56 protein-coding genes (2 of these 56 only partly in view) are annotated in these 57005 nt (G+C 59.2%); 25 read left to right on the top strand and 31 right to left on the bottom strand.

Going from position 1 to position 57005, the window contains the following annotated elements; translation table 11 throughout:
* Both iolC and MKS11_RS20215 read left to right on the top strand, forming a co-directional pair.
* A protein-coding gene (iolC, locus tag MKS11_RS20220) for a bifunctional 5-dehydro-2-deoxygluconokinase/5-dehydro-2-deoxyphosphogluconate aldolase (RefSeq protein WP_087771130.1) crosses the window boundary here: on the top strand, positions 1-622 show its final stretch. Its footprint begins 1292 nt before the window's first position; 622 of the gene's 1914 nt are visible here — the last part of the coding sequence; its start codon lies off the left edge, out of view; the stop codon is at positions 620-622.
* A gap of 151 nt (positions 623-773) precedes the next feature.
* On the top strand, positions 774-1631 hold the full coding sequence (locus MKS11_RS20215; RefSeq protein WP_004206536.1) for a MurR/RpiR family transcriptional regulator: 858 nt from the start codon (positions 774-776) through the stop codon (positions 1629-1631).
* A 984-nt stretch (positions 1632-2615) separates the two neighbouring features.
* On the opposite strand, the gene iolB is transcribed toward MKS11_RS20215, so the two are convergent.
* Entirely contained in the window at positions 2616-3425 is an 810-nt protein-coding gene (gene iolB, locus MKS11_RS20210) for a 5-deoxy-glucuronate isomerase (RefSeq protein WP_023291777.1), read from the bottom strand.
* An 18-nt stretch (positions 3426-3443) separates the two neighbouring features.
* On the bottom strand, positions 3444-4949 hold the full coding sequence (locus tag MKS11_RS20205) for a CoA-acylating methylmalonate-semialdehyde dehydrogenase (protein ID WP_004146794.1): 1506 nt from the start codon (positions 4947-4949) through the stop codon (positions 3444-3446).
* A gap of 351 nt (positions 4950-5300) precedes the next feature.
* Here MKS11_RS20205 and MKS11_RS20200 point away from each other — a divergent pair, with 351 nt between their 5' ends.
* Positions 5301-6122, top strand: a complete 822-nt coding sequence (locus tag MKS11_RS20200; RefSeq protein ID WP_023319606.1) for a TIM barrel protein — start codon at positions 5301-5303, stop codon at positions 6120-6122.
* 97 nt (positions 6123-6219) lie between these two features.
* Positions 6220-7722, top strand: a complete 1503-nt coding sequence (locus MKS11_RS20195) for a helicase HerA-like C-terminal domain-containing protein (protein WP_284109663.1) — start codon at positions 6220-6222, stop codon at positions 7720-7722.
* Between the two features lie 48 nt (positions 7723-7770).
* On the opposite strand, the gene lptG is transcribed toward MKS11_RS20195, so the two are convergent.
* Complete coding sequence (gene lptG, locus MKS11_RS20190) at positions 7771-8853, bottom strand: LPS export ABC transporter permease LptG (protein ID WP_002886956.1); 1083 nt, start codon at positions 8851-8853, stop codon at positions 7771-7773.
* Positions 8853-9950 carry an LPS export ABC transporter permease LptF gene (gene lptF, locus MKS11_RS20185; RefSeq protein WP_012969078.1) on the bottom strand — a complete coding sequence of 366 codons (1098 nt, stop codon included), beginning with the start codon at positions 9948-9950 and terminating at the stop codon, positions 8853-8855. Before lptF ends, lptG begins: the two co-directional genes overlap by 1 nt.
* A gap of 389 nt (positions 9951-10339) precedes the next feature.
* Between lptF and pepA the strand changes: the two genes are divergently transcribed.
* The 4 genes from pepA (at position 10340) to MKS11_RS20165 (ending at position 15894) form a co-directional block, all read left to right on the top strand.
* Positions 10340-11851, top strand: a complete 1512-nt coding sequence (gene pepA / locus MKS11_RS20180) for a leucyl aminopeptidase (protein WP_004206531.1) — start codon at positions 10340-10342, stop codon at positions 11849-11851.
* A 121-nt stretch (positions 11852-11972) separates the two neighbouring features.
* Entirely contained in the window at positions 11973-12416 is a 444-nt protein-coding gene (gene holC / locus MKS11_RS20175) for a DNA polymerase III subunit chi (RefSeq protein ID WP_284109662.1), read from the top strand.
* The gene (locus MKS11_RS20170) at positions 12416-15271 is read left to right on the top strand and encodes a valine--tRNA ligase (RefSeq protein ID WP_064187958.1); all 2856 of its coding nucleotides are present in this window, start codon (positions 12416-12418) and stop codon (positions 15269-15271) included. The genes holC and MKS11_RS20170 overlap by 1 nt, the downstream gene beginning before the upstream one ends.
* Positions 15272-15390: 119 nt before the next feature.
* Complete coding sequence (locus MKS11_RS20165; protein ID WP_017900565.1) at positions 15391-15894, top strand: GNAT family N-acetyltransferase; 504 nt, start codon at positions 15391-15393, stop codon at positions 15892-15894.
* 279 nt (positions 15895-16173) lie between these two features.
* Here MKS11_RS20165 and miaE read toward each other — a convergent pair whose 3' ends face one another.
* Together miaE and rraB are read right to left on the bottom strand one after the other, a co-directional pair.
* Complete coding sequence (gene miaE / locus MKS11_RS20160; protein WP_043519333.1) at positions 16174-16938, bottom strand: tRNA isopentenyl-2-thiomethyl-A-37 hydroxylase MiaE; 765 nt, start codon at positions 16936-16938, stop codon at positions 16174-16176.
* 58 nt (positions 16939-16996) lie between these two features.
* Positions 16997-17419, bottom strand: a complete 423-nt coding sequence (gene rraB, locus MKS11_RS20155; RefSeq protein WP_004206524.1) for a ribonuclease E inhibitor RraB — start codon at positions 17417-17419, stop codon at positions 16997-16999.
* A 98-nt stretch (positions 17420-17517) separates the two neighbouring features.
* Here rraB and argL point away from each other — a divergent pair, with 98 nt between their 5' ends.
* Together argL and argF are read left to right on the top strand one after the other, a co-directional pair.
* Positions 17518-17613, top strand: a complete 96-nt coding sequence (gene argL, locus MKS11_RS27715) for a putative translational regulatory protein ArgL (protein WP_370736902.1) — start codon at positions 17518-17520, stop codon at positions 17611-17613.
* Entirely contained in the window at positions 17583-18587 is a 1005-nt protein-coding gene (gene argF / locus MKS11_RS20150; RefSeq protein WP_032456908.1) for an ornithine carbamoyltransferase, read from the top strand. The genes argL and argF overlap by 31 nt, the downstream gene beginning before the upstream one ends.
* Before the next feature lie 69 nt (positions 18588-18656).
* On the opposite strand, the gene MKS11_RS20145 is transcribed toward argF, so the two are convergent.
* On the bottom strand, positions 18657-19109 hold the full coding sequence (locus MKS11_RS20145) for a YhcH/YjgK/YiaL family protein (protein ID WP_017900567.1): 453 nt from the start codon (positions 19107-19109) through the stop codon (positions 18657-18659).
* Positions 19110-19303: 194 nt separating this feature from the next.
* Here MKS11_RS20145 and MKS11_RS20140 point away from each other — a divergent pair, with 194 nt between their 5' ends.
* From MKS11_RS20140 to ridA, 5 genes are all read left to right on the top strand, one after another.
* Positions 19304-19408, top strand: a complete 105-nt coding sequence (locus tag MKS11_RS20140) for a pyrBI operon leader peptide (protein ID WP_002886930.1) — start codon at positions 19304-19306, stop codon at positions 19406-19408.
* On the top strand, positions 19383-19442 hold the full coding sequence (locus tag MKS11_RS27710) for a pyrBI operon leader peptide (RefSeq protein ID WP_227650304.1): 60 nt from the start codon (positions 19383-19385) through the stop codon (positions 19440-19442). Before MKS11_RS20140 ends, MKS11_RS27710 begins: the two co-directional genes overlap by 26 nt.
* A gap of 2 nt (positions 19443-19444) precedes the next feature.
* Positions 19445-20380, top strand: coding sequence for an aspartate carbamoyltransferase (gene pyrB / locus MKS11_RS20135; protein WP_004206522.1), 936 nt, complete (start codon positions 19445-19447; stop codon positions 20378-20380).
* Positions 20381-20394: 14 nt separating this feature from the next.
* Positions 20395-20856 carry an aspartate carbamoyltransferase regulatory subunit gene (pyrI, locus tag MKS11_RS20130; protein WP_002886927.1) on the top strand — a complete coding sequence of 154 codons (462 nt, stop codon included), beginning with the start codon at positions 20395-20397 and terminating at the stop codon, positions 20854-20856.
* Positions 20857-21008: 152 nt separating this feature from the next.
* The gene (ridA, locus tag MKS11_RS20125) at positions 21009-21395 is read left to right on the top strand and encodes a 2-iminobutanoate/2-iminopropanoate deaminase (RefSeq protein WP_002886926.1); all 387 of its coding nucleotides are present in this window, start codon (positions 21009-21011) and stop codon (positions 21393-21395) included.
* 73 nt (positions 21396-21468) lie between these two features.
* On the opposite strand, the gene mgtA is transcribed toward ridA, so the two are convergent.
* Positions 21469-24177 (bottom strand): magnesium-translocating P-type ATPase, encoded by a 2709-nt coding sequence (gene mgtA, locus MKS11_RS20120; RefSeq protein ID WP_004206521.1) that lies wholly within the window; start codon positions 24175-24177, stop codon positions 21469-21471.
* Positions 24178-24322: 145 nt separating this feature from the next.
* Positions 24323-24376, bottom strand: coding sequence for a mgtA regulatory leader peptide MgtL (gene mgtL / locus MKS11_RS27705; protein ID WP_219340445.1), 54 nt, complete (start codon positions 24374-24376; stop codon positions 24323-24325).
* Positions 24377-24554: 178 nt separating this feature from the next.
* On the opposite strand from mgtL, the gene treR reads away from it, so the two are divergent.
* The 5 genes from treR to nrdG all read left to right on the top strand — a co-directional run bounded on the left by treR (position 24555) and on the right by nrdG (position 32058).
* The gene (gene treR, locus MKS11_RS20115; protein WP_004206520.1) at positions 24555-25502 is read left to right on the top strand and encodes a trehalose operon repressor TreR; all 948 of its coding nucleotides are present in this window, start codon (positions 24555-24557) and stop codon (positions 25500-25502) included.
* A 131-nt stretch (positions 25503-25633) separates the two neighbouring features.
* Positions 25634-27052, top strand: a complete 1419-nt coding sequence (treB, locus tag MKS11_RS20110) for a PTS trehalose transporter subunit IIBC (RefSeq protein WP_004206516.1) — start codon at positions 25634-25636, stop codon at positions 27050-27052.
* Positions 27053-27103: 51 nt separating this feature from the next.
* Positions 27104-28759, top strand: coding sequence for an alpha,alpha-phosphotrehalase (gene treC / locus MKS11_RS20105; protein ID WP_064178460.1), 1656 nt, complete (start codon positions 27104-27106; stop codon positions 28757-28759).
* A gap of 385 nt (positions 28760-29144) precedes the next feature.
* Positions 29145-31283 (top strand): anaerobic ribonucleoside-triphosphate reductase, encoded by a 2139-nt coding sequence (nrdD, locus tag MKS11_RS20100; protein ID WP_004206513.1) that lies wholly within the window; start codon positions 29145-29147, stop codon positions 31281-31283.
* A gap of 310 nt (positions 31284-31593) precedes the next feature.
* A complete protein-coding gene (gene nrdG / locus MKS11_RS20095) occupies positions 31594-32058 on the top strand; it encodes an anaerobic ribonucleoside-triphosphate reductase-activating protein (protein WP_050533674.1) in 465 nt (154 codons plus the stop codon).
* Between the two features lie 3 nt (positions 32059-32061).
* Here nrdG and MKS11_RS20090 read toward each other — a convergent pair whose 3' ends face one another.
* The 14 genes from MKS11_RS20090 to pmbA form a co-directional block, all read right to left on the bottom strand.
* The gene (locus tag MKS11_RS20090; RefSeq protein WP_087771128.1) at positions 32062-32346 is read right to left on the bottom strand and encodes a type II toxin-antitoxin system RelE/ParE family toxin; all 285 of its coding nucleotides are present in this window, start codon (positions 32344-32346) and stop codon (positions 32062-32064) included.
* Positions 32336-32578 (bottom strand): type II toxin-antitoxin system RelB/DinJ family antitoxin, encoded by a 243-nt coding sequence (locus MKS11_RS20085; RefSeq protein WP_023291757.1) that lies wholly within the window; start codon positions 32576-32578, stop codon positions 32336-32338. The genes MKS11_RS20090 and MKS11_RS20085 overlap by 11 nt, the downstream gene beginning before the upstream one ends.
* A 77-nt stretch (positions 32579-32655) precedes the next feature.
* Positions 32656-34566: a transcription antiterminator gene (locus MKS11_RS20080; RefSeq protein ID WP_087771127.1), complete on the bottom strand. Its 1911-nt coding sequence runs from the start codon at positions 34564-34566 to the stop codon at positions 32656-32658.
* A 22-nt stretch (positions 34567-34588) separates the two neighbouring features.
* The gene (locus MKS11_RS20075) at positions 34589-35740 is read right to left on the bottom strand and encodes a lactonase family protein (RefSeq protein WP_057212389.1); all 1152 of its coding nucleotides are present in this window, start codon (positions 35738-35740) and stop codon (positions 34589-34591) included.
* Positions 35741-35807: 67 nt separating this feature from the next.
* Positions 35808-36548: a 2-dehydro-3-deoxy-phosphogluconate aldolase gene (dagF, locus tag MKS11_RS20070; protein WP_004206507.1), complete on the bottom strand. Its 741-nt coding sequence runs from the start codon at positions 36546-36548 to the stop codon at positions 35808-35810.
* The gene (locus MKS11_RS20065) at positions 36545-37663 is read right to left on the bottom strand and encodes a DgaE family pyridoxal phosphate-dependent ammonia lyase (RefSeq protein WP_048322776.1); all 1119 of its coding nucleotides are present in this window, start codon (positions 37661-37663) and stop codon (positions 36545-36547) included. Before MKS11_RS20065 ends, dagF begins: the two co-directional genes overlap by 4 nt.
* Positions 37647-38780, bottom strand: a complete 1134-nt coding sequence (locus MKS11_RS20060; protein WP_087771126.1) for an amidohydrolase/deacetylase family metallohydrolase — start codon at positions 38778-38780, stop codon at positions 37647-37649. The genes MKS11_RS20065 and MKS11_RS20060 overlap by 17 nt, the downstream gene beginning before the upstream one ends.
* Before the next feature lie 112 nt (positions 38781-38892).
* On the bottom strand, positions 38893-39537 hold the full coding sequence (locus MKS11_RS20055) for a DUF4310 family protein (RefSeq protein ID WP_004206504.1): 645 nt from the start codon (positions 39535-39537) through the stop codon (positions 38893-38895).
* Positions 39538-39550: 13 nt separating this feature from the next.
* Positions 39551-40327: a DUF4311 domain-containing protein gene (locus tag MKS11_RS20050; RefSeq protein WP_002886897.1), complete on the bottom strand. Its 777-nt coding sequence runs from the start codon at positions 40325-40327 to the stop codon at positions 39551-39553.
* Between the two features lie 21 nt (positions 40328-40348).
* Complete coding sequence (locus MKS11_RS20045) at positions 40349-40648, bottom strand: DUF4312 family protein (RefSeq protein WP_004206503.1); 300 nt, start codon at positions 40646-40648, stop codon at positions 40349-40351.
* Between the two features lie 2 nt (positions 40649-40650).
* Positions 40651-41013 (bottom strand): SFCGS family glycine-rich protein, encoded by a 363-nt coding sequence (locus MKS11_RS20040; RefSeq protein ID WP_004206501.1) that lies wholly within the window; start codon positions 41011-41013, stop codon positions 40651-40653.
* A gap of 10 nt (positions 41014-41023) precedes the next feature.
* Positions 41024-41362, bottom strand: a complete 339-nt coding sequence (locus MKS11_RS20035; RefSeq protein WP_004206500.1) for a PRD domain-containing protein — start codon at positions 41360-41362, stop codon at positions 41024-41026.
* 289 nt (positions 41363-41651) lie between these two features.
* Positions 41652-42038 carry a cytochrome b562 gene (gene cybC / locus MKS11_RS20030; protein ID WP_002886893.1) on the bottom strand — a complete coding sequence of 129 codons (387 nt, stop codon included), beginning with the start codon at positions 42036-42038 and terminating at the stop codon, positions 41652-41654.
* 36 nt (positions 42039-42074) lie between these two features.
* Complete coding sequence (gene pmbA / locus MKS11_RS20025) at positions 42075-43427, bottom strand: metalloprotease PmbA (RefSeq protein ID WP_017900576.1); 1353 nt, start codon at positions 43425-43427, stop codon at positions 42075-42077.
* A 95-nt stretch (positions 43428-43522) separates the two neighbouring features.
* On the opposite strand from pmbA, the gene yjgA reads away from it, so the two are divergent.
* Positions 43523-44074 carry a ribosome biogenesis factor YjgA gene (yjgA, locus tag MKS11_RS20020; protein WP_004206498.1) on the top strand — a complete coding sequence of 184 codons (552 nt, stop codon included), beginning with the start codon at positions 43523-43525 and terminating at the stop codon, positions 44072-44074.
* A 565-nt stretch (positions 44075-44639) separates the two neighbouring features.
* Positions 44640-45848, top strand: a complete 1209-nt coding sequence (locus MKS11_RS20015; RefSeq protein WP_017900577.1) for an aldose 1-epimerase family protein — start codon at positions 44640-44642, stop codon at positions 45846-45848.
* A gap of 43 nt (positions 45849-45891) precedes the next feature.
* Here MKS11_RS20015 and MKS11_RS20010 read toward each other — a convergent pair whose 3' ends face one another.
* Both MKS11_RS20010 and mpl read right to left on the bottom strand, forming a co-directional pair.
* On the bottom strand, positions 45892-46419 hold the full coding sequence (locus MKS11_RS20010) for a GNAT family N-acetyltransferase (RefSeq protein WP_087771123.1): 528 nt from the start codon (positions 46417-46419) through the stop codon (positions 45892-45894).
* 68 nt (positions 46420-46487) lie between these two features.
* A complete protein-coding gene (gene mpl, locus MKS11_RS20005; protein ID WP_004206494.1) occupies positions 46488-47861 on the bottom strand; it encodes a UDP-N-acetylmuramate:L-alanyl-gamma-D-glutamyl-meso-diaminopimelate ligase in 1374 nt (457 codons plus the stop codon).
* A 175-nt stretch (positions 47862-48036) separates the two neighbouring features.
* On the opposite strand from mpl, the gene fbp reads away from it, so the two are divergent.
* Positions 48037-49035, top strand: a complete 999-nt coding sequence (gene fbp / locus MKS11_RS20000; RefSeq protein WP_004206493.1) for a class 1 fructose-bisphosphatase — start codon at positions 48037-48039, stop codon at positions 49033-49035.
* A gap of 44 nt (positions 49036-49079) precedes the next feature.
* Here the strand turns inward: fbp and yjfF are convergent, their stop codons facing one another.
* The 4 genes from yjfF to ytfQ all read right to left on the bottom strand — a co-directional run bounded on the left by yjfF (position 49080) and on the right by ytfQ (position 53683).
* On the bottom strand, positions 49080-50078 hold the full coding sequence (gene yjfF / locus MKS11_RS19995; RefSeq protein ID WP_002886825.1) for a galactofuranose ABC transporter, permease protein YjfF: 999 nt from the start codon (positions 50076-50078) through the stop codon (positions 49080-49082).
* Complete coding sequence (gene ytfT / locus MKS11_RS19990) at positions 50065-51090, bottom strand: galactofuranose ABC transporter, ATP-binding protein YtfT (protein WP_004206491.1); 1026 nt, start codon at positions 51088-51090, stop codon at positions 50065-50067. The genes yjfF and ytfT overlap by 14 nt, the downstream gene beginning before the upstream one ends.
* 10 nt (positions 51091-51100) lie before the next feature.
* The gene (gene ytfR, locus MKS11_RS19985) at positions 51101-52603 is read right to left on the bottom strand and encodes a galactofuranose ABC transporter, ATP-binding protein YtfR (RefSeq protein ID WP_008807146.1); all 1503 of its coding nucleotides are present in this window, start codon (positions 52601-52603) and stop codon (positions 51101-51103) included.
* A gap of 123 nt (positions 52604-52726) precedes the next feature.
* Entirely contained in the window at positions 52727-53683 is a 957-nt protein-coding gene (ytfQ, locus tag MKS11_RS19980) for a galactofuranose ABC transporter, galactofuranose-binding protein YtfQ (protein ID WP_002886769.1), read from the bottom strand.
* A 403-nt stretch (positions 53684-54086) separates the two neighbouring features.
* Here ytfQ and ppa point away from each other — a divergent pair, with 403 nt between their 5' ends.
* Positions 54087-54617, top strand: a complete 531-nt coding sequence (gene ppa / locus MKS11_RS19975) for an inorganic diphosphatase (protein ID WP_002886766.1) — start codon at positions 54087-54089, stop codon at positions 54615-54617.
* Positions 54618-54691: 74 nt separating this feature from the next.
* Positions 54692-55879, top strand: coding sequence for a hypothetical protein (locus tag MKS11_RS19970; RefSeq protein ID WP_087771121.1), 1188 nt, complete (start codon positions 54692-54694; stop codon positions 55877-55879).
* Between the two features lie 144 nt (positions 55880-56023).
* On the opposite strand, the gene MKS11_RS19965 is transcribed toward MKS11_RS19970, so the two are convergent.
* Positions 56024-56368 (bottom strand): gamma-glutamylcyclotransferase, encoded by a 345-nt coding sequence (locus tag MKS11_RS19965; protein WP_002886724.1) that lies wholly within the window; start codon positions 56366-56368, stop codon positions 56024-56026.
* A 2-nt stretch (positions 56369-56370) separates the two neighbouring features.
* Positions 56371-57005 carry the 3' portion of an autotransporter assembly complex protein TamB gene (gene tamB, locus MKS11_RS19960; protein ID WP_043519306.1) on the bottom strand. Its footprint extends 3142 nt past the window's final position, so 635 of the gene's 3777 nt are visible here — the last part of the coding sequence; the start codon falls outside the window, past its right edge; its stop codon occupies positions 56371-56373.

Here is a 57005-nt window from a genome sequence, read left to right as displayed (position 1 = left end):
GGGCTGGTGGATCGGGCGCCCTATCGAACTGCCCAGCTCGCGACCGCTGCGTCTGGAGCATGGCAACATCGGCTCGCAGCTGATCGACTGGCCGCTGGAGCATGTCGTCAAATGTCTGGTCTTCTATCACCCGGATGACCCGACGGCGCTGCGTGCAGAGCAGGACGCCCTGCTGCTCGAGGTGTGGCAGGCCTGTAACAAGTCAGGCCATGAATTGCTGCTGGAGGTGATCCTGCCGGAAAATGGCCCGGACAAAGACGAGCGCCATTACCACACCATGCTGGAACACTTCTATCAGCTGGGGATCAAGCCGGACTGGTGGAAGCTGCCGCCGCTCTCCAGCGCCAGCTGGCAGCAGATTACCGCCCTTATCGAGCGCGAAGATCCGTGGAGCCGCGGGATCCTGATCCTCGGCCTCGACGCGCCTTCCGACAAACTGCGCGCCGGTTTCGCCGAAGCGGCCACACACCCGATGATCAAAGGTTTCGCCGTCGGGCGCACCATCTTTGGCCAGCCGTCGCGGCGCTGGATGCAGGGTGAGCTCAGCGATGAGGCGCTGATAGAGGAAGTGAAACGCAACTACCTGACGCTTATTGGCTACTGGCGCGAAGCCCGCCGCTGATCCCCCGACGCCCGTCTCCGTCACCTTGCGGAGCGGGCGTTTTTCTGTTTCTTCGTGAAATGAATCGCGTATTTCGTCGCAATAAATGAAAAATTCGCTTCATTTGGTACACTGGAAGCCATATTCCTTCCATTTTCTCAGAGCGCACTCTATGGCCAATAACCCAACACAGCTGACCATCCTGCAGGATGAAATCAGGCGTCGCTACGATACGTTAAGCAAACGCCTGAAACAGGTCGCCCGCTATATCCTTGATAACAGCAATAGCGTGGCTTTCGATACCGTGGCCTCCATTGCGCAACAGGCGGACGTTCCCCCTTCCACGTTGATTCGTTTTGCCAACGCCTTCGGCTTCAGCGGCTTTAACGAAATGAAACAGATGTTCAAGCAGCATTTGATGGAAGAGACCGCCAACTATACCGAGCGCGCCCGTCTGTTCCGCCAGACCACCAGCGATGAGTCCAGCCCGCCGGAAACGCCAACGGAAATCCTCAATATGTTCACGATGGTGAACAACCAGGCGCTGCAGCAGCTGGCGATGCAGACCTCCAGCGATGAGCTGGAGCGCGCGGTGGCCCTGCTGGGCGAGGCGGAAAATATTTACGTCATTGGCCTGCGCCGGTCGTTCAGCGTCGCCTCCTATCTGACCTATGCGCTGCGCCACCTCGATCGCAAAGCCTTTCTGATCGACGGCCTCGGCGGCATGTTCACCGAGCAGCTGAGTCTGGTCGGCCCGAAAGACGTGGTGGTGGCGGTGAGCTTCTCGCCGTACGCCCGGGAAGTGGTCGAGCTGGTGGAGCTGGGCGCGCAGCGCAAAGCGCGGCAGATCGCCATTACCGATAGCCAGGTCAGCCCGCTGGCGGCCTTCAGCGATGTCTGCTTTGTGGTGCGGGAAGCGCAGGTGGATGGCTTCCGCTCGCAGGTTGCTTCCCTGTGCCTGGCCCAGACGCTGGCGGTGTCGCTGGCGCTGAACAGCAGTCAGGAGTCTGAGGCCAAGCAGAAGGCGTGAGACAGACCGCCTGGCGTCGGTTGCCTGGCGGAGTGGCATAAGCCTGCGGGAGGATCCCGTAGGCCGGGCAAGGCGTGAGCCGCCGCCCGGCATAAAAGCAGCTCCGTGCCTGCGGTCATCGCCCGGCGGCGCTGCGCTTGCCGGGCGTGGGGTATATGGGCTCAGGAGAGGATCCTGTAGGCCGGATGAGCGTAGCGCCATCCGGCATAAGACGGGTATGGCGCCTGAGGTGTCCTCCCCGGCGGCGCTGCGCTTGCCGGGCGTGTGATATATGCGCCTGCGGGTCGCCGTAGACACTGTTATCGGTTTGCAACTTTCCCGGCCAGACAATGCGTTTATCACGTGTAACTTCAGCGAAATTTGCGCTCCCGGTTAATCGTCTGCGTTATGCCTGGCATGGCGCAGGGAGCGCACAGGGGGCGGCCAGTCGCCGCCGCCCCCTGTACCCCCGGGCTCCGGCCAGCAAAATCGCCGCTGCGCGGTCCCTTCGACTTATCCCTGCAGGCTTCGGGTCGGGCCGAGGCAGCGTCCCTGCAAAACACGGCCCTCAGCCCGCATCCATGCGGGCTGCCCCGGCCTTCCGGGAACGTCTCAGCGATTTTGAGGCCGTCAGCACCGGCAGTTTCAGTCGCGCAAGTGGGTAAATCAGGGACAGGTCGCAGGGACCCTGTAGGCCGGGCCAGGCACAGCCGCCACCCGACAACATCCCAGGTATCGAGTCTGATATCTTGTCCGGCGGCGCTGCGCTTGCCGGGCGTGGGGTATATGGGCTCAGGAGAGGATCCTGTAGGCCGGATAAGCGTAGCGCCATCCGGCATAAGACGGGTATGGCGCCTGAGGTGTCCTCCCCGGCAACGCTGCGCTTGCCGGGCCAGGGAGTGGGATTCCGCGGAGCGTTACGCTACAAATGTACCCGCTGCTCTCAAACAACAAGGCCGGTTAGCATCGCTAACCGGCCTTTTTTATCGGCGTCTGCGCGTCACGTTAGTCGTGGCGCGGATATTCCGGCGTGTTGATCCAGGCGTGGTCCTCTTCCCAGGTGAACAGCCATTTCCGATCCGGCCCGGCCATGACGTTCAGATAGTAGCTGTCGTAACCGGCAATCGCCGCCACCGGATGGTAACCGCGCGGCACCATCACCACATCGTGGTTATAGGGCGCCATGCAGGCGTCCAGGCTGCGGTCGTCGGTGTAGACCCGCTGGAAGGCAAAGCCCTGCGGCGGATCGAAGCGGTGATAGTAGGTCTCTTCCAGTTGCGTTTCTTTGCCCGGCTGGGCGGTATCGTGCTTATGCGACGGCCACGAGCTGGTGGCCCCTTCGTCGGTGTAGACTTCCACCACCAGCAGGCAATCCGCCTCGGCGCTGTCCGGCAGAATATTATGCACCCGACGCTGGTTGCGCCCTTTCCCACGATGCTCGACGCCGACGTCTTCCGGCCGAATAAGGCGTGCCGGGAAGCTGCCTTTGCCCGGCGCGCTACACACCGCCAGCTCCAGATCGGAATCGGCGGTCACCTCGACCCGATCCTGCGGCGGCACGTACACCGACCACGGCGGGGTGCGTTCAAACGGCGACATCCGTTTACCGAGATTCGGGAAATCGGCCTGCTGCGTTTTCACCGACGCCAGGCCGGCAACCAGCACCAGGCACAGCTCGCGGTCGCCGCTCTCCAGCGTCACGGTCTGCCCTTTTTTCAACATCCAGACATCAAAGCCGATATAGCGCCAACCGGCGCTTTGCGGCGTAATATGCTGGATCTGTCCCTCTTTTCGCGATTTAGCCAGTAACGACATGGCGCTCTCCTTCGCCGATTAACCTAACGTCGGCATGCTGAATTCAGATACGGTCTGCTGCCCTGCCGGCCAGCGTACGGTGGCGGTCTTCATGCGTGTGTAGAAGCGCACGCCGTCCGGCCCGTGAACGTTCAGCGCCCCGAACACTGAGCGCTTCCAGCCGCCAAAGCTGTGGAACGCCATCGGCACCGGGACCGGCACGTTCACCCCAACCATCCCCGCCTGCACGTCGTGGACGAATTCACGCGCGGTGTGGCCGTTGCTGGTGAAGACGGCGCTGCCGTTGCCAAACTCGTGGCTGTTGACCAGTTCGAGGGCGCTGTCATAGTCCGCCGCGCGCACAATCCCCAGCACCGGGCCAAAGATCTCTTCGCGCCAGATGGTCATCTCCGGGGTGACGTGATCGAACAGGGTGCCGCCGACATAATAGCCCGCGTCGTAACCCGGCACGCGCAGTTTGCGGCCATCGACCACCAGTTTTGCCCCTTCGCTTTCGCCTTTATCAATATAGCCGAGGACTTTTTTCTGGTGAGTATCAGAAACCACCGGCCCCATCTCGTTCTCTTCCTGGCCGCGCATACAGCCCGGGCCCACTTTCAGCGCCTCCACCAGCGGCTTCAGGCGGGCGATCAGTTTGTCGGCGGTTTCATCTCCCACCGCGACCACTACCGGCAGCGCCATGCAGCGCTCGCCTGCGGAACCGAAGGCGCCGCCCATAATGGCGTTAACGGTGGCGTCAAGATCGGCATCCGGCATCACTATCGCGTGGTTTTTGGCGGCGCCAAAGGCTTGCACGCGCTTGCCGTGGGCGCTGGCGGTCTTATAGATATACTCCGCCACGCCGGAGGAGCCAACGAAGCTCACTGCCGCAATGCGCGGGTCAGTGTACAGCTGCTCGGCATCTTCATTGCTGCAGTGCACGACGTTAAACACGCCGTCCGGCAGACCGGCCTCTTTCAGCAGCTCTGCCAGACGCACGGCGGCCGTCGGCGCCAACGCCGGCGGTTTGAGGACGAAGCTGTTGCCGCAGGCCAGCGCCAGCGGGAACATCCACATCGGCACCATCGCCGGGAAGTTGAACGGGGTGATCCCGGCCACCACGCCCAGCGGCTGCATCAGCGAATAGCTGTCGACGCCGGTGCCGACGTCAGAAGAGTATTCACCTTTAATCAGGTGCGGGATCCCGCAGGCGAATTCGACCACTTCCATGCCGCGGGTCAGCTCGCCCAGCGCATCCGACCACACTTTGCCGTGCTCGCTGACGATGATCCCCGCCAGCTCTTCCACGTGCTGCTCCAGCAGCATTTTGAAGTTGAACAGCACGCGGGCGCGGCGCAGCGGCGTGGTACGGGACCAGCTGTCAAACGCATCGCGAGCAACCTGAATCGCCTCAGAGACTTCCTGCGCGGTCGATACCGTGACTTCGCGCACCGCTTTGCCCGTCGCCGGATCGTACACCGGCATCGTTTCGTTGCTGCTGCTGATAACGGTTTTCCCGCCAATAAAGTTTCCTGTGATCGTCATGTTCTCGCCTCATAGTGAAGAGGGCCAGCGCACACCGGCCCGTCGCTGATTCTGCTGTGCTATAACCGTAGTAAAATGAAATTTATATTTCAACATTGTTGTGAAATGAAATTTCATTTTGGTGATAACAGTCGCATTTTGCGCTCACGCATCGCTTACACGCTTCCCCCATCGAGCCGCGCCGCCTCGTGATGCCAGGCTCCCCGTCCCGGTCGCTCCCGCCGCGGCGGCCGGGAATATTTTGCGAGGCAGCTCAAACAATCATCATTTTCATTCTTGCTTATTTTGGAATAAACGTTTTGACTGTTAGCCAATTGAACGAACCTAACCCTCTTCCGTCAGGAGTGTCCTATGGCCATCGCAATGCAACGTTTTTGTATTAACCGCAAAATCGCGCCAGCGCTCAGCATTGAAGCGTTTTTCCGTCTGGTGAACCGTCTGGGCCTGAATAAAGTCGAGCTGCGCAACGATTTACCCAGCGGGAAGGTGACCGACGATTTAAGCCATCAGCAGGTGCGCGAGCTGGCGGCGCGTTATCACATCGAGATCCTGACGATTAACGCGGTCTATCCCTTTAACCGCCGTAGCGAAGAGGTGCGGCAGCTGACCGAGTCGCTGCTGAAAGAGGCTCAGGCCATCGGCGCCAAATCGCTGGTGCTCTGCCCGCTCAACGACGGCAGCGAGGTGCCGGCCAGCGACACTCTGGGCGCCCTGCGCGATCTGGCCCCGCTGTTCGCCTTCTACGGCATCCACGGCCTGGTGGAGCCGCTGGGCTTCCCGCAAAGCTCGCTGCGATCGGCGCACCAGGCGCAGACGCTGATCCATGACGCGCGCGTGCCGTTTAAGCTGCTGATCGACACCTTCCATCACCATCTCTACCCGCAGGCGGCGGACGAGTTCAGTCAGGTGGAGGTAGCGGACATCGGGCTGGTCCACCTTTCCGGAGTGGACGATACCCGTCCGCGCGAGCAGCTCACCGATGCCGAGCGCATCATGCTGACACCGCAGGATCGTCTCGGCACCTGCGAGCAGGTTAAGGCCCTGGAAGCCCGCGGCTATCAGGGGATATACGCTTTTGAACCCTTCGCTCCCGAGCTGGCGCAGTGGAGCGAAGCGGATATCGAGCGCGAAATTGAGCAGAGCATCGCACTTATCCAACGCCACTGCGCCTGAGGCCTCTCGCGACAGCGTGCGCGGCGCGTGACGATTTCCCCAACGCCGGACGACGAGGTTGCCTATAATCGTCGCAGGATAAATGGAGGAATCGATCATGAGCTCACCCCTGTTGATTGCGCGCACGCTGGATAACGCGCTCTATTTGCTGCCCGCCATGGCCAACCGCCATGGGCTGATCACCGGTGCGACCGGCACCGGTAAAACCGTCACCCTGCAAAAGCTGGCTGAGTCGTTTTCGGAGATTGGCGTGCCGGTATTTATGGCGGACGTCAAGGGCGACCTGACCGGCATTGCCGCCGCGGGGCAGAGCTCAGAGAAACTGCAGGCGCGGCTGGAGAAGATCGGCGTCAGCGACTGGGAGCCGCACGCCAACCCGGTGGTGCTCTGGGATATCTTTGGCGAAAAGGGCCACCCGGTGCGGGCGACGGTCTCCGATCTTGGCCCTCTGCTGCTGGCGCGCCTGCTCAATCTCAATGAGGTGCAGAGCGGCGTGCTGAACATTATTTTCCGCATCGCGGACGACCGCGGCCTGCTGCTGCTCGACTTCAAAGACCTCCGCGCCATCACCCAGTTTATCGGCGACAACGCCAAATCTTTCCAGAATCAGTACGGCAATATCAGCAGCGCCTCGGTCGGCGCCATCCAGCGCGGGCTGTTGACCCTGGAGCAACAGGGCGCCGGGCACTTCTTCGGCGAGCCGATGCTGGATATTGCCGACTGGATGCGCGTCGATGCCAGTGGCAAAGGGGTAATCAATATCCTCAGCGCTGAAAAGCTCTACCAGATGCCGAAGCTCTACGCCGCCAGCCTGCTGTGGATGCTCTCCGAGCTGTACGAGCGCCTACCGGAGGCGGGCGATCTCGACAAGCCCAAACTGGTGTTCTTCTTCGATGAGGCGCATCTGCTGTTCAACGATGCGCCGCAGGTGCTGCTGGATAAAATCGAACAGGTGATCCGTCTTATCCGCTCCAAGGGCGTCGGCGTCTATTTTGTCTCGCAGAACCCGGCGGATATTCCCGACGCTGTGCTCGGCCAGTTGGGCAACCGTGTGCAGCACGCGCTGCGCGCCTTTACGCCGAAGGATCAGAAAGCGGTGAAAACCGCCGCCCAGACCATGCGCGCCAACCCGGCCTTCAGTACCGAACAGGCGATCCAGGAGCTGGGCACCGGCGAGGCGCTGATCTCCTTCCTCGATGAGAAAGGCAGTCCGTCGGTGGTCGAGCGGGCGATGGTTATCGCCCCCTGCTCGCGGATGGGGCCGGTCAGCGATGACGAGCGCAATGGCCTGCTGAATCACTCGCCGCTGTACGGCAAGTATGAAGAGGAGGTGGACCGCGAGTCGGCCTTCGAGATGCTGCAGCAAGGGGTGCAGGTCACTACCGAGCAGCAGTCGGCTCCGCCGGCGAAGGGTCAGCAGAGCGGAGAAGACGACGGGCTGCTCGGCGGCCTGAAAGATATCCTGTTCGGCAGCACCGGCCCGCGCGGCGGCAAACGCGACGGTATCGTGCAGACCGCGGCGAAAAGCGCAGTTCGCCAGGTCACCAATCAGATCGTCCGCGGCATGCTGGGCAGACTGCTGGGCGGACGCAAGCGCTAAAAAAAAGCCCCCTCATCAATGAGGGGGCTTAGGTTTCAGACTTACCCGCTAGGCCTTACGCATCATCAGCCAGAGGCTTATCAGGAAGAAGCTGGCGCTTGGCAACAGCGCGCCGATGATCGGCGGTATGCCGTACACCAGGGTCAGCGGGCCGAAAATCTGATCCAGCACGTAGAAGATAAAGCCGAAGCTAATCCCCGTCACTACCCGGACGCCCATCGGCACGCTACGCAGTGGGCCAAAGATAAACGACAGCGCCATCAGCATCATCACCGCCACTGACAGCGGCTGGAAGATTTTGCTCCACATATTGAGCTGGTAGCGTCCCGGATCCTGACCGCTGGATTTCAGGTATTTCACATAGTTGTGCAGCCCGCTGATCGACAGCGCATCCGGATCCAGGGCAACCACGCCGAGCTTGTCCGGCGTCAGGTTGGTTTTCCAGGTACCGCTCACCATCTGCGACCCGGTCACCTGCTTCGGATCGGTCAGATCGGATTCATCCACCTGCGACAGGCGCCACACTTTATTCTCGCTATCGAATTTTGCCGAGGCGGCATAGCGCACCGACTGTAAACGACGCTCCGGGTTGAAGGCATAAATGCTGACGCCCCCCAGCTCATCGTTACCTTTCACCCGTTCGATATAGACAAAGTTATGGCCATCTTTCGCCCACAGCCCCTGCTGGGTGGAAAGTAGCGAACCGCCGTACATCTGCTGGGCGCGGTAGTTGCGCGCCATCTGTTCGCCCTGCGGCGCCACCCACTCGCCGATCGCCATGGTCAGCAGCACCAGCGGGATAGCGGTTTTCATCACCGCCAGCGCCACCTGCAGCCGGGTGAAACCGGACGCCTGCATCACCACCAGCTCGCTGCGCTGGGCCAGCATCCCCAGCCCCAGCAGCGCGCCAAGCAGCGCCGCCATTGGGAAGAAGATCTGGATGTCTTTCGGCACGCTGAGGATGGTATAGAGGCCGGCGCCCAGCGCGTCGTAACTGCCCTGCCCGGACTTTTTCAGCTGATCGACAAACTTGATAATGCCGGAGAGCGACACCAGCATGAACAGCGTCATCATGATGGTGTTGAAAATCGTCTTACCGATATAACGGTCAAGTACGCCAAACGCCTGCATCAGGCCGCTCCTTTATTAAAACGGGCGCGGAAGCGGCGCATCGGCACCGTGTCCCACAGGTTTAACAGCACCGCCAGCGCAAAATAGAGCAGGTTGATCGCCCACATCCAGATAGCCGGGTCCATTTTGCCTTTGCCGCCGTTCGACTTAATCGAGGTCTGCAGCAGGAAGAACACCAGGTAGAGCAGCATCGCCGGCAGCATCGACAGCACGCGGCCCTGGCGCGGGTTCACCACGCTGAGGGGCACCACCATCAGCGCCATAATGAAGACCGTCGCCACCAGCGTGAAGCGCCAGTGCAGTTCGGCGCGCGCGCGGTCGGTGTGGGTCTGCCACAGAGTGCGCATATCCATCTGTTCGGTGTCGTCCGGATCGGAGGTCACCGCCTGGTGGCCGATAATGGCCTGATAGTTATTGAAATCGGTAATGCGGAAATCGCGCAGCATCGCGGTGCCTTCAAAGCGGGTGCCCTTGTTGAGGGTCACCACCTGCGAACCGTCTTTCTGCTGCGACAGCTCGCCGGAATCCGCCACCACCACGGAGGGGCGCGCGTTGCCTTTCGGACGCAGCTGGGCAAGGAAGACGTCATGGAAGCGGTTGCCGTTGACGCTCTCGATAAACATCACCGCGTTACCATCGCTGGCCTGCTGGAACTGGCCCTGGGCCAGAGCGGCCATGCCGGGGTTAGCCTTGGCTTCCGCCAGCACTTCATCCTGATGGCGCGACGACCACGGCCCCGCCCACATCACGTTGACCGCCGCCACCGCGCCGGTGAACAGCGCGAGGATCATCGCCGCCTTGATCAGCACGGCTTTACTCAAGCCGCAGGCGTGCATCACCGTAATTTCGCTTTCGGTGTACAGCTTGCCGAGGGTCATCAGCAGGCCAAGGAACAGACTTAACGGCAGGATAAGCTGCGCCATCTCCGGGATGCCGAGCCCCAACAGCGAGAGCACCAGATTGGTTGGGATATCGCCATCCACCGCAGCGCCGAGGATCCTGACTAATTTCTGACAAAAGAAAATCAGTAACAGGATGAATAGGATCGCCAACTGGCTTTTCAGCGTCTCACGAACCAGATATCTTATGATTATCACTATAAATACGCCCGTAAAAACCCGTTTTAGTGCAGGAAAATTGCTTGTTTCATGGCTTAAACGTCATTTATTCTCTTTGGTCGTCGAAAACGTCGCTAAGATTAAATGACTCATCGGTTCTGCATGTCAGGATCTTTTCTGACGAACCCAGGCCTTAATAACGTTAAGATTAACACGAAGTCACCGCAACAGCGGATATGAGTTACGAAAGCTTGCAATTATATACTCAATGGATTTCGAGTTGTAAGAAGGCAGCAGGGCTGTGGCCCCTGGCGCGCACAATGTGCCACGTCAGGGTAAGCAGGCGCAGCCGGCGCATCTGCAACTTGAAAGGCGACGAGTATAGCCGTAGCCACCACTGTTGTCTTTAAGATTCAGGAGCATAGTGCATGGAGTTCAGTGTAAAAAGCGGTAGCCCGGAGAAGCAGCGGAGCGCCTGTATCGTGGTCGGCGTCTTTGAACCACGTCGCCTCTCCCCCATCGCCGAACAACTCGATAAAATCAGCGACGGCTACATCAGCGCCCTGCTGCGTCGCGGCGAGCTGGAAGGCAAACCTGGCCAGACGTTATTGCTGCACCATGTGCCAAACATTTTGTCTGAGCGCATTCTGCTGATTGGCTGCGGCAAAGAGCGCGAACTGGATGAGCGTCAGTACAAGCAGGTCATCCAGAAAACCATCAATACCCTGAATGATACCGGTTCAATGGAGGCGGTCTGCTTCCTGACCGAGCTGCACGTCAAGGGCCGTAACAACTACTGGAAAGTTCGCCAGGCCGTTGAAACCGCCAAAGAGACGCTGTACAGCTTCGACCAGCTGAAGACCAACAAAAGCGAGCCGCGTCGCCCGCTGCGTAAAATGGTCTTTAACGTGCCGACCCGTCGCGAGCTGACCAGCGGCGAACGCGCCATTCAGCACGGGCTGGCGATCGCCGCCGGCATCAAAGCGGCGAAAGATCTCGGCAACATGCCGCCGAACATCTGTAACGCCGCCTATCTGGCCTCCCAGGCACGCCAGCTGGCCGATACCTATAGCAAAAACGTTATCACCCGCGTGATCGGCGAACAGCAGATGCGCGAGCTGGGAATGAACGCCTACCTCGCCGTCGGCAACGGTTCGCAGAACGAGTCGCTGATGTCGGTCATCGAGTATAAAGGCAACCCGTCGGAAGACGCGCGCCCTATCGTGCTGGTCGGTAAAGGCCTGACCTTCGACTCCGGCGGCATCTCCATCAAGCCGGCTGAAGGCATGGACGAGATGAAGTACGACATGTGCGGCGCCGCGGCGGTGTACGGGGTGATGCGGATGGTTGCTGAGCTGCAGCTGCCGCTGAACGTGATCGGCGTGCTGGCGGGCTGTGAAAACATGCCTGGCGGTCGCGCGTATCGCCCGGGCGATGTTCTGACCACCATGTCCGGCCAGACGGTGGAAGTGCTGAACACCGACGCCGAAGGCCGTCTGGTGCTGTGCGATGTGCTGACCTACGTTGAGCGCTTCGAGCCGGAAGCGGTTATCGATGTGGCGACGCTTACCGGCGCCTGCGTGATTGCCCTCGGCCATCACATCACCGGCCTGATGTCGAACCATAACCCGCTGGCCCATGAGCTGATCGGCGCCTCCGAACTGGCCGGCGACCGCGCATGGCGTCTGCCGCTGGCCGATGAGTTCCAGGACCAGCTGGAATCCAACTTTGCCGATATGGCGAATATCGGCGGCCGTCCTGGCGGCGCGATCACCGCCGGCTGCTTCCTGTCGCGCTTCACCCGCAAGTACAACTGGGCGCACCTCGACATCGCCGGCACCGCCTGGCGTTCCGGCAAAGCCAAAGGCGCCACCGGTCGTCCGGTCGCTCTGCTGTCGCAGTTCCTGCTCAATCGCGCGGGTTTTAACGGCGAAGAGTGATTGCCGTCTGATGCCCGGTGGCGCTACGCTTACCGGGCCTACGGAAAGATGCCGTTTGTAGGCCGGGTAAGCGTAGCGCCACCCGGCTTTGCATTTAAATCCACGACAAGAAGCCCCATATATGAAGAATGCAACGTTCTACCTTCTGGACAACGAAGACACCGTCGACGGCCTGAGCGCCGTCGAGCAGCTGGTGTGTGACATTGCCGCAGAACGTTGGCGCAACGGCAAGCGCGTCCGGATCGCCTGTGAAGATGAGCAGCAGGCGATTCGTCTCGATGAGGCGCTGTGGTCGCGGCCGCCGGAGAGCTTTGTGCCGCACAATCTGGCGGGCGAAGGCCCGCGAGGCGGCGCGCCGGTGGAGATTGCCTGGCCGCAAAAGCGCAACAGCAGCCCGCGGGATATTCTGATCAGCCTGCGGCTTAACTTTGCAGATTTTGCCACCGCTTTCACAGAAGTGATAGACTTTGTCCCTTACGAAGAAAATCTGAAACAACTGGCGCGCGAACGCTATAAGGCGTACCGCATGGCTGGTTTCAACCTGAACACGGCAACCTGGAAATAATGGAAAAGACATACAACCCACAAGATATCGAACAGCCGCTTTACGAGCACTGGGAAAAGCAGGGCTATTTCAAACCGAATGGTGATGAAAGCCAGGAGAGCTTCTGCATCATGATCCCGCCGCCGAACGTCACCGGCAGTTTGCATATGGGTCATGCCTTCCAGCAAACCATCATGGATACCATGATTCGCTACCAGCGCATGCAGGGCAAAAACACCCTGTGGCAGGCGGGGACCGACCACGCGGGTATCGCTACCCAGATGGTGGTTGAGCGTAAGATTGCCGCTGAAGAAGGGAAAACCCGCCACGACTACGGCCGCGACGCCTTCATCGACAAAATCTGGCAGTGGAAAGCGGAATCCGGCGGCACCATTACCCGTCAGATGCGCCGTCTCGGCAACTCCGTGGATTGGGAGCGCGAGCGCTTCACCATGGACGAGGGGCTTTCCAATGCCGTGAAAGAAGTCTTTGTTCGCCTGTACAAAGAAGATCTGATCTACCGCGGTAAACGCCTGGTTAACTGGGACCCGAAACTGCGCACCGCCATTTCCGACCTCGAAGTGGAAAACCGCGAATCGAAAGGTTCGATGTGGCACATCCGCTACCCGCTGGCCGATGGCGCGAAAACCGCTGACGGTAAAGACTACCTGGTGGTCGCCACTACCCGTCCGGAAACCCTGCTGGGCGATACCGGCGTGGCCGTTAACCCGGAAGATCAGCGCTACAAAGATCTGATTGGCAAATTCGTGGTGCTGCCGCTGGTAAACCGCCGCATCCCGATCGTGGGCGACGAACACGCCGACATGGAGAAAGGCACCGGCTGCGTGAAGATCACCCCGGCGCACGACTTTAACGACTACGAAGTGGGTCGTCGTCACCAGCTGCCGATGATCAACATCCTGACCTTTGACGGCGACATCCGCGAAAGCGCGGAAGTGTACGACACCAAAGGCAATGAATCTGACGTCTACTCCAGCGAGATCCCGGCGGAGTTCCAGAAACTGGAACGCTTCGCGGCGCGTAAAGCCGTCGTTGCGGCGGTTGACGCCCTCGGCCTGCTGGAAGAGATCAAACCGCACGACCTGACCGTCCCTTACGGCGACCGCGGCGGCGTGGTTATCGAACCGATGCTGACCGACCAGTGGTACGTGCGCGCGGACGTGCTGGCCAAGCCGGCGGTGGAAGCCGTTGAAAACGGCGACATCCAGTTCGTGCCGAAGCAGTACGAAAACATGTACTTCTCCTGGATGCGCGATATTCAGGACTGGTGTATCTCCCGTCAGCTGTGGTGGGGTCACCGCATTCCGGCATGGTATGACAACGACGGCAACGTCTACGTGGGCCGTAGCGAAGACGAAGTGCGTCAGGAAAACAACCTGAGCGCCGACGTTGCGCTGCGTCAGGACGAAGACGTTCTCGATACCTGGTTCTCCTCCGCGCTGTGGACCTTCTCCACCCTCGGCTGGCCGGAAAACACCGACGCCCTGCGTCAGTTCCACCCAACCAGCGTGATGGTGTCCGGCTTCGACATCATCTTCTTCTGGATCGCCCGCATGATCATGATGACCATGCACTTCATCAAAGATGAAAACGGTAAACCGCAGGTTCCGTTTAAGACCGTCTACATGACTGGTCTGATCCGCGATGACGAAGGCCAGAAGATGTCCAAATCCAAGGGTAACGTTATTGACCCGCTGGATATGGTTGACGGCATCACCCTGCCGGAGCTGCTGGAGAAACGTACCGGCAACATGATGCAGCCGCAGCTGGCGGAGAAAATCCGTAAGCGCACCGAGAAACAGTTCCCGAACGGCATCGAGCCGCACGGCACCGACGCCCTGCGCTTTACCCTGGCGGCGCTGGCCTCTACCGGCCGCGACATCAACTGGGATATGAAGCGTCTGGAAGGTTACCGTAACTTCTGTAACAAGCTGTGGAACGCCAGCCGCTTTGTGCTGATGAACACCGAAGATCAGGATTGCGGCTTCAACGGCGGCGAGATGGTGCTCTCCCTGGCCGACCGCTGGATCCTTGCGGAATTCAACCACACCGTCAAAGCGTATCGCGAAGCGCTGGATAACTTCCGCTTCGATATCGCCGCCGGCATCCTGTATGAGTTCACCTGGAACCAGTTCTGCGACTGGTACCTGGAACTGACCAAGCCGGTCATGAACGGCGGCAGCGAAGCGGAGCTGCGCGGCACTCGCCATACGCTGGTGACTGTGCTGGAAGGTCTGCTGCGCCTGGCGCATCCGATCATTCCGTTCATCACCGAGACCATCTGGCAGCGCGTGAAGGTCATCTGCGGGATCACCGCCGACACCATCATGCTGCAGCCGTTCCCGCAGTACGATGCCTCTCAGGTGGACGACGCGGCGCTGGCCGACACCGAATGGCTGAAGCAGGCGATCGTCGCCGTGCGTAACATCCGTGCGGAAATGAACATCGCTCCGGGCAAACCGCTGGAACTGCTGCTGCGCGGCTGCAGCAAAGAGGCCGAGCGTCGCGTGAACGACAACCGCAGCTTCCTGCTGAATCTGGCGCGTCTGGAAAGCATTACCGTGCTGCCTGCCGAGGATAAAGGTCCGGTCTCGGTGACCAAGATCGTCGACGGCGCCGAACTGCTGATCCCGATGGCGGGCCTCATCAACAAAGAAGATGAGCTGGCGCGTCTGGCGAAAGAAGTGGCGAAAATCGAAGGCGAGATTGGCCGCATCGAAAGCAAGCTGGCCAACGAGGGCTTTGTGGCCCGCGCGCCGGAAGCGGTGATCGCCAAAGAGCGCGAGAAGCTGGAAGGCTACGCGGAAGCGAAAGCGAAGCTGATTGAACAGCAGGCGGTGATCGCCGCGCTGTAACCCTCCCGCCCCTTGCCACCCGGCAAGGGGCGTTTTTATGAAACATCCTCGCTTGCGCTCTCCCCTGCCGCGATGTTATTAACATCATCATTCGTCTTTTTTGGGTAATGAGTCATTGTATGAATACGAGCGTCCCCGCGGCGACGTTGCTGCGTCGCATTACGGCGGCAGACAATCCCGCCATCGCCAGGGTCATCCGTCAGGTCTCCGCTGAATACGGCCTGACCGCCGATAAAGGCTATACGGTCGCCGACCCGAATCTCGATGAGCTGTATGAGCTGTACAGCCAGCCCGGCTCCGCCTACTGGGTGGTGGAGAAAGAGGGAGAAGTGGTTGGCGGCGGCGGCGTCGCGCCGCTCGCCTGCAGCGAGCCGGATATCTGCGAGCTGCAGAAAATGTATTTTATGACCAGCGCCCGCGGCCAGGGGCTGGCGAAGAAGCTGGCGCTGCTGGCGCTGGACTACGCCCGCGAGCAGGGCTTTAAACGCTGCTATCTGGAAACCACCGCCTTCCTGACGGAGGCGATCGGCTTATATGAGCATCTTGGCTTCGAACATATTGACGGTCCGCTGGGCTGCACCGGCCACGTGGACTGCGAAGTGCGGATGCTGAAAACGCTGTAGCGCCTCGATATCGCAGGCGTCCCCGGTAGCGCTACGCTTACCGGGGCTACAGTTCGGTAGCCCGGCTAAGCGCAGCGCTACCGGGGTATGTCCCGGATGGCACTGCTGGCACCTTACCCGTGCTCGCGGTGCCGTTTTTTTGTCGGGTGGCGGCTAACGCCTTACCCGACCTACGGCCCGTACCATTGCGAGCTGAAGCTCTCAACGCTATCTCTCCCATGGCTACTGAAACTGCCGGTGTTAGTGGCTACCGGGGCTACAGGGGCCGAATAGCGTGGGCTACGCCGCCGCCGGCACGCCGCTGTGAAAGCGGAACTCAGCCTCCGGACGGAGGATCAGCGCCGCTTCCGCCTCGCCGAGCTGGCGTACCCGCTCGCTGATATCTTCTCCGGCAATCTTCTGCGCCAGATCCAGGTAGTCCTGATAGTGACGCGCTTCCGAGCGCAGCAGCGACAGATAGAACTTCTGCAGATCGTCGTCCAGCCACGGCGCCAGCGCCGCAAAGCGCTCACAGGAGCGGGCCTCGATATAGGCGCCGCAGATGAGCTTATCGATCAGCATCACCGGCTCATGTGAGCGCACTTCGCGCCGCAGGCCGCGGGCATAGTTGCTGGCGGTGATTTTGACATAGGGGATATCGCGCGCCAGCATCATCTCCCGCACTTGCCAGAAGTGATGCAGCTCCTCTTTAATCAGCAAAATCATGCTGTCCAGCAGCTGACGGCCCCATGGGTCGTCGGTCTGCGGCATGGCGCTTTTGTTGATCCGCTTATGCAGAGCGACAAAATCCGGCTCCGGCCCCCGGCGGTAGGTGAAGTCTTCATACGGCTTCAGGCAGTCCAGAAGCTCATCGGCGTCGGCTTTATCCGCGACGTAGCGACGCACCAGCAGCATGGCGTTCTGCGCCGCTTTCAGTTCGCACACCATATGGTCGGTCAGCAGCAGCGGCAGGTTTTCCGGCTTGCGGGCTTCGTCAATCCACGCCTGCGGCGTCGGGCAGTGCAGGAAGTTGATAATCGGGGAGAGTATCTGCGGGTAATCCATGGAAGTTCCTTGCTATACGGCGGCTGGCGCCGCCGTATCCATCTACAACATCTGCGACTTAGTGACGAACACCATCGTCGTCTTCATCGACAAAATCTTCGTCATCATCGCCGTCTTCTTCGCCGTTGGGGTCCTCATAGTAGGTGCCCCAACCGTCATACTCGACGTCAAATTTTTCTGCCAGCGTCATCAGCTGTTCCACCTGGGCATCGATCAGTTCTGCGTTCAGGGCGCATTCGCTCAGAATATCGCAGCAGATGACCACTTCACCCTCTTCCACTTCCAGCTCTTCGGGCTCGGTTACTTCGTAGCCCAGCTTAAAGGCTTCCACCGCCACTTTCTCCAGGGTTTCGAAATCGTCTGCAGAGAGGTGATGCTCAATCGTGTACAGTGCGTCCGGATCGCTGCCATCCTCCAGCAGCTCTTCGATAATCAGACGCGTCTCTTCACGCTGTTCTTCCAGGTGTTCCGGGTTTGCCATGGCTCGTTCCTCATAATGTGCGGCAGTTATCCCTATTGTCACATACCGCCGTCATTGCCTCCACTTCTCAGTGAAAGATTTCGATCACAGACTTGCAAATGAATATTCATACATATAAATTGAATTTTAATTCAATTAGTGGCCTATGCCAGGTGAGGGAACCATGTCTGCGTTTTACCAGAAGCATTTTTTAAAGTTACTCGATTTTACGCCTGCAGAAATCACCGCCCTGCTCGAGCTGGCGGCAAAGCTGAAAGCCGATAAGAAAAACGGTATCGAAGTCCAGAAACTGGCAGGGAAAAACATCGCGCTCATCTTCGAAAAAGACTCAACCCGTACACGATGCTCTTTCGAAGTTGCCGCATACGATCAGGGCGCCCGCGTGACCTACCTGGGGCCCAGCGGCAGCCAGATTGGCCATAAAGAGTCGATCAAGGACACCGCCCGTGTGCTCGGACGGATGTACGACGGCATTCAGTATCGCGGCCACGGCCAGGAAGTGGTGGAGACCCTGGCGCAATATGCCGGCGTGCCGGTATGGAACGGCCTCACCAACGAGTACCACCCTACCCAGCTGCTGGCGGACCTGCTGACCATGAAAGAGCACCTGCCGGGCAAAGCCTTTAACCAGATGACGCTGGTCTACGCCGGCGACGCGCGCAACAACATGGGCAATTCGATGCTGGAAGCCGCCGCGTTGACCGGTCTGGATCTGCGCCTGGTGGCGCCATCGGCCTGCTGGCCGGAGGCCGCGCTGGTGGAAACCTGTACCGCGTTGGCGAAACAGCAGGGCGGCAACATCACCCTGACGGAAGATATCGCCGCGGGGGTGAAAGGCGCCGATTTTATCTATACCGACGTCTGGGTCTCAATGGGCGAGGCGAAGGAAAAATGGGCCGAACGTATCGCCCTGCTGCGCGACTATCAGGTTAACAGCGCGATGCTGGCGCTGACCGGCAATCCGCAGGTCAAGTTCCTCCACTGCCTGCCGGCGTTCCATGACGACCAGACCACGCTGGGCAAACAGATGGCGGCCGATTACGGCCTGCACGGCGGCATGGAAGTGACTGACGAGGTGTTTGAGTCGGCGGCAAGCGTGGTCTTTGACCAGGCGGAAAACCGGATGCACACCATCAAAGCGGTGATGGTGGCGACGCTGAGCAAATAGTCCTTCGCTCGCCGTCAAATCCCGGATCGCTCGGCGCGTATCCGGGATACCGCCCGTCAGGGCGCTGCGTTACGCCATCAGCATCTTCACCACCGCTTTGCGCACCTTCGCCGGCGCGCCCACGGCGCACAGCGGTTTATGCACTTCCCCGGGATAAAACACCACAAAGTCCCCTTCGTTAAGGATCACCGTTTGCTCCTGCGTCCCCTCCGCCAGGAAAGCGATGTCTTTCTCCGCCAGCCAGTCGGTCTGCGGCTCTCCTGCCGGCAAGGTGCTGAAGGTCATCCCCTCGCTGCCGCGGAGCACAATCTGGATATCGAGATAGCGGGTATGATATTCCGCGCGGCGTGCGGCCTGCGGCTCGGTGGTGTCTTCGGAAATCAGATAAAACAGGTTGTCGCCGTCGATATCGTGTTTACCCAGCGGCGTCGCCTCGCTGACATGGGCGATAACGTGTTCGATAGCCTCGCGCAGCGCGGCCGGCAGCCACGGCTGCAGATGGTGGATATTGCCAATAATCATCGCTTACCTCAAATATAAAACAATATTTCATTTTTGCGTTTTATACCCCCATCGCCGCTGCCATACCAGTACAGTTTCATGGTTCTTTGCGCTGGCGCACTTTTCTGCAGGCAAACGATTACCTGATTGTGAATGAATCGCTTGATCGTCATAACGGTCTGCGTATAATGCCAGTCGTTTTGCCGGGAGGAAGCATGGCCAATTGCGTACGACATTCTGTCTTAGCGCGTCTCAATGCAGACGCTGGCCTGCCGTTTTTCTTTCCGTTGCTCATTGGATTCCCGAAGCCCCTTATTTAAGGGGCTTTTTTTTTGCCCAGGCGTCAGGAGATAAGCATGGCTAACCCGCTATATCAAAAACATATCATTTCCATAAACGATCTCAGCCGCGAAGACCTCGAACTGGTGCTGGCGACGGCGGCAAAGCTGAAAGCCAATCCACAACCCGAGCTGCTGAAGCATAAGGTTATCGCCAGCTGTTTCTTTGAAGCCTCGACCCGCACCCGCCTCTCTTTTGAAACCTCGATGCACCGCCTGGGGGCCAGCGTGGTCGGCTTTTCCGACAGCGCCAACACCTCGCTGGGCAAAAAAGGGGAAACGCTGGCGGATACCATCTCCGTCATCAGCACCTACGTTGATGCCATCGTGATGCGTCATCCGCAGGAGGGCGCGGCCCGTCTGGCGACCGAATTCTCCGGCGGCGTGCCGGTACTGAACGCCGGCGACGGCGCTAACCAGCACCCGACCCAAACCCTGCTCGACCTGTTCACCATTCAGGAGACCCAGGGCCGCCTCGAAAACCTCAACGTGGCGATGGTCGGCGATCTGAAGTATGGCCGTACCGTCCACTCCCTGACCCAGGCGCTGGCCAAGTTCAGCGGCAACCGCTTCTACTTCATCGCCCCGGACGCGCTGGCCATGCCGCAATACATCCTCGATATGCTGGATGAAAAAGGTATCGCCTGGAGCCTGCATAGCGCCATCGACGACGTAATGGCGGAAGTGGATATTCTGTACATGACCCGCGTGCAGAAAGAACGTCTGGATCCGTCGGAATATGCCAACGTCAAAGCGCAGTTCGTCCTGCGCGCCGCCGACCTTGAAGGGGCGCGCGCTAACATGAAGGTGCTGCACCCGCTGCCGCGCATTGACGAAATCACCACCGATGTCGATAAAACGCCGCACGCCTGGTACTTCCAGCAGGCCGGTAACGGCATCTTCGCCCGCCAGGCGTTACTGGCACTGGTACTGAATAGCGAGCTGGCTCTGTAAGGGGGAAATGAGAGATGACACACGACAATAAACTGCAGGTAGAAGCGATCAAACGCGGCACCGTGATCGACCACATCCCGGCGCAGGTCGGCTTTAAGCTGCTCACCCTGTTCAAACTGACCGAAACCGACCAGCGCATCACCATCGGCCTGAACCTGCCCTCCGGCGAGATGGGCCGCAAAGACTTGATTAAAATCGAGAACACCTTCCTGACCGACGAGCAGGTTAACCAGCTGTCGTTATACGCCCCGCAGGCGACGGTAAACCGCATTGATGATTACGAAGTGGTGGGCAAATCCCGCCCGAGCCTGCCGGATCGTATCGACAGCGTGCTGGTCTGCCCGAACAGCAACTGTATCAGCCACGCCGAACCGGTTTCTTCCAGTTTTGCAGTGAAAAAGCGCGCTGATGACATCGCACTCAAATGTAAATACTGCGAAAAAGAGTTTTCTCATTATGTGGTGCTGGCCAACTAAATGCGGTTGGTATTGGTGGTAGGCCTCCCTATAATGGCTACCACCCTACGCTTCGTCCTTCAGGCGGCGTCTGCGCCGGCGATACAGCGCTTATCGCCTGGCGGCAACCTGAATGATTTTGCGTAACATTACTCAGTTCATCTGGAGATAACATGAGCAAAACTATTGCGACGGAAAATGCACCAGCAGCGATTGGCCCATACGTTCAGGGCGTTGACCTCGGCAGCATGATCATCACCTCTGGCCAAATCCCGGTCGACCCGAAAACCGGCAGCGTTCCGGAAGACGTGTCCGCACAGGCGCGCCAGTCGCTGAACAACGTGAAAGCGATCGTTGAAGCCGCTGGCCTCACCGTCGGCGATATCGTCAAGACCACCGTTTTCGTCAAAGACCTCAACGATTTCGCTACCGTTAACGCCACTTACGAAGCGTTCTTCACCGAGCACAACGCCACCTTCCCGGCGCGCTCCTGCGTTGAAGTGGCGCGTCTGCCGAAAGATGTGAAGATCGAGATCGAAGCCATCGCCGTGCGTCGCTGATCGCTAACCTCGGCATGAAAAAAGGCAGCCCGCAGGCTGCCTTTTTTACGTGGGTCATCCGTAAACCTTCCCCTCATTGCCAGCCGTAGCGGCGGCTGTAGAAGCCTTTGACGGTTTGGGTCAGCACCATATAGCCCGCCAGGATCGCCACCAGCCACGGGAAGTAGCTCAGCGGCAGAGCCTGCAGCTGCAGATAGCCCGCCAGCGGCGAGAACGGCAGCGCGATCCCCACCGCCATCACCACCAGGGTCATGGCGAACAGCGGCCAGGCGGCGCGGCTCTGGACGAAGGGAATGCGCCGGGTGCGGATCATGTGCACAATCAGCGTTTGCGACAGCAGCCCCTCGATAAACCAGCCGGACTGGAACAGGGTCTGCATCTCCACGGTATTGGCGTGGAACACCCACCACATCAGGCCGAAGGTGAGGATATCGAAAATCGAGCTGATCGGGCCGAAGAAGACCATAAAGCGCCCGAGATCGGCCGGGTTCCAGCGCTGCGGTTTGCGGATCTGTTCATCATCGACGTTATCGAACGGGATCGCCACCTGGGAGACATCGTAGAGCAGGTTTTGAATCAACAGGTGCAGCGGCAGCATCGGCAGAAACGGCAGGAAGGCGCTGGCCACCAGCACGCTGAAGACGTTGCCGAAGTTGGAGCTGGCGGTCATTTTGATGTACTTAAGCATGTTGGCGAAGGTGCGGCGTCCTTCGATCACCCCCTCCTCCAGCACCATCAGGCTCTTCTCCAGCAGAATGATATCCGCCGCCTCGCGGGCAATATCCACCGCGCCGTCGACCGAGATGCCGATGTCCGCCGCGCGCAGCGCCGGGGCGTCGTTGATGCCGTCGCCCATAAAGCCCACCACGTGGCCTTCGCGTTTCAGCAGCGTCACGATACGCTCCTTATGCAGCGGCGCCAGGCGGGCGAAGAGCGTGGTGCGTTTCGCCAGCGCCGCCAGCTCGTCGTCGCTCATCGCTTCAATCTGGCTGCCAATCACCACTTCGCCGGCATCCAGCCCCACTTCATGGCACACCTTGGCCGCCACCAGCTCGCTGTCGCCGGTGAGGATCTTCACCGTGATGCCGCTGGCTTTTAACGCTTTCAGCGCCGGAGCGGTGGTCTCTTTCGGCGGATCGAGGAAAGCGATGTAGCCTTCCAGGATCAGGTCCGACTCATCGGCGCGCTGGTAGTCGCCTTCGCGGGCCGGCAGATATTTGGTCGCCACCGCCACCACCCGCAGCCCCTGCCGGTTGAGGGTGTCGGTCACCCGGCGAATGCGGCGCAGCATGGTGTCGTCAAGCGGCACGATATCGCCGTTGTAGCGCACCTGGGTTGAGACGTTGAGGATCTCCTGCAGCGCCCCTTTGCAGATCAGCTGATGCGCGTCGTCCTGCTCTTTGACCACCACCGACATGCGGCGGCGTTCGAAGTCGAAGGGGATCTCATCTACCTTCTGCCAGCGCGCCGCCAGCCCGCGGGCGGCTTCCAGCTCAACGCCCTCCAGCACCGCGGTGTCGAGCAGGTTTTTCAGGCCGGTCTGGTAGTGGCTGTTGAGCCAGGCGGCATGCAGTACCCGCTCGCTGACCTTGCCGGAGACGTCGGTATGGTTCTCCAGCACGATTTTATCCTGGGTCAGGGTGCCGGTTTTATCGGTGCAGAGGATGTCCATCGCGCCAAAATTCTGAATGGCGTCGAGGTGCTTCACGATAACCTTTTGCTTCGACAGCTTCACCGCCCCGCGCGCCAGCGTCGAGGTGACGATCATCGGCAGCATCTCCGGCGTCAGGCCGACCGCCACCGACAGCGCGAACAGCGCCGCCTCCCACCAGTCGCCTTTGGTGTAGCCATTGATCAGCAGCACCACCGGGGCCATCACCAGCATAAAGCGGATCAGCAACATGCTCACCCGACTGATGCCTTTCTGGAAGGCGTTCGGCTCGCTCTCCTGCTCGCTGACGCGGCCGGCCAGTTGACCAAACCAGGTGTGGCCGCCGGTGGCGAAGACGATGGCCTGCGCCGAGCCGCTCACCACGTTGGTGCCCATAAAGCACAGGGTGTCGCACTCCAGCGGGTTCTGCTGCAGCGGATCGCGGCTGCGGGCCACTTTCTCCACCGGCAGCGATTCGCCGGTCAGCGAGGCCTGGGCGACGAACAGATCCCGCGCCTGCAGGATACGCAGGTCGGCCGGGATCATGTCTCCCGCCGACAGCCTGATGATGTCGCCCGGCACCAGCTGGTCGATAGGCAGTTCCAGCCAGCGGCTCTCCCCCTGCTCGTTGACCACCCGCAGCACGGTGGCGGTATTGCTCACCATCGCCTTCAGCGCATCCGCCGCTTTGGTCGAGCGCGCCTCCTGGATGAAGTTGAGCAGCGTCGAGATCCCCACCATCAGGGCGATAACCCCGGCGGCGAACAGATCCTCGGTGGAATAGGAGACGATGCCGAGCACCGTCAACAGCAGATTGAACGGGTTGCGGTAGCAAGTCCACAGATGCACCCACCACGGAGAGGGCTTCTGCGCCGGGATCTGGTTGTCACCGTGTTTGAGGATTTTCGCCGCCACTTCGCCTTCATTGAGCCCTTCTGGGTGGCTGTCAAAGGCGCGCCAGATCTCCTGGTCGTCCATCGCCGCCACGTCCAGACACTGTTTGCCCAGCGACTCAGGAATGGGGCCGCTCGCCAGATGACGGGCGTCCGGCAGCGGATCGCGCTGGACTAAACGGCGTGGCAGATGGCGGCTAAGCTGTGCGAACAGCTGCCGGGTATAATTTTTCAGCATAAACAGTCCCTCCGCGCTCGCCAAAGCGAACGCAGCGTTGCCGACGGGCGTAGCAAAACCTACCTGTCAGGCATGTTATTTTTATGGCAGGGACATCAAGGACGTCACTGCTTTACGCTTTCCGGTAAAGCAGTGTTAAACAGGCTTACCGGAAAGAAAGGTTGCTCCATCGAGGATGAGGAGTGGGATCGGGGTCCATAACTATCTCCGGTAAGTGAATATAAACGGCGCGGATTATAGCGCCCTCGTTAAGGATTGTGTGGCAATAATGGCGATGATAAACCCGCGCAACTAAACCGAACGTAAACCAGACTTTGCTCATTGCGGTTTGGTTGAGTAGCATTATGCTCACTTCTACCCCCTGACGAGAATTCCGCATGCAGAACCGGCTGACCATCAAAGATATCGCGCGCTTAAGCGGCGTAGGGAAATCAACGGTATCCCGCGTCCTCAACAACGAGAGCGGGGTCAGCGAACGGACCCGCGAGCGCGTCGAAGCGGTGATGCAGCAGCACGGTTTCTCACCCTCCCGCTCCGCCCGCGCCATGCGCGGCCAGAGCGATAAAGTGGTGGCGATTATAGTCACCCGTCTCGATTCGCTGTCGGAAAACCTCGCCGTGCAGACCATGCTGCCCGCCTTTTATGAGCAGGGTTACGACCCGATTATGATGGAGAGTCAGTTCTCCCCGGGGCTGGTGGAGGAGCATCTCGGCATGCTCGCCCGGCGTAATATTGACGGCGTGGTACTGTTCGGTTTTACCGGCATCGACGAAGCGATGCTCGCCCCCTGGCGCGACACCCTGGTGCTGATGGCCCGCGACGCCCCCGGCTTCGCCTCGGTGTGCTATGACGACGAAGGGGCCATCACGCTGCTGATGCAGCGGCTCTACGAACGCGGACATCGCCACATCAGCTTCCTTGGCGTACCGCACAGCGACGTCACCACCGGCGAACGCCGCCATCTCGCCTACCTCGCCTTCTGTAAAAAGCATCGTCTGACGCCCACCGCCGCCCTGCCGGGGCTGGGCATGAAGCAGGGGTATGACACCGTCGCCAGCGTGTTGACGGCCGAGACCAGCGCCCTGGTCTGCGCCACCGATACCCTCGCCCTCGGCGCCAGCAAGTACCTCCAGCAGCAGGGTCGCGATGCGCTGCAGCTCGCCAGCGTCGGCAGCACGCCGCTGATGAAGTTTCTCCACCCGGAAATCTTGACCGTCGATCCGGGCTATGCCGAGTCCGGACGCCGGGCCGCCCGGCAGTTGATCGAGCAGATCGCCGGCAGCGTCGATCCCCGCCAAATCGTGATTCCCGCCGCCCTGAATTAATCTCGTTCGGGCGATTTATGTGATCGTCGCCGGGTTTCGGGAACGTTCCCATTTTGCAAATTAAGCGGAACGGTTAGGATGCCCTCAAGGTAAAAACGGCATCTCTCCCCCTCTGTTTTTGAGGCTTCATCATGAGCAAAGTAAACCAGCAGGACATCGATAAACTGATCGAACTGGTGGGCGGGCGCGGCAATATCGCCACCGTCAGCCACTGTATTACCCGTTTGCGCTTTGTGCTGAACGACCCGGCCATCGCCAGACCAAAAGAGATTGAGCAGCTGCGCATGGTGAAGGGATGCTTCACTAACGCCGGCCAGTTCCAGGTGGTCATCGGCACCGAGGTGGGCGATTACTACAAAGCCCTGCTGGCGACGACTGGCCAGACTTCCGCCGATAAAGAGCAGGTCAAACAGGCCGCGCGGCAAAATATGAAGTGGCATGAACAGCTGATTTCGCACTTCGCCGAGATCTTCTTCCCACTGCTGCCGGCGCTGATCAGCGGCGGTCTGATCCTCGGTTTCCGCAACGTCATCGGCGACTTACCCATGAGCAACGGCCAGACGCTGGCCCAGATGCACCCGTCGCTGAAAACCATCTATGACTTCCTGTGGCTTATTGGCGAGGCGATCTTCTTCTATCTGCCGGTGGGGATCTGCTGGTCAGCGGTGAAGAAGATGGGCGGTACGCCGATCCTCGGGATTGTCCTTGGCGTCACCCTCGTCTCCCCGCAGCTGATGAACGCCTATCTCCTCGGCCAGCAGGTGCCGGAGGTGTGGAATTTCGGCCTGTTTACCATTGCCAAAGTCGGCTACCAGGCGCAGGTGATCCCGGCCCTGCTGGCTGGCCTGGCCTTAGGCTTTATCGAGACGCGCCTCAAGCGCATTGTGCCGGACTACCTCTACCTGGTCATTGTGCCGGTCTGCTCGCTGATCCTGGCGGTATTCCTCGCGCACGCCATTATCGGTCCGTTCGGCCGCCTGATCGGCGACGGCGTGGCCTTCGCGGTGCGCCATCTGTTAACCGGCAGCTTCGCGCCGATCGGCGCCGCGCTGTTTGGCTTCCTCTACGCGCCGCTGGTGATAACCGGCGTCCACCAGACCACCCTCGCCATCGATATGCAGATGATCCAGAGCATGGGCGGCACCCCGGTGTGGCCGCTGATTGCGCTGTCCAACATTGCCCAGGCGTCGGCGGTGGTCGGCATCATCATCGCCAGCCGCAAGCAGAATGAACGTGAAATATCGGTGCCGGCGGCGATCTCCGCCTATCTCGGGGTCACCGAGCCGGCAATGTACGGTATCAACCTGAAGTACCGCTTCCCGATGCTGTGCGCAATGATCGGCTCCGGCCTCGCCGGCCTGCTGTGCGGCCTGAACGGCGTGCTGGCGAACGGCATCGGCGTCGGCGGCCTGCCGGGGATCCTCTCCATCCAGCCAACCTACTGGCAGGTGTACGCCATGGCGATGGCCATCGCGGTGGTGGTGCCGATTATCCTCACCACCGTGGTGTATCAGCGCAAGTACCGTCAGGGCACCTTGCAGATTGTCTAACTTCTTCTTTCGGGGCGCCTTTGGCGCCCCTCGTTGCAGCAGGAAAGTACTATGAATCAACTCCCCCACTGGTGGCAAAACGGCGTTATTTATCAAATTTATCCGAAGAGTTTTCAGGATACCACCGGCAGCGGTACCGGCGACCTGCGCGGCGTCACCTCCCGCCTCGACTATCTGCAAAAGCTTGGGGTAGACGCCATCTGGCTGACGCCGTTCTACGTCTCTCCGCAGGTGGATAACGGTTACGACGTGGCGAACTACACCGCCATCGATCCCTCCTACGGCACGATGGCCGACTTTGACGCCCTGGTGGCGGAGGCGAAGGCCCGCGGGATCCGCATCGTGCTGGATATGGTGCTGAACCATACCTCGACCGAACACGAATGGTTCCGTCAGTCACTGAATAAGGAAAGCCCCTACCGTCAGTTCTATATCTGGCGCGATGGCGAACCGGACGCCCTGCCGAACAACTGGCGCTCCAAGTTTGGCGGCAACGCCTGGCAGTGGCACGCCGACAGCGGGCAGTATTATCTGCACCTGTTCGCCATTGAGCAGGCGGATCTCAACTGGGAGAATCCGGCGGTGCGCGCCGAGCTGAAAAAGGTCTGCGAATTCTGGGCTGACCGCGGCGTCGACGGTCTGCGCCTCGACGTGGTCAACCTGATCTCAAAAGACCAGACCTTTCCCTGCGATCTGGACGGGGATGGCCGCCGCTTCTATACCGACGGCCCGCGGGTGCATGAGTTCCTGCAGGAGATGAGCCGCGATGTCTTCACCCCGCGTAACCTGATGACCGTCGGCGAGATGTCTTCCACCTCGCTGGAACACTGCCAGCAGTACGCCGCGCTGGACGGCCGCGAGCTGTCGATGACCTTTAACTTCCACCATTTAAAAGTCGATTATCCCGGAGGGGAGAAGTGGACCCTCGCCCGCCCGGACTATGTGGCGCTGAAGGCGCTGTTCCGCCACTGGCAGCAGGGGATGCACAACCGGGCATGGAACGCGCTGTTCTGGTGTAACCACGATCAGCCGCGCATCGTCTCGCGCTTTGGCGACGAAGGCGCGTACCGGGTGCCGGCGGCGAAGATGCTGGCGATGGTGCTGCACGGCATGCAGGGCACGCCCTATATTTATCAGGGCGAAGAGATCGGTATGACCAATCCGCACTTCAACAGCATCAGCGATTATCGCGACGTCGAGAGCCACAATATGTTTATCGAACGTGCGGCGCAGGGGCAAAGCCCGGACGAACTGCTGGCGATCCTTGCCAGCAAATCGCGCGACAACAGCCGCACGCCGATGCCGTGGCATAGTGGCGAGAACGGTGGCTTTAGCGACGGTGAGCCGTGGATCGGCCTTGGCGATAACTACCGGGAGATCAACGTCGAGGCGGCGCTGGCGGACCCCGATTCGGTGTTTTATGCCTATCAGCAGCTGATTACGCTGCGTAAAACCCTGCCGCTGCTGACCTGGGGCGATTATCAGGATCTCCTGCCTGACCATCCGTCGCTGTGGTGTTATCGCCGTCAGTGGCAGGGACAAACGCTGGTGGTCGCCGCCAACCTGAGCCGCGACCTGCAGACCTGGCAGCCAGAGGAGGCCCCAGGCGACTGGAAGATGATCATCAGCAACTATGCCGAGACCACGCCCCGCCCGACCGGGCTGACGCTGCGGCCGTTCGAAGCGGTATGGTGGCTGCAGGCCTAAGGTATCCCCTGCCCTCCCGAGATGAGGATGTCATGCCTGGCGCCGGTGGCGAACGCCAGGCATTTTTGCTTATTTTCCAGCCAGATAAATTTACATTTATCGCCAGCGCCCATCATCCGTACACTCACCTTTTTACCTTGTTCTGGGTCAATAAAATCGCAAACATCTTTGATGCAAATCACTACATATAGAACTTAAAATGCGTCCCGGCCCTACATGTTGTATTAATCGTCTATTATGTCACCATATCTTGTCGATGTCTGGCGGTGATGAGATGTGGATAAAACGGGCCGGATCTGAAGGCAAACAGCACGAGCCGTAGCGTGCAGCGCCTTCGGGATAACCTCCGCCTCTGTGGATAACCTGTTCTATATATGGAGTGATCATGACACCGCATGTGATGAAACGTGATGGCTGTAAAGTGCCGTTCAAGTCAGAGCGCATTCAGGAAGCGATTCTGCGTGCAGCTAAAGCAGCGGGAGTCGATGACGCAGACTATTGCGCCACCGTCGCAGAAGTCGTTAGCCAACAAATGCAGGGCCGCGCCCAGGTCGACATCAATGAGATCCAGACCGCGGTGGAAAACCAGCTGATGTCCGGCCCCTATAAGCAGCTGGCGCGCGCCTACATTGAGTATCGCCATGACCGCGATAGCCAGCGTGAGAAGCGCGGCCGCCTCAATCAGGAGATCCGCGGTCTCGTCGAGCAGACCAACTCCGCGCTGCTCAACGAAAACGCCAACAAGGACAGTAAAGTCATCCCGACCCAGCGCGACCTGCTGGCCGGTATCGTCGCCAAGCACTACGCCCGGCAGCACCTGCTGCCTCACGATGTGGTGATGGCCCACGAACGCGGCATGATCCACTATCATGACCTCGATTACTCGCCCTTTTTCCCCATGTTTAACTGCATGCTGATCGACCTGAAAGGCATGCTGACCCAGGGCTTTAAGATGGGCAACGCGGAGATCGAGCCGCCGAAGTCTATCTCTACCGCCACCGCGGTGACAGCGCAGATCATCGCCCAGGTCGCCAGCCATATTTACGGCGGCACCACCATTAACCGCATCGATGAAGTGCTGGCGCCGTTCGTCAGCGAAAGCTTTAACAAGCATCGCAAAATCGCCGAAGAGTGGCAGATCCCGGATGCCGAAGGCTATGCCCGCGCCCGTACCGAAAAAGAGTGCTACGACGCCTTCCAGTCGCTGGAGTATGAGGTTAACACGCTGCATACCGCCAACGGCCAGACGCCGTTCGTCACCTTCGGGTTCGGCCTCGGCACCAGCTGGGAATCGCGGCTGATCCAGCAGTCGATTCTGCGTAACCGCATTGCCGGCCTCGGTAAAAACCGTAAGACCGCGGTGTTCCCGAAACTGGTGTTCGCGATCCGTGACGGCCTGAACCATAAGTTCGGCGATCCGAACTACGACATCAAACAGCTGGCGCTGGAGTGCGCCAGCAAGCGCATGTACCCGGATATCCTCAACTACGACCAGGTGGTGAAGGTTACCGGGTCGTTTAAAACGCCGATGGGCTGCCGCAGCTTCCTCGGGGTGTGGGAAAACGAGAACGGCGAGCAGGTGCACGATGGGCGCAATAACCTCGGCGTTATCAGCCTCAACCTGCCGCGCATCGCCCTGGAAGCGAAAGGCGACGAAGCCGCCTTCTGGGCGCTGCTGGACGAGCGCCTGCAGCTGGCGCGCAAAGCGCTGATGACCCGTATTGCCCGCCTGGAAGGGGTAAAAGCGCGCGTGGCGCCGATCCTCTATATGGAAGGGGCCTGCGGCGTGCGACTGAAAGCCGACGACGACGTCTCCGAGATTTTCAAAAACGGCCGGGCGTCGATTTCGCTGGGCTATATCGGTATCCATGAAACCATCAATGCACTGTACGGCAATCAGCACATGTACGACAGCGAGGCGCTGCGCGAGAAGGGTGTGGCCATCGTCCAGCGCCTGCGCGACGCCGTCGATTTGTGGAAGGAAGAGACCGGCTACGGCTTTAGCTTGTACAGCACGCCGAGCGAAAACCTGTGCGATCGCTTCTGCCGTCTCGATACCGCCGAGTTTGGCGTGGTGGAAGGGGTAACCGACAAAGGTTACTACACCAACAGCTTCCACCTCGACGTGGAGAAGAAGGTCAACCCGTACGACAAGATCGATTTTGAAGCGCCGTATCCGCCGCTGGCCAACGGGGGCTTCATTTGCTACGGCGAATACCCGAACATCCAGCACAACCTGAAGGCGCTGGAGGACGTGTGGGATTACAGCTATCAGCATGTGCCGTATTACGGAACCAATACGCCGATCGATGAATGCTACGAGTGTGGTTTCACCGGCGAGTTCGAGTGCACCAGCAAGGGTTTTACCTGCCCGAAATGCGGTAACCACGACGCCTCCCGCGTTTCCGTTACCCGCCGGGTGTGCGGCTACCTCGGTAGCCCGGACGCGCGTCCGTTCAACGCCGGCAAGCAGGAAGAAGTGAAGCGCCGCGTGAAGCACCTGGGCAATGGGCAGATCGGTTAAAGAACAATGCGCTTTTCCCGGATGGCGGCGCGCAGCGCCTTATCCGGGCTACCACTGCCTGGTGAGTCGTAGCCCGGCCGAGCGCAGCGACGCCGGGAAATGGCCGCACTCCTCCGTTTTCGCAAAGCAAATAACGTCAGAGCAAGGCGGCAAACGAAGGGATCCCAGACAGCCAGGTGGGTTTCCTCAAATCAGTTGGCGTTGTAGCAAGGCGGCAAACGAGTAAGTCCCGGGGAGCTTACTGGAGTAAGTGACCCGGGCGAGCGAGCGCAGCCAACGCCGCTGCAGCGGCAAATGAGAAGAGGAAACAATGAATTACCATCAGTACTACCCGGTAGATATTGTCAACGGCCCCGGCACCCGCTGCACCCTGTTTGTCTCCGGCTGCGTCCACGAGTGCCCGGGCTGCTACAACAAAAGCACCTGGCGGGTGAACTCCGGTATGCCGTTTACCGCTGAGATGGCCGACCGCATCATCGCCGACCTCAACGACACCCGCATCAAGCGCCAGGGGATTTCGCTCTCCGGCGGCGATCCGCTGCATCCACAGAACGTCGCGGAGATCTTAAAGCTGGTTCAGCGCGTGCGCGCCGAATGCCCCGGCAAAGATATCTGGGTCTGGACCGGCTATAAGCTGGAAGAGCTGAATGAGGCGCAGATGCAGGTGGTGAACCTGATCAACGTGCTGGTCGACGGTAAGTTTGTGCAGGATTTAAAAGACCCGGCGCTGATCTGGCGCGGCAGCAGCAACCAGGTCGTGCATCATTTGCGATAGCGTTTAGAGCCGTTTATTCGCCTGATGATAAACGGCCGCTTTCTCTCTTTTGCCAATGGCAATAACGTAAACCACCACCACACTATCTCGTACTTGATACACCAGCCGATAACCTGACGCCTTAAGCTTGATTTTGTAGCAATCCGGCAAATCGCTCAGCCTGGCCGACTCAGTTCGCGGATTCTGCACAACCTGCTGGAGCTTATTTTTGAACTGTTTTTTGATCGTCTCGCCAAGCTTCTGCCATTCGCGCCAGGCACGCGGATCAAACGCCAGTTCATAGGTCATCCAGACTCACCTTCACCTCCGGCTGCGGGTTTTCCAGCCGCTCGCGGACGGTGCGTAATAATGCCGCTTCGCTATCGCTGATAGTCATACTTTTCACCGGCATGCGGCCATTTTCCGCAATGTATTGAAACAGCAGGCGTACCGCCTCCGTTGGCGTCATATCGAGTTTCTCCAGCACGGCATAAGCCTCTTTTTTGAGTTTATCATCCAGTCGAACGTTGAGCGTGGCCATTATGCCTCCAGAAAGGGATATTTTGTAATGCATAATAGCATTACATTTGAATTACACTCGAATCTGGAAAACGCCTCTCAAAACCGGCTGACGCATTCCATCGCCACCATTTTAAACTCATCGAAGCTGCGGGTCGTGGCGAGGCGGCTCATGGCGCGCTCACGCAGGAAAGTCACGAAAATATCGTAGATCGCCATCGCCTCTTCATACTCGCGCTTGCTGATAGCGAGCAGGAAGATGATATGGGCGGTTTCGTCCCCCCAGGCGATGCCCTGCGGGGCAATAACGGTATAGACCACCGTCTTTTTCGCCAGCAGACCCAGGGAGTGCGGCAGCGCAATACCGTCGCCGAGCATGGTGCTGACGATCGCTTCACGCTCCACCACCGAAGCATGAAACTCCGCATCGACGAAGCCTTCCTCCAGCAGCTGCTGACACAGTCCGGCGAACAGCGTTTGCTGATCCATCGGCGTGTCGATCACCCGGAAATGGGCGGCATCGAAGTACTTATTCAGCATCCACGGACGGGTGCGGTCCACCAGCACCAGCTTACCGATCTGATCCAGTTGATAGTCAGTGGGAAACGGCGCGATGGTCACTACCGGCTTGTCTTTTTCGCTGATCCGCACCGTGGAGATAACAAAATCCGCCTCGATCGCGTCCCGCTGTTCGTACTCGCGCTGGGAAATAGTGGCGGCGATCTCCAGCTGCGGATATTTGCGCTGCAGGATCGCCTCAATCATCCGCACCATCGCATTGCTGGTATCACACACCAGCAGCACCTGCGGCTGACGCTGGTAGCCGATGTTGTAGTGGCGCTCCAGCCCGACGCCGATATGCAGCACCAGAAAACCGATTTCGTTTTCGCTAATGGTATAAGGCGTGTATTTGCCCCAGCTGGAGACCGCGGCGAGGGTCATATCCCAGGCCATCGGGTAGTGCTGTTTGATGTTATCCAGCAGCGGATTGGGGATCATGATCTGGTAGCGTACGCGGGTGATCATGGTCTTTATGTGGGTCAGCAGATCGGCGTGCAGCTGGGCATCGTCCAGCAGATTGTAGTTATACTGGCTGTTGATGTAGCGCAGGATGTAGTTGACCAGCGCTTCGTCATCGTCGGCGCTGATGGTTTCCGGGTCCACGTCCTGTACCTGACGGGCGGCGATATGCACGCACAGCCACTCTTCTTCCGCGGGCGATAAAGGTTTACCGGCCAGCCGCTGCAGTTCGCCCGCCAGATCGCGCGCGGCATCACGGACGTTCTGCGCCACATCTTCAGCACTGAAATCCGTCAGCGGGTAGCCTTCGCTGACGCGGCGCACCACCACCGCCCCGTACAAGCAGATAAAGCGCTCGCCGACGTCGGTGAGGCGAATATGGTGCCGGGTGAGCGTCTCCTGCAGCATGGGCTCCAGCAGCGCAGGCACCTCTGCGGCAAAGGCCTCGGCGCCGATCGGCGGCGCGATACCGCCCTGCTGGGCCAGCTCCCACAGCAGGTCGGTGAGGCAGGCGCGAACCGATACCTCGCTGCCAAACAGCTTCATACCGTGGCGCGGGCGGGTTTCAAGGGTGAGCTGATAGCGCTGGAAGCGCTCGCGCACCTCGACCATATCGTTCTGCAGCGTGGCGCGGCTGACGAACCACTCATCCGCCAGGTCTTCCAGCTTGATGGAGAACGCCGATGTCAGAAAACGCACCAGCAGAAACGTGATGCGATCCTGGGCGGTACGCGGGACATGCTGCGCCTTCGGCGACGTCTCCTCCAGTGTCTGAAAGCTCGCCGGGTTATCAATTTTCAGCTGATAACCGCTGCCGCGGTTAAGGATAAACTGCGCGCCATACTGCGCCAGTAGCGCATTCAGGGCGGTAATATCGGCGCGCACGGTACGGGTGGAAACCGACAGGCGTTGCGCCAGCTCATCCTGCGGCAGCGTTTCATTCCGCAGCAGGGTGAAGAGTTGCGCTAAGCGTTGGTTGGGAAATCGCATGTCAGTTCCTTGTGGTTACGGCTCAGGGTTGGGCGGATATCACCATCTGCGATGGGCTGCCGACCGGCGTGTAGTCTGAGACAAAGGTCAATTTGCCATCCTTCGGCGCCACGCTGAAGCGGGTAATATTATCGCTACGCTGGTTCATGACGTACAGCCACTGCCCCTGAGTATCCAGGGTCAGCGTGCGGGGGTAATCTCCGCGCGTCCAGATATCCTCCTGGTGGCTCAGGCGGCCATCGGCCTGCACCGTAAAGTGGGCGATGCTGTTATGCAGACGGTTGGCGACGTACAGCTGTTTGCCGTCGTTGCTCAGCGCCAGACCGGCGGCAAAGCTGGTGCCCTTATACTCTTTCGGCAGCGCGGAGACGGTTTTGCCTTCGCGCAGCAGACCGCTTTGCTGATCCAGATGATAGAAGGTCAGCGTCGACGCTTCTTCGTTAATCAGCCACAGGCCGTCGCCCTTTGGCGTAAAGACGAAGTGGCGCGGGCCGGCGCCCGGCGACGAAGCGGCGATAAACGGCGGATCGTTCGGCGTCAGCTTGCCGCTGGCGCTATCCAGCCGGTACTGATAGATCCGATCCAGCCCCAGATCGGTAGAGTAAACGTATTTGCCGCTGGGATCGGCGGCGATCATATGGGCGTGCGGGCCATTGTGATCGCTGATGGCGAAGCTGCCCTCGACGGCCGCCGCCGGGCGTTCGGCCCCTGCCGGGCCTTCATCCTGATGCCTGTCCACCGCCTCACCCAGGCTACCATCTTCTTTGACCGGTAGCACGGCGATGCTGCCGCTGACGTAGTTGGCCACCAGCAGCTGTTTACCGTTTGGCGTCAGGGAGAGATAAACCGGCCCGGCGCCGCCGGAGGCGACCTGATTGAGTGCGGTCAGCTCACCGTTCCTCTCAATGCGCCACGCCTGCACCACGCCTTTCTCCACCTCGCTGGCGGCATACAGCGTTTTGCCATCGCGCGAGACGGTCAGCTGCGCGACATTCGCCAGCGAGCTCACCAGCGCCTTGTCCCGCAGCGCGCCGGTTTGGCCATCAACGGTAAAGCGGTACAGACCTTCGCCATTGGGATTATAGGTGCCAATCCAGGCGTAGTGGGTTTGCGCGGCGGCGCCGGCGGCAAGCAAAGACAGTGAAGCAACAAGCAGGTGACGAGCGGTTGGCATGGTAACTCCTTGATGGTTCGGTGGGATCAGTTGCCCCTCATCCTTTGATGGGTGAGGGGCAAGGGCACTACTTCACTAACTGTTTGGTCATCTCCAGCAGCTGGCGAACATCGGCCGGGCGGGTGTTGCCGCTGGCCTTATCGATAATCGAGCTGTAGATATGCGGGATGATTTTGCTTACCCCGGCATCAAGGGCGATTTTCAGGATCTCGCTGTAGTTTTCCAGATCGATACCGCCGGTCGGCTCCAGCCAGAAATCGTGCGCGGCGCAGGCTTTGGCCACTGCTTCGAACTCGTCGCGGTGCTTCAGGCCGCCCATCGGGAAGTATTTGATGGAGCTGCCGCCCATATCTTTTAACAGCGCGATGGCGGTTTCCAGCGGCACAATCCCATCCGCCGCGCCGCTGCTCAGCGGGCCGGTGGAGATCTTCACCATCCCCGGGGTGCCGGTGGGCGAGACCAGGCCGTTGACCACCGTCTCGTTCTGCCCGAGCAGCGCGCGGCTGGTGGCCACGCCGGTGAAGACCTGGTTGACGTGCTGCGGCTGCACCTGGCGAGAAATCTCGCTCACCATCGCCGACTGATTCGGATCCCCCGCGCCCAGCCCGACGGAGAGGGCGTTATCAATCAGCTTCGCGTAGTCGCGCATATCGGCCACCGCGCTGGCGACGTCCGGGTAATTTTTGGAGAGCACGCCGACCAGGACATGACCTTCCGCCGCGTCGTAGATTTCCCGAGCGTTGTCTTTGCTGCCCGCTAGGACGTTCAGGCACACGCGGTCACGGTAAAAGTTTGGGGTCAGTTTCATGCTTGTTTCTCCTTGTGCAGAACTTCCGCGATGCGACGGGCGACCACCGCCAGCTGCTGTGCGTTAACGCTGCGGACATCGGCTTCGATAATGCCTTCATTCGCTTTATAGCCGCGGAAGTAGATGGCGTATTCGCCTTGCTTCAGCGCGTTAACCAGATCGCCGGTCTTCACGCCGGTCACCGCTTCGTCGAATTTGATTTCGGCGCGGGCGATATCGCGGCCGGCGCTGTCCCATACCACACGGGCAGTAACGCCGTCGAGGGTGTTGAGCTGTTCGATAAACGGCGTCATCTTCGTCACCATCTCCTCACCGCTCTCTTTGCTCGCCGTCAGGTAGTGTTCAATGGCGCAGGTCAGGCCGAGGATCCCCTCTTTACCCACTTTCATCGCCCGGCCAATGCCCATCGACTGGCGTTTAACCCACTCAACGTACTGCGTTTTGCCGATCACCAGCCCGCTGGTCGGCCCTTCAATCGCTTTCGCGCCGCTGTAGATAACCAGGTCGGCGCCCATGCGGTAGTAGCACTGCAGATCTTCCTCCGCCGCCGCGTCGACGATCAGCGGTAAATGATGCTGACGCGCTACTTCCGCGGCCTGCGCGACGTTGAGCATGCTTTTCTGCACGCAGTGGTGGGATTTGATGTAGAGGATCGCCGCGGTGCGCGGGGTGATCGCCGCCGCCAGCTGTTCGGCAGAGCATTCGTTGGCGTAGCCCGCTTCCACCAGCTTACCGCCGCCCAGCGCCACCATGGTGCCGACCGGCGCGCCGAAGTTGACGTTGTGGCCCTTCGGCAGGACGATTTCGTTATTCTCTATCGGCGTAACGTGCAGGTTCTCCAGCAGCCAGTCGCTGTCTTTCACCAGCACCGCCGCCACCGACTGGGCAATCCCTGCCGACGCGCAGGAGACCACGGTCGCCCCTTCCACGTCCAGCAGCCTGGCGATGTACTCGCCGGTCTTATTCACCAGGTCTTTCATTTCAAAGTACTGGTTCATACCGGCCATCGCGGCTTCCACCACTTCCGGGCGCGGCGTGGAGACGCCCAGCGCCGTCATCCGGCCGGAAGTGTTAATAACTTGTTTTAAATGATATTTTTCAAAAATCGAAGGCATGTTCCGCGCTCCCTTGTTCGGTCGGATAGCCTTTGCCCGCGCGGATCGCGGCCAGCGGCACCAGAATGTTGTCTGCCTGGAGGCTCTCTTTTTCGGCATCCACCAGCAGCGTTGGCTGGCGCTCCAGGCGAAATAGCGTTAGATCGGCGTCGAAACCCACTTCCAGACGCCCTTTACGCGACAGGCGCAGCCCCTCGGCGGCGCTGACGGTCACGCAGTCAATCACCTGCGGCAGGGTCATGCCGATAGCGAGGAATTTCGACATCACCAGCGCCAGCGAACGTACCGGGCCGTCGATGCGGTTGCGGCAGTAAATATCCGAGCTGATGGTGTGCGGCAGAATGCCCAGCGCAATCGCCCGGCGCGCCACTTCAAAGCTGAAGCTGGCGGTACCGTGGCCGACGTCAAGGCGCACGCCGCGGTGCAGGGCGCGGGTAATCGAACTGCGCAGTTCGCCGGCAGGATTCAGAATGCGGTTCGGCTTGCCGTTATAGCAGTGGGTAATGATGTCGCCGCGACTCAACAGCTCGGCAATTTCATCGAGGTTCGGCGGATTATTGCCGATGTGCACCATCAACGGCAGATCGCCGTTTTCCTGCTGAATGGCTTTGGCGCGCGCCAGCGGCGTAATGCCGTTTTCGCCGACGACGCTGCTGCTCATCCGCGCCTTCAGGCCGACGATAAAGTCGGGATGGCGCTGCACCGCCTGCTTCACCGCCTCGGCGTCGATATTGGCCATATTGGCCAGTTCGTTCTGGGCAATCAGCCCGACGCGGGAGATATTGAGCAGGGCATAGACTTCCGTCACCGCTTTGCGGGTTAACTGGTAGAAGTCGTCCACATCGTCGGCGCCGGTGCTGCCAGCATCAATCACGGTGGTGACGCCGGTGGCGATGCCAACGCTGTCCGGCTCATCGTGATATATCGGCGAATTTGGGTAGCAGTGAACGTGGGAGTCAATCCAGCCGGCGCTGACGTAGCTGTTGCCCTGCAGATCGATGGTTTTACGGGAGGGCGCGCTAATCTCGCCCAGCGCCGCGATTTTCCCGTCCTGAATGGCGATATCAGTCAGGGTATCGTCGACGAGGCGCGCGCGGCGCAGGAGTAAATCAAACATAGCTATCTCCTGATGAAAGAGTGAATCTGTTGCCGGATGGCGGCGTACCGCCTTATCCGGCCTACACATCGCGCTGACCTGTAGGCCCGATAAGCGCAGCGCCATCTAGCGATTAGCTAATCGCCACCGGGAAGATCGAGCCGAGGATCATCGCGCCGAGGATGGCGCCACCGGTGATCGGTTTCTGCCAGATATAGAACAGCAGTGCGCCAACCAGCGAGCCGATCCCGATAGGAATCGAGGCGGTCATTGCGCTGAGGATAATCAACGGCCCCAGGAAGCGGCCGGAGGCGTTACCTGCGCCCATCATCACGTCGGCGCCGTAGGTGGAGTCGCTCTGGTTGATGGTGAACTTACGCGCCAGAATGATGATGTAGCCCACCGCCAGGCCGAGGATCAGGCCGGTTGCCAGCGAGGCGGCGAAGTTCGCCACCGGGAAGACAAAGCCCGCGCCGAGCAGCAGCGCCGGGACGCCAAGACCGATCCCGGTCTGAATAGCGCCGCCGATATCGAGGATCCCCACCAGCGACCCTTCGATGATGCGGGCGAACAGGAAGCTGGCGCCAAACGCCGCCACCGCGCCGTAAACGCCGGTATCAATCCCCGACTTCAGCATCGCCACGAAGGCGACTTCGTTAAAGGCGCCGATGCCGTACAGGTAGTACATGTGGGTCCCGGCGAAGACGCCGGAGGAGAGCAGGCCAACGAAGATCGGGAACGACCAGTCGGCATACCAAAAACCTTTATTCTGTTCCATTATCAGGCTCCCGTTATTTGCCGCTGAGTGAGTTGTGGATCATGTCCAGCCAGTTCGGCACGGTCAGATGGAAGGATTCGATCATCTTCATGTCGAAGCCGCGGAAGAAGCCGCTGAGGACGAACAGGGCGACAATGGCCACCATCATCACTTTGGTGACCCGGTTCCAGCCGCTCTCTTCAACGCCTTTGCCGATCAGAATACCCAGCACCAGCCCCGGTACGGCGTTGCCCATAATCAGCTGCGCCGCGCCGCCGAAGATGGTCGCCCAGAAGCCTGATTTTTTACCGGCGTCGATCGCCGCCAGCCAGAAGATCACCGGCATCACGGTGTTCACCAGCAGGTTTGCCGCCGGTACCAGTACCTTAACCGCGGTCACCTGCAGCGCTTCCGGTACGGACGAGGCGGTAAGGTTGAGGAAGGCGACGACAATCATGCCGATGATGCCGCAGGAGATGGCCATTTTTTTCGGATCGTGCAGCGTTTCGCCGACGTTACGATTTTTCAGCATCAGCGCCGCCGCGCCCCAGTTGGGGATAATGCGGTGGTCAACATCCTGGGTGAAGGAGCCTGCTGCAACGGAAGAGGCCCAGGCGTTAAAGAAGAAACCGAGGCCAAAGGAGAAGTGGGAAGCCGGATCGCCCTCACAGGAGTTCAGCTCGCCCAGGGTTCGAAACGCCCCCATCCCCTGGGTGGTAGGGGCATGAAACATGCGTGCCGCTCCGGCGCCCACGCCGACGCCGACCAGGCCGCCGATGATAAGCGATTTTATTAAAATTATCAGGAACATAGTCAGACCCTTTGCTAACAATCAGGTTTGCGTGACGAAATCCACTTTATCGAGATCGATGGCGGTCACGTTGACGGTGACGTCCAGCTCCACGCTGTAGGTCCGTCGTTCACGGCGCAAAAAGAAAAACAGGAAGGCCTCTTTTCGTACCGCTTCGCGCGCATGAACAACCGTCACGTCCTGTGGCTCAATACGCAGCAGAATGTGCGATGAGGTTTTCATCACCGCAGCCTGCACATGGTTCAGGGCATCGGCGAAGGCCCGTGATTTGCTTTCGCCTTTGCCGGCAACCCTCACCGTGGTGGTGAATTGCTCTTTCATACTTATGCGCCGTATTTCTTTTTCCAGGCTTCTACCAGGCGCTCGCCCAGCTCTTCTTTATCCATAAAGCCGAAGCCCAGCACGTTGCAGCCTTCGTTGATGGCGGTGACGCCCTCTTCAACAGAACGCATGCCGTATTTCGCTTTGTAGCCGTATTTGGTCTGGGCGGTGATGGCGCCGGCGCCGCCGCTGCCGCAGAAGGAGATGCCGAAGGTGGCGTTTTCCGCTTTCATCATGTCGCCAAGCTTCATGTCGGCAGCAACGCCAGGGACGACCACTGCGCGTGCGCCGGCTTTCTCTGCGCCTGCGGCGACCTTTTGGCCTTTACCCAGACGGTCGCCAATAACTACGGTGATTTGTTCCATGTTTTGCTCCTTACAGGTTTTCTTTTGCGACTTCGAAGTGGACGGAGAGCAGCCAGGCCTCTTCATCAGGCAGGTTGCCGAACTGCGCGACCACTTCGCGGGCCAACGTCATTGAATCTGGTGAAATCTCTTCGAACAGGCTGGCATCCACTTCCGGCAGCGGTTCGCCGCTGATTGACCGGTGGGCCATCGCCCGCACGTGGGAAGTCAGCATTTGCTCCTGAACGTCGTTAGGGACGATGCCGTGACGGCTTAACAGGGCAAAAACCTGCTGCAGCATCTTGTCAGCCAGGCGTTCGGTCTGCGCTGCCTGCTCCCCTACGTCGTGTATTACCGCTCCGTTATTCACTTCTGATACCCCGCTGATGTCTCTGGGAATCAAAGTAGCGCCGGGGGATGGGAGTTTGTAGCGAGTTGTTTTCCACTTCGAAGTGGAAAGGGAGACGGCAGGCGTGATCGACACCACATATTCACTGGAAAAATGAAAAAACAGCAATTATGGCGTGAGACGTATCACAACAATGCGCGCGAATGAGCCGCCCGCGGCTGCGGAAAGGCCGGAAAAAGAAAAGGGAAAAATGTGATACAGGTAGGTTTTCAGGCGGGAGACATCGGCTGATGCCTCCCGAAAAGAACAGTTAGCGGTACTTCTTATGGTAGGTGTTGCGGGTGGTTTTAAACTCCTCCGCGGCGGCCTGCGCCTCTTTCACCTTGCCTTCATTCGCCAGCTTCAGCGCGCCGTCGATCTGGCCGATCAGAATATCCAGACCGTGACGGTAATCTTTCATCTCAGCGCTGTCGGCCGCTTTGCCTTCCAGCTTCGGCGGGGTCTCTTTCTGGGCATCAACCGCGGCGGTACGCATCTTATTCAGCGCCGCTTTCAGCTCGCCGGCGTCGGAGGTCTTCTGTACCACTTGCAGGTTTTCTGCCAGAGTGTCCATGTCTTCGCCCAGGTCGGCGAAGGCCGACGCTGAACCGAGCGCAAAAGCAGAGACAGCCAGCATCGCTAACAGTTTTTTACGCATTGCTCACTTCCTTTTTATTATTTAAGCAAACAGGTGTTATTGTCCGGCGATTTTCATCTCCGGCAGCAGCACTGAACCACACTGAATGTTGCTGCGCGTTTCAATATCATCGCCAATGGTCACGATATTACGCCACATTTCTTTCAGATTTCCTGCAATGGTGATCTCACTGACAGGATATTGAATTTCGCCATTTTCTACCCAGAAGCCGGATGCGCCGCGTGAGTAGTCTCCGGTGACGCCACTGACACCCTGCCCCATCAGTTCGGTAACCACAAGACCGGTGCCCATCTCTTTAAGCATCTTTGCAAAACTCAGGCCGCGGCCGTTAATGCGCCAGTTATGGATGCCCCCGGCGTGGCCGGTGCTTTTCATCCCCAGCTTGCGGGCGGAGTAGTTGGTCAGCAGCCACTGGGTCAGTACGCCATCTTTGACGATATCGCGACGCTCGGTGCGCACGCCTTCGCTGTCGAAAGGCGTGGAGGCCAGCCCTTTCAGCAGGTGCGGATGCTCTTCAATGGTCAGCCACTCCGGCAAAATTTGTTTGCCCAGCGAATCGAGCAGGAAGGTGGATTTGCGGTATACCGAACCACCGGCAATCGCTCCGACCAGGTGGCCAAACAGCCCGGTCGCCACTTCGTTGGCGAAAATCACCGGCGCCTTCATGGTCGACAGCTTACGCGGCGCCAGGCGCGACAGGGTGCGGCGGGCGCACTCTTCCCCGACCCATTCCGGGGATTGCAGATCCTCGATTGCCCGGCCAATGGTGTAGGCGTAGTCGCGTTCCATATCGCCGTCATCTTCCGCAATGACGCAGCTGGAGAGCGAATGGCGAGTCGAGCAGTAGCTTTGCAGCATGCCATGGCTGTTGCCGAACACTTTGATGCCATAGTGGCTGTTAAAGCTGCCGCCTTCGGTGTTGGTGATGCGTTTATCGGCCTTCAGCGCCGCTTGCTCCGCGCGGGCGGCCAGTTCAATGGCGTCGTCCGGGGAGACCTCCGCCGGGTGGAACAGGTCCAGATCCGGGGCGTCAAAGGCCAGCAGCTCTTTATCGGCCACGCCGGCAAACGGGTCCGGGGAGGTATAGCGCGCGATATCCAGCGCCGCCTGCACGGTACGGGCGATGGCGTCCGGGCTGAGATCGGTGGAAGAGGCGCTGCCCTTGCGGTTCTGGTGGTAAACCGTGATGCCTAACGCCCCATCGCTATTGAATTCTACATTCTCCACTTCGCCATAGCGGGTGCTGACGCCGATGCCTGTCGTTTTGCTGACGGAGACTTCTGCGCCATCGGATTTACCTGCCGCCAGTTCCAGCGCCGTGGTCACGGCCTCTTCCAGCGTCTTACGTTGCTGGGCAACTTGAGAGATCACTTTCATTGCTAATGCCATAATGTAAGAAGGAGTTAACTGAAGTCTAACAGAGAACCGTTTTAAAGTGCGCGCCTTAACTGGTAACATTAGCCTCTTTTTTTAAGGAGCCTGAGATGACAAAGCAGCCCGAAGACTGGCTCGACGACGTTCCCGGTGATGATATCGAGGATGAAGACGATGAAATTATCTGGGTCAGTAAGAGTGAAATTAAGCGCGACGCGGAAGAACTGAAGCGTCTTGGCGCTGAACTCGTTGACCTGGGGAAAAACGCGCTGGATAAAATTCCGCTGGATACTGACCTGCGCGACGCCATCGAACTCGCCCAGCGAATCAAAAAAGAGGGTCGCCGCCGCCAGCTGCAGCTTATCGGTAAGATGCTGCGCAATCGCGATGTCGATCCGATTCGTCAGGCGCTGGATAAGCTAAAAAACCGCCACAACCAGCAGGTTGCGCTGTTCCACAAGCTGGAGCAGATTCGTGACCGACTGATTGACGACGGGGATGACGCCGTAGCTGAAGTGCTGAACCTGTGGCCAGATGCTGACCGTCAGCAGCTGCGTTCCCTGATCCGCAATGCGAAGAAAGAGAAAGAAGGCAACAAACCGCCGAAATCCGCGCGCCTGATCTTCCAGTATCTGCGCGAACTGGCGGAAAACGAAGGCTAATCCCCGCCGCTTTTGCCGCACAAGTCACCCGGATGGCGGCGCGCTGCGCCTTATCCGGGCTACTCCGCTGTTTCCGGCGTTGTGCCGGATGGCGGCTACGCCTTATCCGGCCTACGAAAGGCTGCTTAACCTGATTTATCAAACGCTTGCTCAACACCGTAGGCCCGCGCAAGCGCAGCGCCGCCGGGCAAACTGTATCCGGCGCCGTTTCCGGCGTTGTACCGGATGGCGGCTACGCCTTATCCGGCCTACCTTCCCCAGCTACAACGCCAACATCGCGCCAGCAGGGGGTTCCCGCTGCATCTCCTGAGTCCCCCTAATCCGCACAACGATACTTTTGTTTATTGCCTCACCACCGCTGAATCGTTAAAGCTAAAAGCAATGCAGATCACATCTTGTGGTGATAATTAATCATGCCTTAGCACAATAATACGACACTTATCGCATTTAACATCTTCAAAACGGCCACTTTCTCACCAGGTGAGGCGCTTCACATTTTAATCACCCCCATGCCGGTAGATTTCACACGTCAATGACACAATCGATTCAGCAAAAGGGAATAAAAATGAAAAAGACATTGGTTCTGACGGCTATCGCTCTGCTGGTTTCTGGCTCCGCCGCGGCAAAAACATGGGTGCTGACGAGTGCTGAAGAGGGCATGGATAAAGGAAACTGGCAGATCAGCAGCGATCAGCTGAAGGTGAAAGACCATACGTTCAGCATTGAGCAAAAAGTCCTGCACGGCGGCAAGCAGGAAGGCAGCAAAATCCTCACCATTCGCAGTAAAGACGGCCTGACAATCACCCTCAGCCCGACGCGGGGCATGAACTTGCTGCGAGTGGAAGGCTTCGGCAGCCGGATGGGCTGGGATTCGCCGGTCAAAGAGGTTGTTAACCCGGCGTTTATCAACCTGGAGAGCCGCAACGGACTCGGCTGGCTGGAAGGGTTCAACGAGATGATGGTCCGCTGCGGCTATGAGTGGACCGGCCATCCAGTCACCGCGGACGGGCAAATTTATACCCTGCACGGCAAGGCCGGCAACACGCCGGCCTCCCTGGTGGAGGTTGAGGTGGCCGACAGCGCGCCGTATGAAATTCGCGTCCGCGGGCTGGTGAAAGAGAGCACCTTCAAAAAAGCCGATCTGCAGACCATGACCGAGCTGCGCTATATCCCGGGCAGTAACAGCTTCAGCCTGCACGATGTCTTAACCAATCACGCCGACTATCCGCATGATTATCAGATCATCTACCACAGCAACTTCGGTACCCCGATCCTCGAAGAAGGCGCACGTTTCCTCGCCCCGATGTCCAGCATCAGCCCGTTCAATGATTACGCCAAGAGCGGGTTAAAAACCTGGCAAACCTATCAGGGACCGACCAAAGACTTTGACGAGATGGTATTTAATATTCAGCCGCTGGCCGATGAAAATCACCAGACGCTGGCCGCCGTGGTCAACAAGGCTGGCGATAAAGGCGCCTCTATTCAGTTCGACACCCGCCAGCTGCCGGTCCTGACGCTGTGGAAAAACACCGACACCGTCAAACAGGGTTACGTCACCGGTATCGAGCCAGGGACCAGCTACGCCTATCCGGTGACCATTGAACGCGAGCAAAAACGCGTGAAGCAGCTGCAGCCGGGCGCCAGCGCGCAGTTTGATCTGACCTACACCTTGCTGCACGACAGCGCCCAGGTGGCCGCCGTCGAGCAGAAGATCGCGCAGATTCAGGGCGACAATAAAGTGGTGGAGAACGAAACGCCGATCGCCAAAGAGTAAAAATACCCCCAGCCGAACGCCCGGAGCGGTACGCCGCGCCGGGCTACTCCCGCCCCATCACCTCGTGCCCGAGATCCCGGGCAAACTGCTGGTACTGTCGCTCATCGATTGGCTGCGAGTAGCTCAGCACCAGCAGCTCATGATCCGCGATGCCCTGATGATAGGTGGGATGACGATGCGCCCAGGGGTTAGCGTGAAATCCCATCGACTGATAAAAGCGCAGTCGTTTATGGGCGATCTCGCTGGTGAGCGGATCGATTTCCAGAATAGTCAGCGGGGCGCGCGTCAGGATCTGCGCCAGCAGCTGTTTACCATAGCCACGGGAGCGCAGCGTATCGTCGATCGCCAGATGTTCGACATAACCGTAGCCGGCAAACAGCCAGCAGCCGCTGAGGCCGATAAATACGTTCTCATCGAACCACGCCTCCAGCGCGTAGTGCGGGTGGCTCAGCGCCTGAAGTTTGGCCTCGCTTTCGCGCTGCTCGTGCCACGGAAAGGCGCGTGCGTAGAGCGCGTCCAGCATGGCGAAATGGGGCGAGTCGGTAGTTAGTACGCTTTCGCAGGTCAGCATCACACCCTCCCTGTTGGTAAAAACAAAACTGCCCTCACGCGGAGGGCAGTGACCGGAGGCGCTCGGGCTTACTCTGCCGCGGCCGCTTTTTGCGCCAGCTTATCCAGCAGCTTTTGATGAATGCCGCCGAAGCCGCCGTTGCTCATCACCAGGATATGGTCGCCAGGATGGGCGGTTTTGACCACCATCTCCGCCAGGGTATCGACGTCGGCGCTCCAGTGGGCCGGCTGGACGCAGGCTTCCGCCACTTCCGCCACCTGCCACGGGATATGCTGCGGCTGCAGGAGGAACACTTCATCGGCGCGGCCAAGGGACGGCGCCAGATCGTCCTTGCAGACGCCCATTTTCATGGTATTAGAGCGCGGCTCCAGCACGGCGAGAATGCGCGCGGTGCCGCCCACTTTGCCGCGCAGCGCCTGCAGCGTGGCGAGGATCGCCGTCGGATGATGAGCGAAATCGTCATACACGGTGACGCCGTTGGCTTCGCCGCGCAGCTCCAGACGACGGCGGGCGTTGATAAAGCTGCCCAGCGCGTTCGCGGCATCCGCCGGCAGTACCCCGACGTGACGCGCCGCGGCAATGGCCATCAGGCCGTTATGCATATTATGTTCGCCGACCAGCGCCCACTTCACCTCGCCGACCTTTTCGCCGTCAAACAGCACTTCCCACTGCGAGGCGTCGGCGTTCAGCTTCTTCGCCTGCCAGTGGCCCTGCTCGCCCACCAGCTCCTGCTCGCTCCAGCAGCCCATCGCCATCACTTGCTTCAGGTTGATGTCGTTCTCCGGCAGGATAATTTTGCCTTTGCCCGGCACGATGCGCACCAGATGGTGGAACTGCTTCTGAATCGCCTTCAGGTCGTCAAAGATATCCGCGTGGTCGAACTCAAGGTTGTTAAGGATCAGCGTCCGCGGGCAGTAGTGAACAAATTTGGAGCGCTTGTCGAAGAAGGCGCAGTCGTATTCATCCGCTTCAATGACGAAGAACGGGCTGTCGCCCAGGCGCGCAGAGACGTCAAAATTGCCCGGAACGCCGCCAATAACGAAGCCCGGCTGGTAACCGCAGGCTTCAAGGATCCAGGTCGCCATGCCGGCGGTGGTGGTTTTGCCGTGGGTCCCGGCGACGGCCAGCACCCAGCGATCGCGCAGCACGAAGTCGTGCAGCCACTGCGGGCCGGACATATAGGGAATATTGTTTTCCAGCACCGCTTCAACGCACGGGTTGCCGCGAGTCATGGCGTTACCGATGATCACCAGGTCCGGCCGGGGCTCCAGCTGGCTGGGGTCATAGCCCTGAATTAAATCAATCCCCTGGTTTTCCAGCAGGGTGCTCATCGGCGGATAGACGTTAGCATCCGACCCCGTTACCTCATGACCGAGGGAGCGCGCCAGCATGGCCAGGCCCCCCATAAACGTGCCACAGATTCCTAAAATATGAATGCGCATTCGTCATTTCCTTCTCTTATCCGGGGCACATTTTACCCATATCCCGGGCCCTGGCGAAATGCATTTCAGGCGAATCTGTATTTTGCTGGCGCGATTCACCAGTGCGCACTTTTTTGATTCTTTGTTAAGATTGTTGCGTTCGTTTTACTCAACATAAAAATGCAGGGAACGAGTTATGAAAACGTTAGGTGAGTTTATTGTTGAAAAGCAGCACGAGTTCTCCCACGCCACCGGTGAGCTGACTGCTTTGTTGTCAGCAATAAAGCTGGGCGCCAAGATCATCCACCGCGATATCAACAAGGCCGGTCTGGTCGATATCCTGGGTGCCAGCGGTGCTGAAAACGTTCAGGGCGAGGTTCAGCAAAAACTCGATCTGTTCGCTAATGAAAAATTAAAAGCCGCACTGCGAGCACGCGATATTGTTGCCGGGATCGCCTCTGAAGAAGAAGATGAGATTGTCGTCTTCGAAGGGTGTGAACACGCCAAATACGTGGTGCTGATGGACCCTCTGGATGGCTCCTCTAACATCGACGTTAACGTCTCTGTCGGTACGATCTTCTCTATCTATCGCCGCGTGACGCCTGTTGGCACGCCGGTGACAGAAGAAGATTTCCTGCAGCCGGGAAACAAGCAGGTGGCAGCGGGCTATGTGGTCTATGGCTCTTCGACAATGCTGGTGTATACCACCGGCTGCGGCGTCCACGCCTTCACCTATGACCCGTCCCTCGGCGTCTTCTGTCTGTGCCAGGAGCGCATGCGCTTCCCGGAGAAGGGCAATACCTACTCCATTAACGAAGGCAACTACATCAAATTCCCGCAGGGCGTGAAGAAGTACATTAAGTACTGCCAGGAAGAAGACAAAGCGACTCAGCGTCCTTATACCTCACGCTATATCGGCTCTCTGGTGGCGGACTTCCACCGCAACCTGCTGAAAGGCGGCATCTACCTCTATCCAAGCACCGCCAGCCACCCGGATGGTAAGCTGCGCCTGCTGTATGAATGCAACCCGATGGCCTTCCTTGCCGAACAGGCGGGCGGTAAGGCCAGCGATGGTAAAGAGCGTATTCTGGATATTGTTCCGGAAAGCCTGCACCAGCGCCGCTCCTTCTTCGTCGGCAACAACCACATGGTGGAAGACGTCGAGAACTTTATTAAGTCGTTCCCGGACGCCTAAACGCCCTGCCCGCTCCTCCCGCGCCTGCGGGAGGAGCCTCTCGCTTAGCGACTCCCCGCCCCGCTCACCCGCGTCACCGCCGCATTCTGCCGGTTTTCCCACAGCACGGTCAGCCCACGCTGCAGCGCGATAAAGATAAACAGCAAAATGCCGATGGCGATTTTCGTCCACCATGAGCTGAGGGTGCCGTCGAAGTTGATGTAGGTCTGAATCAGCCCCTGGATCGCCACCCCGAACAGGGTTCCCAGCACGGTGCCAACGCCGCCGCTGAGCAGCGTGCCGCCGATCACCACCGAGGCAATGGCGTCCAGCTCCACGCCGACGCCCGCCAGCGCATAGCCCGCCTGGGTATAAATGGAAAAGACGATCCCGGCCAGCGTCGCCAGCCCGGTGGAGAGCATATAGATACGGATTGTGGCGCTGCGGGTGGAAATCCCCATCAGATTCGCCGACGTCGCGTTGCCGCCGATGGCATACACCTGATTGCCGAAGCGGGTGCGGTGGGCGACAAAAATACCGGCCACCACCACCAGCAGCATCAGCAGCCCCATGGCGCTGAGGCGTCCGCCGCCGGGAATGGTCCATGCCAGCCCGGACAGGGTGTCATACACCGGGTGGTTAATCGGAATCGACTCCTCTGACACCAGATAGCTCACGCCGCGCAGGAAGAACATGCCGGCGAGGGTGATGATAAAGGCCGGGATCTTCAGGGCGTCAATCAGCAGCCCCATAAACGCGCCGAAGGCGCAGCCCATCACCAGCACCAGCGGAAACGCCACCAGCGGTGATATTCCCCAAAAGCCAATCGCTTTGGCGAGAAAGACGCCGGTAAAGGCGATCACCGACCCGACAGACAGATCGATCCCGCCGGAGAGGATCACGAAGGTCATGCCCACGGCGATGATCCCGAGGAAGGCGTTATCCGTCAGGATATTGCAGATCACCCGCGTCGAGGCAAAGCCGGGGAATTGCGTCAGGCAGTAGAGATAGCCCAGCACAAACACCGCGAGGGTGATCATCAACGGTAAATTACGTTTTATCATGGCCGCGTACCCCTTTCAGTAAACCGATAAAGCGCGGCGACTGGACAATCAGTACGCACAGCACCACCACCGCTTTCACCACCTGGTTGAGCTCCGGCGGGAAGCCGGAGAGCAAAATCCCGGTGTTCATGCCCTGGATAATCAGCGCCCCCACCACCGACAGCAGCAGGTTGAATCGCCCGCCCATCAGCGAAGCGCCGCCGATGACCACCGCCAGAATGGCGTCCAGCTCCAGCCATAGCCCGGCGTTATTGGCATCCGCGCCGCGAATGTCCGCCGCCACGATGATCCCGGCGATCGCCGCGCAGACGCCGCTCAGGACATAGGCCAGCATCACCACGATGCGGGTATTAACGCCGGCGTTTTTCGCCGCGCGGATATTGATCCCCACCGCTTCGATAAACATGCCCAGCGCCGTTTTACGGGTAAACAGCCAGAACAGCAGCAGCGTAGCAGCGGCGACGATCACTGGCGTCGGAAACAGCAGAAACGATCCGCTGCCAAGCCACGCCAGCGCAGGGGAATCAAAGGTGACGATCTGCCCGGCGGTGATCAACTGCGCTACCCCGCGTCCGGCCACCATCAGGATCAACGTCGCCACAAAGGGCTGGATCTTAAGGACCGCCACGAGGATGCCGTTCCACAGCCCGGCCAGCGCGCCCGCCGCCAGCGAGGCCAGCAGCACCACCGCCAGGCTGTGTCCGGCGACGGTCATCGAGGCGGCCGTCGCGCCGGCAATCGCCATCACCGCCCCCACCGACAGGTCGATGCCGCCGGTGGCGATCACCAGCGTCATGCCGATGGCCAGCAGCGCCACCGGAGCGGCGCGGTTGAGAATATCGATTGGGCTGCCAAACAGGCGGCCATCCTGGAGCACTACCTGATAAAAATGGGGCGCCACCAGGCTGTCGACCAGCAGAACCAGCAGCAGAGCAATGATCTGCGGGGTGCCCTTCGGCCAGGTGAAGCGTCGCTTCTCCGGGCCGGTTTGCGAAAGAGATCGAGGCATCATGAGTTACTCCTTATGCCGCAATAGCGTTCATGATCGCCGGTACAGAGAGCTCGGCGAGCGGGATCTCGGCCACCTGCCGGCGATCGCGCATGATAATGACCCGATCGGCGTAACCCACTAGCTCCTCCAGTTCAGAGGAGATGACCAGCAGCGCCAGACCATCGGCGCAGAGGGTTTCAATCAGGCGAATAATTTCCGCGTGGGCGCCGACGTCAATGCCGCGGGTCGGTTCATCGAGGATCAGGAACTGCGGTTTGGTCAGCAGCCAGCGGGAAAGTAATACCTTCTGCTGGTTGCCGCCGGAGAGAAACTCGATCGGCTGCTCCGCGCTGGGGGTACGGATCCCCAGCTGGCGAATAAAGCGCTCGGCGATCTCGTTCTGTTCACGCCGGGGTATCGGCCGCAGCCAGCCGCGCTGCGCCTGCAGGGCAAGGACGATATTTTCCCGCACCGAAGCGGCGGCGATAATGCCGTCGGTTTTGCGATCCTCCGGACAGAAGCCGATCCCGAGGCAGGAGGCCTGATGCGGAGAGCGCAGGGTTTGCGGTTTGCCTTTGATCCATGCCTTCCCGCTGTCCGCCGTTTTAATGCCGAAGATCACCTCGGCGGTTTCAGTGCGTCCGGAACCCAACAGGCCGGCGAGGCCGACAATTTCGCCCGGACGGACCTGCAGGTCGAACGGGGCGATGGTGCCTTTCTTGCCGTAGCCTTCGAACGCCGCCACCGGCTTATCGCTCAGCAGGGTTCGGCCCGCCCGCTGCAGGGCGTTGTGGTCCAGTTCGCGGCCCAGCATCATTTTCACCAGCTCAATCTGCGGCAGCTCGCGGGTTTCGCGGCAGCCGACGAAGCTGCCGTTGCGCAGCACGGTAATGCGGTCGCTGACCGCATAGACCTGGTCGAGAAAATGGGTGACGAAGATCAGGCTGACGCCGTTATCCCTGAGCTGGCGCATCAGGGTAAACAGCATCTCCACCTCCTGAGTATCGAGGCTGGCGGTGGGCTCGTCGAGGATCAGCACCTTGGCCGACAGGTCGATAGCCCGACAGATAGCAACGATCTGCTGCATCGCTACTGAAAAGCGGTTCAGCGGCTCGCGCACATCGAGGGAAAAGCCATAGGAGGCCATCAGCGCCGTCGCCCTGGCCTCCATCTCTTTACGCCGCAGCAGGCCAAACCGCCGCGGCTCACGGCCGATAAACAGGTTGTCCGCCACCGACATATTCGGCAGCAGGTTCACTTCCTGATAAACGGTGCCGATCCCCAGCTGCTGGGCATGGGCGGTATTTTTCGGGGAAATGGCCTGGCCTTCCAGCCAGATGGTGCCGCGATCGGCATGGTAAACGCCGGTAAGCGCTTTGATCAGCGTCGATTTTCCGGCGCCGTTTTCGCCCAACAGGGCCATGATTTCGCCGCGCCGCAGGCTAAAGTTGACGTTATCCAGCGCCTTAACGCCGGGGAAGAATTTACTGAGTCCTTCGGTGCGAAGGATCTCCTGGTGTGCCTCGGCGCTCATAATCGATATCACCTTCAAATGATGTCAGGTTGCCCCGGTTCGCGCTCTGCTTGCCGGGGTTACTGGAACGCTGCCTGTTACCCTCTCCGCTTGCGGAGAGGGCCGGGATGAGGGGCTAGCCACTCAGTAGCCCATATTTTTCTTCTTCTCTAACTCTTCTTTCGCCGTATCCGGCAGATACAGCGTCGATTTGGTAATGGTCAGCTTCTCCGGCAGGGTGCCGTCTTTTTTGTATTTCTCCAGCGCATCAAACGCCGGGCCGGCCATATTCGGCGTCAGCTCGACGCTGGCGTTGGCTTCGCCGGCGATCATCGCTTTATAGATATCCGGCACGCCGTCGATGGAGCCGGTCAGAATATCTTTGCCCGGCTTCAGACCGGCTTCTTTAATGGCCTGGATGGCGCCGATGGCCATATCGTCGTTATGAGCGAATACCATGCAGATGTTTTTGCCGTTATTCTCCGCCTTGATAAAGCTCTCCATGACCTCTTTCCCTTTGCTGCGGGTGAAGTCGCCGGACTGAGAGCGGATAATTTTGATATTCGACGCTTTGGCGATAGCGTCGGCGAAGCCTTTCTTACGGTCGATGGCCACGCTGGCCCCGACGGTGCCCTGCAGTTCAACGACGTTACACGGCTTACCGTCGACGGTTTTCACCAGCCAGTCGCCAATCAGCTGGCCTTCCAGCACGTTGTTGGCGGTCACGGTGGTCATGTAGAGATCTTTATCTTTCACATCAATGGAACGGTCGAGGAGGAAGACCGGGATCTTGGCCTCTTTCGCCTCTTTCAGCACCGGCTCCCAGCCGGTGGCCACCACCGGCGCAATGAAGATCGCGTCAACCCCCTGGGCGATAAAGGAGCGCACCGCTTTGATCTGGTTTTCCTGTTTTTGCTGACCATCAGCGATCTTCAGCGTAATACCGCGCTTGGCGGCTTCCTCTTTCGCGACGCTGGTTTCCGCCGCACGCCAGCCGGATTCAGAACCGACCTGCGAAAAACCTACGGTTAGCGGGGCAGCTATCGCCATAGACGACATAGCTGCGGAAACTGCTGTGACAAGAAGTAAGCGCTTCCACATAAGGGTATCCTCGTAGGGTTATTGTTGGTTAAAGTCTCACCTGCGGACAAACTATAGACAATCGGTGATGTAACTGAATGCGTTACATCACACTTCAAAAAAGTAAATGAGATGTTAATGACGGCCCCATTGCCCAGCGGAGAGCGGATAAGGCTTAGCGGGGAGCGCGGCAGCGGCGGTTTGTGACGTTTTTTTAAGCAGTTTGATAAATCAATCACATGCAATGAAAACGGTTACATAAATTTATTCATGATGTGGCTATGTTTATGGATTTTCATGTCATTATGGCGTGCAAAATTCAGAGCACTCCGCGGCGAGATCGGGAAAAAGAAGCGAAGACATTCGATGTGAGTTGGCTATAATACCGAGCACTTGTTTGCCATACATTTTAAAGGAAACAGACATGAGCTTACTCAACGTACCTGCGGGCAAAGATCTGCCGGAAGACATCTACGTCGTGATCGAGATCCCGGCGAACGCAGATCCCATCAAATACGAAGTCGACAAAGAGAGCGGTGCACTGTTTGTTGACCGTTTCATGTCCACAGCGATGTTCTATCCGTGCAACTACGGCTACATCAACCACACCCTCTCCCTGGACGGCGACCCGGTTGACGTGCTGGTCCCGACTCCGTACCCGCTGCAGCCGGGCTCCGTGATCCGCTGCCGTCCGGTTGGCGTTCTGAAGATGACCGACGAATCCGGTGAAGATGCGAAACTGGTTGCCGTACCGCACACCAAGCTGAGCAAAGAATACGATCACATCAACGATGTGAACGACCTGCCGGAACTGCTGAAAGCCCAGATCACTCACTTCTTTGAGCACTACAAAGATCTGGAAAAAGGCAAATGGGTTAAAGTCGACGGTTGGGACAACGCGGAAGCGGCGAAAGCCGAAATCGTTGCCTCTTTCGAGCGCGCTAAGCAGAAGTAATTCTGTCTCAGGCAGGGTCATCCCCTGCCTGATTGCGGCACGGATTGCCGCGATAACACCATGGAGGGTGTTCCGTGAAAAGCGTTCGCTATTTCACTCTTAACTTTTCTGGCTTCACGACCGCCGCCTCTGAAAAACAGGGGTATCTGCGCCTTATCGCCGGCGAGCATGTCTTTTATACCGATAAACGCTATTTTAACGACCCCTCGCTTTTTGACCGTCTGAAGATCAATCAGCCCCTGCATCTTGGCGCCCGCCGCCTGGACAACGGCAGTTACTGGATCCACTGGCTCAGCGATGGCGAAACGCTCCTTGAGCCCAGTCAACGCGTAAAGCGCTGGGCCCGGCCGCTGCTGTTTATCAGCCTGTTGACGCTCATCGTCACCCTTATCCCGCTCCTGGTGAGCGCCTCAGAATGGGGTAGGTTCGGCTGCGGCATTATCGCGATACTGGCCTTCATCGCGCTGTTAACCGGGCTCTGGGAGCGACTGTTCCACCCGGCGCTAAAACGGCACCCCGCCATGCGCGATCTGCTGGCGAAGATGGCAATGGCTCGCCGCCGCGACGTCTCCTTTTGCCAGCCGCTACCCGCCACGACGCAAGCCCTCCGCCAGTCGGCAATGCCTTTTACGCAAGCCCTGCCGGAACGCTATGCCGCTCAGGCAGACATCATCACCGACACCCACTTTAAGAAGTGGTACGCAGGCAATCCAACCCGGGAATATCACGGCCTCGGGATACAATGCGGTTCCCTGCCGCTGGCCTTCTGGTGGCAGGCAGGCTGCGCTAATTTCGCGCTGCATCCGGTGTTTTACCGTTGTCAGCCGCCGTTTCTTGCCACCGGCGATCGCATCCTCGCCGTATACGAGCGCGACAGCCGGGCGATCCATGCGCTATACAATGCCAGCGACGGCGCGGCTTATATAAAAAACCATCCGCTCTATCCTGGACGCCGACAGCTGTCGCTGCTCTATTACCTGTTTTACGGCCTCGCGCTGGTAATGTATCTGTTATTTCTCGGAGTAGAACTCGTCAGCGCCCTTCAGTCAGGCCGGCGCGTCTGGTGGCAGGTTCAGGATTCACTGGACATGCTGTCCTTATTGTTACTCTGTTTTGGTGGGGTACTGGCGGTGCTGGAGCTGATAGGCCCAACGGCCTGGTTATTGTCACACCGGGTGGCTGACTGGCTGAAGCTGCGATCGGCGATGCGGCGTTACCTGCGGGGGGCTGCCCCTCCTACCACGCTAGAGGAGGTCATGTAATGTTCAGCACCCCAACACGACGACTATTATTCCTCGCGCTGACGACGCTGGCTTCCACAGCGTGGCTGGCGAAGGATTATCTTCCGCTCTGGTAAGAGGTGGGCGCAGAAAAAACAACGCCACCCGAAGGTGGCGCTGTCATGGTTAATACTGGTCGCGATCCAACCAGTTGCCGTTCGCTATCAACGTACAACCCTCAACGGAACGTTGATAGACATACATCCATGCGCTGCCGTAAGGCGTCTGAATCAGGTGGCGCGCATACTCGCCCCCCTTGGTGCGGAGCGCATCCAGTTCGGCCAGCGTCGATGCATCAATACGATAAACTTCACCATGTACTGTGCCTTCGCCGGGCACCGCGCCTGGATAGTGGCCCAGGCTGTACAGCTGATAATCGTCGACACTATGAGCGCCCAGCCACTGGGCGTTGGTCATCCAGTGGCTGTTGCCTTGTTTGCGTCGTAAACTGCCGTAAACAAATATTCGCATTGCTAAAACTCAAACTGATAGAGCAAATCGAGCGCCTGGTCGATGCCAGACACCGCTTCCACATATAGCTTAGGCATCAGGCGATAACGTAAAGTCAGCGTCGCCAGGGAATCGAAGATACCGACCCCGTATTTTACCTGCAGACCCGGCAGTACATAGCCGCTGACCACCACCTGGGAAGAGTCGCCTACCCCTTCGGTGTCCAACGCCAAATTGCTTACGCCAAACGTCTCGCCGATTTTACCCACAACCTGACCACTTTGTGCAACCCCCATACCAATAAGCATTGAGGTCATCGCGGCGCTATCGCTCTGTCCGCTGCTCAAACCCTGGCCGCGCAGCAGATAAGACAGCGCTTCCTGCTGGGACATAACCGGGTCAGAGAAGATCTCCGCTTTCGGCTGATCGGCGGATCCGGTGACGCGAACGCCGGCGATCACGTCGTCTTCGGTGGCATCCGGGTTACGAATTGCTTCGATATTCAGTAATGGCTGATCCGGCGGACCGGAGAACAGCAGTTCCCCTTTGCGCACAATCAAATCCTGGCCATAGGCGTGGAAGCGGCCGTCCGGAATATTGATCTGCCCGTTGAGTCCCAGCCCCTGCTTGTCCTGCGCCACTTTCAGATCGCCGGTCA

It is taken from the genome of Klebsiella sp. K5-45 (assembly GCF_030128605.1).
Taxonomy (GTDB): Bacteria; Pseudomonadota; Gammaproteobacteria; order Enterobacterales; family Enterobacteriaceae; genus Klebsiella; species Klebsiella quasipneumoniae.
The sequence above is the reverse complement of the archived record's forward strand: the minus strand, read 5'-3'. Positions and strand labels throughout refer to the sequence as shown.

Coding starts and splice junctions, on each gene's coding strand:
- holC (WP_284109662.1), top strand. CDS start 11,973: ATGAAGAATGCAACGTTCTACCTTCTGGACAACGAAGACACCGTCGAC.
- MKS11_RS20140 (WP_002886930.1), top strand. CDS start 19,304: ATGGCCAATTGCGTACGACATTCTGTCTTAGCGCGTCTCAATGCAGAC.
- miaE (WP_043519333.1), bottom strand. CDS start 16,938: ATGGATTACCCGCAGATACTCTCCCCGATTATCAACTTCCTGCACTGC.
- MKS11_RS20200 (WP_023319606.1), top strand. CDS start 5,301: ATGGCCATCGCAATGCAACGTTTTTGTATTAACCGCAAAATCGCGCCA.
- MKS11_RS20010 (WP_087771123.1), bottom strand. CDS start 46,419: ATGCTGACCTGCGAAAGCGTACTAACTACCGACTCGCCCCATTTCGCC.
- MKS11_RS20165 (WP_017900565.1), top strand. CDS start 15,391: ATGAATACGAGCGTCCCCGCGGCGACGTTGCTGCGTCGCATTACGGCG.
- MKS11_RS20040 (WP_004206501.1), bottom strand. CDS start 41,013: ATGGAACAAATCACCGTAGTTATTGGCGACCGTCTGGGTAAAGGCCAA.
- mpl (WP_004206494.1), bottom strand. CDS start 47,861: ATGCGCATTCATATTTTAGGAATCTGTGGCACGTTTATGGGGGGCCTG.
- ytfR (WP_008807146.1), bottom strand. CDS start 52,603: ATGAGCGCCGAGGCACACCAGGAGATCCTTCGCACCGAAGGACTCAGT.
- treR (WP_004206520.1), top strand. CDS start 24,555: ATGCAGAACCGGCTGACCATCAAAGATATCGCGCGCTTAAGCGGCGTA.
- ppa (WP_002886766.1), top strand. CDS start 54,087: ATGAGCTTACTCAACGTACCTGCGGGCAAAGATCTGCCGGAAGACATC.
- treB (WP_004206516.1), top strand. CDS start 25,634: ATGAGCAAAGTAAACCAGCAGGACATCGATAAACTGATCGAACTGGTG.
- iolB (WP_023291777.1), bottom strand. CDS start 3,425: ATGTCGTTACTGGCTAAATCGCGAAAAGAGGGACAGATCCAGCATATT.
- argL (WP_370736902.1), top strand. CDS start 17,518: ATGAATATTCATACATATAAATTGAATTTTAATTCAATTAGTGGCCTA.
- nrdD (WP_004206513.1), top strand. CDS start 29,145: ATGACACCGCATGTGATGAAACGTGATGGCTGTAAAGTGCCGTTCAAG.
- MKS11_RS20195 (WP_284109663.1), top strand. CDS start 6,220: ATGAGCTCACCCCTGTTGATTGCGCGCACGCTGGATAACGCGCTCTAT.
- lptG (WP_002886956.1), bottom strand. CDS start 8,853: ATGCAGGCGTTTGGCGTACTTGACCGTTATATCGGTAAGACGATTTTC.
- ytfQ (WP_002886769.1), bottom strand. CDS start 53,683: ATGTGGAAGCGCTTACTTCTTGTCACAGCAGTTTCCGCAGCTATGTCG.
- MKS11_RS20050 (WP_002886897.1), bottom strand. CDS start 40,327: ATGTTCCTGATAATTTTAATAAAATCGCTTATCATCGGCGGCCTGGTC.
- argF (WP_032456908.1), top strand. CDS start 17,583: ATGTCTGCGTTTTACCAGAAGCATTTTTTAAAGTTACTCGATTTTACG.
- yjgA (WP_004206498.1), top strand. CDS start 43,523: ATGACAAAGCAGCCCGAAGACTGGCTCGACGACGTTCCCGGTGATGAT.
- cybC (WP_002886893.1), bottom strand. CDS start 42,038: ATGCGTAAAAAACTGTTAGCGATGCTGGCTGTCTCTGCTTTTGCGCTC.
- pyrB (WP_004206522.1), top strand. CDS start 19,445: ATGGCTAACCCGCTATATCAAAAACATATCATTTCCATAAACGATCTC.
- pmbA (WP_017900576.1), bottom strand. CDS start 43,427: ATGGCATTAGCAATGAAAGTGATCTCTCAAGTTGCCCAGCAACGTAAG.
- pyrI (WP_002886927.1), top strand. CDS start 20,395: ATGACACACGACAATAAACTGCAGGTAGAAGCGATCAAACGCGGCACC.
- fbp (WP_004206493.1), top strand. CDS start 48,037: ATGAAAACGTTAGGTGAGTTTATTGTTGAAAAGCAGCACGAGTTCTCC.
- MKS11_RS20215 (WP_004206536.1), top strand. CDS start 774: ATGGCCAATAACCCAACACAGCTGACCATCCTGCAGGATGAAATCAGG.
- MKS11_RS20015 (WP_017900577.1), top strand. CDS start 44,640: ATGAAAAAGACATTGGTTCTGACGGCTATCGCTCTGCTGGTTTCTGGC.
- MKS11_RS20170 (WP_064187958.1), top strand. CDS start 12,416: ATGGAAAAGACATACAACCCACAAGATATCGAACAGCCGCTTTACGAG.
- dagF (WP_004206507.1), bottom strand. CDS start 36,548: ATGAAACTGACCCCAAACTTTTACCGTGACCGCGTGTGCCTGAACGTC.
- MKS11_RS20085 (WP_023291757.1), bottom strand. CDS start 32,578: ATGGCCACGCTCAACGTTCGACTGGATGATAAACTCAAAAAAGAGGCT.
- MKS11_RS20090 (WP_087771128.1), bottom strand. CDS start 32,346: ATGACCTATGAACTGGCGTTTGATCCGCGTGCCTGGCGCGAATGGCAG.
- mgtA (WP_004206521.1), bottom strand. CDS start 24,177: ATGCTGAAAAATTATACCCGGCAGCTGTTCGCACAGCTTAGCCGCCAT.
- nrdG (WP_050533674.1), top strand. CDS start 31,594: ATGAATTACCATCAGTACTACCCGGTAGATATTGTCAACGGCCCCGGC.
- MKS11_RS20045 (WP_004206503.1), bottom strand. CDS start 40,648: ATGAAAGAGCAATTCACCACCACGGTGAGGGTTGCCGGCAAAGGCGAA.
- MKS11_RS19965 (WP_002886724.1), bottom strand. CDS start 56,368: ATGCGAATATTTGTTTACGGCAGTTTACGACGCAAACAAGGCAACAGC.
- MKS11_RS20065 (WP_048322776.1), bottom strand. CDS start 37,663: ATGCCTTCGATTTTTGAAAAATATCATTTAAAACAAGTTATTAACACT.
- pepA (WP_004206531.1), top strand. CDS start 10,340: ATGGAGTTCAGTGTAAAAAGCGGTAGCCCGGAGAAGCAGCGGAGCGCC.
- ridA (WP_002886926.1), top strand. CDS start 21,009: ATGAGCAAAACTATTGCGACGGAAAATGCACCAGCAGCGATTGGCCCA.
- yjfF (WP_002886825.1), bottom strand. CDS start 50,078: ATGATAAAACGTAATTTACCGTTGATGATCACCCTCGCGGTGTTTGTG.
- rraB (WP_004206524.1), bottom strand. CDS start 17,419: ATGGCAAACCCGGAACACCTGGAAGAACAGCGTGAAGAGACGCGTCTG.
- MKS11_RS20075 (WP_057212389.1), bottom strand. CDS start 35,740: ATGCCAACCGCTCGTCACCTGCTTGTTGCTTCACTGTCTTTGCTTGCC.
- MKS11_RS20205 (WP_004146794.1), bottom strand. CDS start 4,949: ATGACGATCACAGGAAACTTTATTGGCGGGAAAACCGTTATCAGCAGC.
- MKS11_RS20060 (WP_087771126.1), bottom strand. CDS start 38,780: ATGTTTGATTTACTCCTGCGCCGCGCGCGCCTCGTCGACGATACCCTG.
- ytfT (WP_004206491.1), bottom strand. CDS start 51,090: ATGATGCCTCGATCTCTTTCGCAAACCGGCCCGGAGAAGCGACGCTTC.
- treC (WP_064178460.1), top strand. CDS start 27,104: ATGAATCAACTCCCCCACTGGTGGCAAAACGGCGTTATTTATCAAATT.
- MKS11_RS20145 (WP_017900567.1), bottom strand. CDS start 19,109: ATGATTATTGGCAATATCCACCATCTGCAGCCGTGGCTGCCGGCCGCG.
- MKS11_RS20055 (WP_004206504.1), bottom strand. CDS start 39,537: ATGGAACAGAATAAAGGTTTTTGGTATGCCGACTGGTCGTTCCCGATC.
- MKS11_RS20080 (WP_087771127.1), bottom strand. CDS start 34,566: ATGCGATTTCCCAACCAACGCTTAGCGCAACTCTTCACCCTGCTGCGG.